Source organism: Agarivorans aestuarii (genome assembly GCF_019670125.1).
In the GTDB taxonomy this organism is placed as follows: Bacteria; Pseudomonadota; Gammaproteobacteria; order Enterobacterales; family Celerinatantimonadaceae; genus Agarivorans; species Agarivorans aestuarii.
Genome location: NZ_AP023033.1, coordinates 1 through 57,671 on the forward strand (window position 1 = coordinate 1; position 57,671 = coordinate 57,671).

Annotated in this window: 49 protein-coding genes, 2 tRNA genes and 4 rRNA genes (1 of these 55 running past the window's edge); 27 read left to right on the plus strand and 28 right to left on the minus strand. The window is 45.4% G+C overall.

Annotation, left to right across the window (positions count from 1 at the left end):
• Positions 1–100: 100 nt before the first annotated feature.
• From dnaA to K5609_RS00025, 5 genes are all read left to right on the plus strand, one after another.
• Positions 101–1,504 carry a chromosomal replication initiator protein DnaA gene (gene dnaA / locus K5609_RS00005; protein WP_163134311.1) on the plus strand — a complete coding sequence of 468 codons (1,404 nt, stop codon included), beginning with the start codon at positions 101–103 and terminating at the stop codon, positions 1,502–1,504.
• Positions 1,505–1,524: 20 nt separating this feature from the next.
• The gene (gene dnaN / locus K5609_RS00010) at positions 1,525–2,628 is read left to right on the plus strand and encodes a DNA polymerase III subunit beta (RefSeq protein ID WP_221075440.1); all 1,104 of its coding nucleotides are present in this window, start codon (positions 1,525–1,527) and stop codon (positions 2,626–2,628) included.
• A 13-nt stretch (positions 2,629–2,641) separates the two neighbouring features.
• Complete coding sequence (gene recF, locus K5609_RS00015; protein WP_221075441.1) at positions 2,642–3,727, plus strand: DNA replication/repair protein RecF; 1,086 nt, start codon at positions 2,642–2,644, stop codon at positions 3,725–3,727.
• Positions 3,720–6,134, plus strand: a complete 2,415-nt coding sequence (gyrB, locus tag K5609_RS00020; RefSeq protein WP_221075442.1) for a DNA topoisomerase (ATP-hydrolyzing) subunit B — start codon at positions 3,720–3,722, stop codon at positions 6,132–6,134. The genes recF and gyrB overlap by 8 nt, the downstream gene beginning before the upstream one ends.
• A 196-nt stretch (positions 6,135–6,330) precedes the next feature.
• Complete coding sequence (locus K5609_RS00025; RefSeq protein ID WP_221075443.1) at positions 6,331–6,798, plus strand: Hsp20 family protein; 468 nt, start codon at positions 6,331–6,333, stop codon at positions 6,796–6,798.
• Positions 6,799–6,857: 59 nt separating this feature from the next.
• Here the strand turns inward: K5609_RS00025 and K5609_RS00030 are convergent, their stop codons facing one another.
• From K5609_RS00030 to fadB, 14 genes are all read right to left on the minus strand, one after another.
• The gene (locus tag K5609_RS00030; protein ID WP_221075444.1) at positions 6,858–8,105 is read right to left on the minus strand and encodes a valine--pyruvate transaminase; all 1,248 of its coding nucleotides are present in this window, start codon (positions 8,103–8,105) and stop codon (positions 6,858–6,860) included.
• A gap of 152 nt (positions 8,106–8,257) precedes the next feature.
• Positions 8,258–10,093 (minus strand): alpha-amylase, encoded by a 1,836-nt coding sequence (locus K5609_RS00035; protein ID WP_221075445.1) that lies wholly within the window; start codon positions 10,091–10,093, stop codon positions 8,258–8,260.
• A gap of 79 nt (positions 10,094–10,172) precedes the next feature.
• A complete protein-coding gene (locus K5609_RS00040) occupies positions 10,173–10,622 on the minus strand; it encodes an early set domain-containing protein (protein WP_221075446.1) in 450 nt (149 codons plus the stop codon).
• Positions 10,623–10,863: 241 nt separating this feature from the next.
• Entirely contained in the window at positions 10,864–12,942 is a 2,079-nt protein-coding gene (gene glyS, locus K5609_RS00045; RefSeq protein ID WP_221075447.1) for a glycine--tRNA ligase subunit beta, read from the minus strand.
• A 10-nt stretch (positions 12,943–12,952) separates the two neighbouring features.
• Positions 12,953–13,858 (minus strand): glycine--tRNA ligase subunit alpha, encoded by a 906-nt coding sequence (gene glyQ, locus K5609_RS00050; RefSeq protein ID WP_221075448.1) that lies wholly within the window; start codon positions 13,856–13,858, stop codon positions 12,953–12,955.
• Between the two features lie 128 nt (positions 13,859–13,986).
• The gene (gene tusA / locus K5609_RS00055) at positions 13,987–14,238 is read right to left on the minus strand and encodes a sulfurtransferase TusA (RefSeq protein WP_221075449.1); all 252 of its coding nucleotides are present in this window, start codon (positions 14,236–14,238) and stop codon (positions 13,987–13,989) included.
• Between the two features lie 429 nt (positions 14,239–14,667).
• Positions 14,668–15,780 carry an ABC transporter ATP-binding protein gene (locus tag K5609_RS00060; RefSeq protein WP_221075450.1) on the minus strand — a complete coding sequence of 371 codons (1,113 nt, stop codon included), beginning with the start codon at positions 15,778–15,780 and terminating at the stop codon, positions 14,668–14,670.
• Between the two features lie 5 nt (positions 15,781–15,785).
• Positions 15,786–16,640 carry a carbohydrate ABC transporter permease gene (locus K5609_RS00065; protein ID WP_016400293.1) on the minus strand — a complete coding sequence of 285 codons (855 nt, stop codon included), beginning with the start codon at positions 16,638–16,640 and terminating at the stop codon, positions 15,786–15,788.
• Between the two features lie 2 nt (positions 16,641–16,642).
• Positions 16,643–17,515, minus strand: a complete 873-nt coding sequence (locus K5609_RS00070) for a carbohydrate ABC transporter permease (protein ID WP_016400294.1) — start codon at positions 17,513–17,515, stop codon at positions 16,643–16,645.
• Positions 17,516–17,599: 84 nt separating this feature from the next.
• The gene (locus tag K5609_RS00075) at positions 17,600–18,850 is read right to left on the minus strand and encodes an ABC transporter substrate-binding protein (protein ID WP_221075451.1); all 1,251 of its coding nucleotides are present in this window, start codon (positions 18,848–18,850) and stop codon (positions 17,600–17,602) included.
• A gap of 137 nt (positions 18,851–18,987) precedes the next feature.
• Positions 18,988–20,427, minus strand: coding sequence for an ATP-binding protein (locus tag K5609_RS00080; RefSeq protein ID WP_221075452.1), 1,440 nt, complete (start codon positions 20,425–20,427; stop codon positions 18,988–18,990).
• Positions 20,417–21,133, minus strand: a complete 717-nt coding sequence (locus K5609_RS00085) for a response regulator (RefSeq protein WP_221075453.1) — start codon at positions 21,131–21,133, stop codon at positions 20,417–20,419. Before K5609_RS00085 ends, K5609_RS00080 begins: the two co-directional genes overlap by 11 nt.
• Before the next feature lie 135 nt (positions 21,134–21,268).
• Positions 21,269–22,432 carry an acetyl-CoA C-acyltransferase FadA gene (fadA, locus tag K5609_RS00090; protein ID WP_221075454.1) on the minus strand — a complete coding sequence of 388 codons (1,164 nt, stop codon included), beginning with the start codon at positions 22,430–22,432 and terminating at the stop codon, positions 21,269–21,271.
• A 14-nt stretch (positions 22,433–22,446) separates the two neighbouring features.
• Positions 22,447–24,606: a fatty acid oxidation complex subunit alpha FadB gene (fadB, locus tag K5609_RS00095; RefSeq protein ID WP_221075455.1), complete on the minus strand. Its 2,160-nt coding sequence runs from the start codon at positions 24,604–24,606 to the stop codon at positions 22,447–22,449.
• A 268-nt stretch (positions 24,607–24,874) separates the two neighbouring features.
• On the opposite strand from fadB, the gene pepQ reads away from it, so the two are divergent.
• The 11 genes from pepQ to pssA all read left to right on the plus strand — a co-directional run bounded on the left by pepQ (position 24,875) and on the right by pssA (position 36,176).
• The gene (gene pepQ / locus K5609_RS00100; RefSeq protein ID WP_221075456.1) at positions 24,875–26,200 is read left to right on the plus strand and encodes a Xaa-Pro dipeptidase; all 1,326 of its coding nucleotides are present in this window, start codon (positions 24,875–24,877) and stop codon (positions 26,198–26,200) included.
• Positions 26,191–26,817 (plus strand): YigZ family protein, encoded by a 627-nt coding sequence (locus K5609_RS00105; protein WP_221075457.1) that lies wholly within the window; start codon positions 26,191–26,193, stop codon positions 26,815–26,817. The genes pepQ and K5609_RS00105 overlap by 10 nt, the downstream gene beginning before the upstream one ends.
• Positions 26,818–26,886: 69 nt before the next feature.
• Positions 26,887–28,344, plus strand: a complete 1,458-nt coding sequence (locus K5609_RS00110; RefSeq protein ID WP_221075458.1) for a TrkH family potassium uptake protein — start codon at positions 26,887–26,889, stop codon at positions 28,342–28,344.
• A gap of 2 nt (positions 28,345–28,346) precedes the next feature.
• Positions 28,347–28,877 (plus strand): menaquinone-dependent protoporphyrinogen IX dehydrogenase, encoded by a 531-nt coding sequence (hemG, locus tag K5609_RS00115; RefSeq protein WP_221075459.1) that lies wholly within the window; start codon positions 28,347–28,349, stop codon positions 28,875–28,877.
• Positions 28,878–29,302: 425 nt separating this feature from the next.
• Positions 29,303–30,848, plus strand: a 16S ribosomal RNA gene (locus tag K5609_RS00120).
• Positions 30,849–30,924: 76 nt separating this feature from the next.
• Positions 30,925–31,001, plus strand: a tRNA-Ile gene (locus tag K5609_RS00125).
• Positions 31,002–31,021: 20 nt separating this feature from the next.
• Positions 31,022–31,097: transfer RNA gene (locus tag K5609_RS00130), tRNA-Ala, on the plus strand.
• A gap of 235 nt (positions 31,098–31,332) precedes the next feature.
• Positions 31,333–34,218: ribosomal RNA gene (locus K5609_RS00135) — 23S ribosomal RNA — on the plus strand.
• A 111-nt stretch (positions 34,219–34,329) separates the two neighbouring features.
• Positions 34,330–34,445, plus strand: a 5S ribosomal RNA gene (rrf, locus tag K5609_RS00140).
• Between the two features lie 99 nt (positions 34,446–34,544).
• A 5S ribosomal RNA gene (rrf, locus tag K5609_RS00145) occupies positions 34,545–34,660 on the plus strand.
• Together the 16S, 23S and 5S rRNA genes with 2 tRNA genes alongside form the textbook arrangement of a ribosomal RNA operon.
• A 43-nt stretch (positions 34,661–34,703) precedes the next feature.
• Positions 34,704–36,176 carry a CDP-diacylglycerol--serine O-phosphatidyltransferase gene (pssA, locus tag K5609_RS00150; protein WP_221075460.1) on the plus strand — a complete coding sequence of 491 codons (1,473 nt, stop codon included), beginning with the start codon at positions 34,704–34,706 and terminating at the stop codon, positions 36,174–36,176.
• A gap of 58 nt (positions 36,177–36,234) precedes the next feature.
• On the opposite strand, the gene K5609_RS00155 is transcribed toward pssA, so the two are convergent.
• Both K5609_RS00155 and aptA read right to left on the minus strand, forming a co-directional pair.
• Positions 36,235–37,725, minus strand: a complete 1,491-nt coding sequence (locus K5609_RS00155) for a CoA-acylating methylmalonate-semialdehyde dehydrogenase (RefSeq protein WP_221075461.1) — start codon at positions 37,723–37,725, stop codon at positions 36,235–36,237.
• Between the two features lie 18 nt (positions 37,726–37,743).
• A complete protein-coding gene (aptA, locus tag K5609_RS00160; protein WP_221075462.1) occupies positions 37,744–39,087 on the minus strand; it encodes an omega-aminotransferase AptA in 1,344 nt (447 codons plus the stop codon).
• Between the two features lie 103 nt (positions 39,088–39,190).
• Between aptA and K5609_RS00165 the strand changes: the two genes are divergently transcribed.
• The gene (locus K5609_RS00165) at positions 39,191–40,108 is read left to right on the plus strand and encodes a LysR family transcriptional regulator (RefSeq protein WP_221075463.1); all 918 of its coding nucleotides are present in this window, start codon (positions 39,191–39,193) and stop codon (positions 40,106–40,108) included.
• Here the strand turns inward: K5609_RS00165 and K5609_RS00170 are convergent.
• Complete coding sequence (locus K5609_RS00170; protein ID WP_221075464.1) at positions 40,100–40,753, minus strand: alpha/beta hydrolase; 654 nt, start codon at positions 40,751–40,753, stop codon at positions 40,100–40,102. The two genes, K5609_RS00165 and K5609_RS00170, sit on opposite strands and share 9 nt — an antisense overlap.
• A gap of 92 nt (positions 40,754–40,845) precedes the next feature.
• Between K5609_RS00170 and K5609_RS00175 the strand changes: the two genes are divergently transcribed.
• Both K5609_RS00175 and K5609_RS00180 read left to right on the plus strand, forming a co-directional pair.
• Positions 40,846–41,247 (plus strand): SMI1/KNR4 family protein, encoded by a 402-nt coding sequence (locus K5609_RS00175; RefSeq protein ID WP_016403853.1) that lies wholly within the window; start codon positions 40,846–40,848, stop codon positions 41,245–41,247.
• Between the two features lie 6 nt (positions 41,248–41,253).
• A complete protein-coding gene (locus K5609_RS00180; protein ID WP_221075465.1) occupies positions 41,254–41,568 on the plus strand; it encodes an MGMT family protein in 315 nt (104 codons plus the stop codon).
• Between the two features lie 21 nt (positions 41,569–41,589).
• Here the strand turns inward: K5609_RS00180 and K5609_RS00185 are convergent, their stop codons facing one another.
• Together K5609_RS00185 and K5609_RS00190 are read right to left on the minus strand one after the other, a co-directional pair.
• Positions 41,590–41,910 carry a hypothetical protein gene (locus K5609_RS00185; RefSeq protein WP_221075466.1) on the minus strand — a complete coding sequence of 107 codons (321 nt, stop codon included), beginning with the start codon at positions 41,908–41,910 and terminating at the stop codon, positions 41,590–41,592.
• Entirely contained in the window at positions 41,870–42,568 is a 699-nt protein-coding gene (locus tag K5609_RS00190; protein WP_221075467.1) for an AAA family ATPase, read from the minus strand. Before K5609_RS00190 ends, K5609_RS00185 begins: the two co-directional genes overlap by 41 nt.
• Before the next feature lie 327 nt (positions 42,569–42,895).
• On the opposite strand from K5609_RS00190, the gene K5609_RS21875 reads away from it, so the two are divergent.
• From K5609_RS21875 to K5609_RS00200, 3 genes are read left to right on the plus strand one after another with little or no spacing between them, the layout of a single operon-like run.
• Positions 42,896–43,282 (plus strand): hypothetical protein, encoded by a 387-nt coding sequence (locus K5609_RS21875; RefSeq protein WP_343212501.1) that lies wholly within the window; start codon positions 42,896–42,898, stop codon positions 43,280–43,282.
• Between the two features lie 16 nt (positions 43,283–43,298).
• A complete protein-coding gene (locus K5609_RS21880; RefSeq protein WP_343212502.1) occupies positions 43,299–43,574 on the plus strand; it encodes a hypothetical protein in 276 nt (91 codons plus the stop codon).
• Entirely contained in the window at positions 43,574–43,900 is a 327-nt protein-coding gene (locus tag K5609_RS00200) for a GIY-YIG nuclease family protein (protein WP_221075468.1), read from the plus strand. Before K5609_RS21880 ends, K5609_RS00200 begins: the two co-directional genes overlap by 1 nt.
• A 38-nt stretch (positions 43,901–43,938) precedes the next feature.
• Here K5609_RS00200 and K5609_RS00205 read toward each other — a convergent pair whose 3' ends face one another.
• A complete protein-coding gene (locus K5609_RS00205) occupies positions 43,939–44,661 on the minus strand; it encodes a substrate-binding periplasmic protein (RefSeq protein ID WP_221075469.1) in 723 nt (240 codons plus the stop codon).
• Between the two features lie 269 nt (positions 44,662–44,930).
• Entirely contained in the window at positions 44,931–45,836 is a 906-nt protein-coding gene (locus tag K5609_RS00210) for a DMT family transporter (protein ID WP_221075470.1), read from the minus strand.
• A 112-nt stretch (positions 45,837–45,948) separates the two neighbouring features.
• On the opposite strand from K5609_RS00210, the gene K5609_RS00215 reads away from it, so the two are divergent.
• A complete protein-coding gene (locus tag K5609_RS00215; protein ID WP_221075471.1) occupies positions 45,949–46,857 on the plus strand; it encodes a LysR substrate-binding domain-containing protein in 909 nt (302 codons plus the stop codon).
• Here the strand turns inward: K5609_RS00215 and K5609_RS00220 are convergent.
• Positions 46,838–47,473, minus strand: coding sequence for a TetR/AcrR family transcriptional regulator (locus tag K5609_RS00220; RefSeq protein ID WP_221075472.1), 636 nt, complete (start codon positions 47,471–47,473; stop codon positions 46,838–46,840). The genes K5609_RS00215 and K5609_RS00220 overlap by 20 nt on opposite strands.
• A 278-nt stretch (positions 47,474–47,751) precedes the next feature.
• Between K5609_RS00220 and K5609_RS00225 the strand changes: the two genes are divergently transcribed.
• The 4 genes from K5609_RS00225 (at position 47,752) to K5609_RS00240 (ending at position 50,743) form a co-directional block, all read left to right on the plus strand.
• Positions 47,752–48,282: a hypothetical protein gene (locus K5609_RS00225; protein WP_221075473.1), complete on the plus strand. Its 531-nt coding sequence runs from the start codon at positions 47,752–47,754 to the stop codon at positions 48,280–48,282.
• Entirely contained in the window at positions 48,275–49,858 is a 1,584-nt protein-coding gene (locus tag K5609_RS00230; RefSeq protein WP_221075474.1) for a GMC family oxidoreductase N-terminal domain-containing protein, read from the plus strand. Before K5609_RS00225 ends, K5609_RS00230 begins: the two co-directional genes overlap by 8 nt.
• 78 nt (positions 49,859–49,936) lie before the next feature.
• Positions 49,937–50,356: a secondary thiamine-phosphate synthase enzyme YjbQ gene (locus K5609_RS00235; RefSeq protein WP_016403840.1), complete on the plus strand. Its 420-nt coding sequence runs from the start codon at positions 49,937–49,939 to the stop codon at positions 50,354–50,356.
• Between the two features lie 75 nt (positions 50,357–50,431).
• The gene (locus K5609_RS00240; protein ID WP_152783992.1) at positions 50,432–50,743 is read left to right on the plus strand and encodes a DUF3301 domain-containing protein; all 312 of its coding nucleotides are present in this window, start codon (positions 50,432–50,434) and stop codon (positions 50,741–50,743) included.
• An 11-nt stretch (positions 50,744–50,754) separates the two neighbouring features.
• Here K5609_RS00240 and K5609_RS00245 read toward each other — a convergent pair whose 3' ends face one another.
• The 6 genes from K5609_RS00245 to K5609_RS00270 all read right to left on the minus strand — a co-directional run.
• The gene (locus tag K5609_RS00245; RefSeq protein ID WP_221075475.1) at positions 50,755–52,113 is read right to left on the minus strand and encodes an MATE family efflux transporter; all 1,359 of its coding nucleotides are present in this window, start codon (positions 52,111–52,113) and stop codon (positions 50,755–50,757) included.
• 107 nt (positions 52,114–52,220) lie between these two features.
• A complete protein-coding gene (locus tag K5609_RS00250; protein ID WP_163133732.1) occupies positions 52,221–52,934 on the minus strand; it encodes a sulfite exporter TauE/SafE family protein in 714 nt (237 codons plus the stop codon).
• Positions 52,935–53,002: 68 nt separating this feature from the next.
• Entirely contained in the window at positions 53,003–54,022 is a 1,020-nt protein-coding gene (locus K5609_RS00255; protein WP_221075476.1) for a Gfo/Idh/MocA family oxidoreductase, read from the minus strand.
• Between the two features lie 18 nt (positions 54,023–54,040).
• Positions 54,041–54,868, minus strand: coding sequence for a hypothetical protein (locus K5609_RS00260; RefSeq protein WP_221075477.1), 828 nt, complete (start codon positions 54,866–54,868; stop codon positions 54,041–54,043).
• 41 nt (positions 54,869–54,909) lie between these two features.
• Complete coding sequence (locus tag K5609_RS00265; RefSeq protein ID WP_221075478.1) at positions 54,910–55,515, minus strand: TetR/AcrR family transcriptional regulator; 606 nt, start codon at positions 55,513–55,515, stop codon at positions 54,910–54,912.
• A gap of 278 nt (positions 55,516–55,793) precedes the next feature.
• Positions 55,794–57,671, minus strand: partial view of a substrate-binding domain-containing protein gene (locus K5609_RS00270; protein ID WP_221075479.1) — the 3' portion only. 237 nt of this gene lie beyond the right edge of the window; the window shows 1,878 of its 2,115 coding nt (coding positions 238–2,115); its start codon lies beyond the right edge, outside the window — the gene reads right to left on this strand; it ends in the stop codon at positions 55,794–55,796.

Below are 57,671 nucleotides of genomic sequence, written 5' to 3' on the forward strand. Positions count from 1 at the left end.
TATTTGTTATCTGCTTGTGAATAATTCATAAGAAACCTAGAGTTTAAGCGGCTTCCGTTATAAAATAGACGGTCTTTTTGGTGATAACGCGGAGTCGCGAGTGAGTGGGTCTCTTTGGCAACAAATCTTAGTACGTTTACAAGATGAATTGCCGGCAACAGAATTTAGTATGTGGATCCGACCACTGCAAGTTGAGCAAGACGCAGAGTTATTGGTGTTATACGCACCAAACCGTTTTGTATTGGATTGGGTTAAAGATAAGTACTTGATCCGAGTGAATGCTTTACTCGAAGAGTTTTGCGGAAGTGATAAACCAAGTTTACGCTTTGAAGTAGGCAGTAAGCCAGTTAGCCGAACTTTATCTAATCCGGTCAAAGCTGATCCTGTTCAAGCCGGAGCTAGTGCTGCACCAGTTAATCAAAACTATAGTGGCAAGAGCTGGGATAAAGAACCGGCGGTCAAGTCTGCCTTAGAAGCAAATCATCGAAACAATATTAATGCGACTTACCAGTTCGACAACTTTGTTGAAGGTAAGTCTAACCAGTTAGCGCGCGCCGCAGCCACTCAGGTTGCCAATAACCCAGGCGGAGCATATAACCCACTATTCTTATATGGTGGCACTGGCTTGGGTAAAACCCACCTATTACACGCAGTGGGTAATGGCATTATCGCCAATAAAAAGAATGCTAAAGTAGTGTATATGCACTCTGAGCGCTTCGTTCAAGATATGGTAAAAGCTTTACAAAACAATGCAATAGAAGACTTTAAACGTTACTACCGCAGCGTAGATGCTTTGCTTATCGATGACATTCAGTTTTTTGCAAATAAAGAACGCTCGCAAGAAGAATTCTTCCATACCTTTAATGCCTTACTAGAAGGTAACCAGCAAATCATCTTAACCAGCGACCGTTACCCTAAAGAAATTGACGGAGTAGAAGATCGCTTAAAGAGTCGTTTTGGTTGGGGCTTAACAGTAGCCATTGAGCCGCCAGAGCTGGAAACGCGCGTTGCAATCTTAATGACTAAAGCGAATGAAAATAATATTCGCTTGCCAGACGAAGTGGCCTTTTTCATCGCTAAACGCTTGCGTTCAAATGTCCGTGAGCTAGAAGGGGCATTGAACCGGGTTATTGCAAATGCCAACTTCACTGGACGGGCGATTACCATCGACTTCGTTCGAGAGGCACTGCGAGATTTACTAGCACTTCAAGAAAAGTTGGTAACTATCGATAATATTCAAAAAACAGTAGCTGAATATTACAAGATTAAAGTGGCTGATCTGTTGTCTAAACGGCGCTCTCGCTCAGTCGCTCGACCACGGCAGTTGGCGATGGCTTTAGCTAAAGAGCTTACTAACCATAGTCTGCCAGAAATTGGCGATGCCTTTGGTGGTCGTGACCATACAACGGTGCTACACGCCTGTCGTAAGATTTCTCAACTTAAAGAAGAAAGCCACGACATTAAAGAAGATTACCAGAATTTAATTCGTACATTATCGTCATAATCGGAGAGGCGTGACTAGGTATGCAATTTAGTATTAACCGGGAACAACTGCTTAAACCTTTACAGCAAGTTAGTGCTGCTTTAGGTGGGCGTCCAACTATTCCTATTTTGGGTAATGTTTTGTTGGATATCAGTAACCAACAGTTGTCGATTACAGGTACTGATATGGAAGTTGAGCTTATCGCCACACTTCCGCTAGAAAGCGCGGTAAATGAAGGGCGAGTAACCGTACCGGCTAAAAAGTTTGTAGATATTTGTCGTGGATTGCCTGACGGTTGTGAAATCAGCTGTAAAGCTGACGATAATCGCTTGGTGCTTCGCTCAGGGCGCAGTCGCTTCTCTCTTGCGACTTTGCCGGCTAACGATTTTCCAAACATTGAAGACTGGCAAAGCCAGCAAATAATTCAGTTAACTCAAGGTCAGCTGAAGAATCTTATTGATAGCACCCAGTTTTCTATGGCCAGTCAGGACGTTCGCTACTACCTAAATGGTATGTTGTTTGAGACTGACGAAAAGGGCTTAAAAACTATTGCTACAGATGGACACCGCTTAGCTTTGGCTGAACAACGTTTAGAGCAGCCTTTGCAAGCTCAACAAGTTATTGTTCCGCGTAAAGGTGTGATTGAACTTGCGCGAATGCTAGAGCACGAAGACCAGTTAGTTGAATTGCAAATTGGTAGCAATAATATTCGAGCCAGTGTTCAAGGTTTTACCTTTACCAGTAAATTGGTAGACGGTCGTTTTCCAGATTATCGTCGCGTTCTTCCTGCTAATAGTGATAAAGCATTAATCTCCGGGCGCGATGAACTTAAACAAGCTTTCTCGCGTGCAGCTATTTTATCTAACGAGAAGTTTCGCGGTGTTCGCTTGCAGCTAGAATTTGGAAGCTTGAAGATAACCGCAAATAACCCTGAGCAAGAAGAAGCTGAAGAAATCTTGGATGTGGATTATCAAGCCGAAGATTTAGAAATAGGCTTCAATGTTGTTTATGTTTTGGATGTATTGAATGCACTGAAGTGCGAGCAAATCAGAATCAATATGAGCAATAGCAATAGCAGCGCCTTAATTGAAGATGCTGAGCAAACAGGCAAAGCTATGTACGTTGTTATGCCAATGCGTTTGTAATGTCTTGTAGCAAATGCAAATTCAAAGCTTAGGTTTACAAAATTTTAGAAATATAAAGAGTGCCAACCTAGTCCCTAACCCCAAACTCAATGTGATCTTGGGGCAAAATGGCAGCGGTAAAACCAGCGTACTAGAAGCTATTTACTATCTAGGTTTTGGACGCTCTTTTAGAAGTAATAGACCCAGTAAAGTCATTACTTATCAGCAAGACAGTTTTGTTGTATTTGCTCAATTAGACGAACACAAAATTGGATTACAAAAGTTTAAAGGTGGTGACACTGCCTTAAGGATCAACAAGGAAACAATTAGAAGCCAAGCCGTGCTAGCTTCATTATTGCCTTTACAGATCCTGCACCCTGAAGGATACGGCTTGGTTGATGGTAGTCCTAAACATCGACGAGCTTATTTGGATTGGGGAGTGTTTCACGTGGAACATCAGTTTCACGTCGCTTGGCAAAACTACAAGCGGATATTGAAACAACGAAATGCTTTGTTGAAACAGACAAGGCAATATCAAGATTTGCAGTTTTGGGATAAGCAGTTAGTTGAACTTGCCTTAGTGGTAAGTGAACAACGAAAAAAGTATGTAGAAAGCATAAGGGATACCCTGGTTAAATTGGTTACAGAGTTTCTACCAGAATACCAGTTTGATATGACTTTCTATCAAGGATGGGACGATAAAGCTGCTTTAGAAGATTTGCTAAAGCAAAGCTTTGAGAGAGACCGCTTGCTGGGGTATACCCAGTATGGACCTCACAAAGCAGATTTGAAGTTTAAGTTTGATGGCATAAATGCAGTTGACGTAATTTCAAGAGGGCAGTTGAAGCTGTTTGTGTGCGCATTAATATTAGCGCAAGGGCAACATGCTCAGCAAACTAGTGGAAAGAAAACTGTCTACCTAATTGACGATTTTGCTGCAGAACTAGATATGTCTAAACGACAGTTGTTAGCTAAGTGCTTACAACACAATGGGTCTCAAGTGTTTGTTTCCGCGATTGAGGAGCAGATGCTAGATGGATTTGATTTAGAAGGATGCACAATGTTTCACGTGGAACATGGTGTTATCAGCGACTATAAAACGAGAGTAAAACATGGCTGAAAATGAATATGGCTCATCGAGTATCAAGGTACTAAAGGGCCTTGATGCAGTAAGAAAACGTCCTGGGATGTATATTGGCGATACCGACGATGGCTCAGGTTTGCATCACATGGTCTTCGAAGTTGTAGATAACTCTATTGATGAAGCATTGGCTGGCCATTGTTCTGATGTTGTCGTGACAATTCACAACGACGGATCGGTTTCAGTATCAGATGATGGTCGTGGTATTCCAGTAGATATTCACCCTGAAGAGGGGGTGTCTGCGGCAGAAGTAATCATGACGGTTCTGCATGCGGGCGGTAAATTTGACGATAACTCTTATAAAGTATCGGGCGGTTTGCACGGTGTAGGTGTATCGGTAGTTAATGCACTATCTATTAAGCTACAGCTAACGGTTAAACGTCAAGGGCATGTTTACGAGCAGTTTTATACTTTAGGTGAACCAGATGCTCCGTTAGCTATTGTTGGTGATACTGATAAAACCGGTACCGAGTTGCGCTTTTGGCCGAGTGACGAAATCTTCTCAGATACTAAGTTCCACTACGACATTCTTGCCAAACGTTTACGCGAATTGTCATTCTTGAACTCGGGTGTATCTATCATTCTTAAAGACGAGCGTGATGATAAACAAGATCACTTCCGTTATGAGGGTGGTATTCAAGCATTTGTATCCTACTTAAATACCAACAAAACACCTATCCACGATAAAGCTTTTAGCTTTAACTTCCAGCGCGATGATGGCATCGCGGTTGAATTGGCTATGCAGTGGAACGATGGTTTCCAAGAAAATATATACTGTTTTACTAACAATATTCCTCAACGTGATGGTGGTACTCACTTAGCTGGATTTAGATCTGCGCTAACTCGTACGCTAAATAGTTACATGGAAAAAGAAGTTAGTAAGAAAGACAAAAGCAATGCTACCGGCGATGACGCTCGTGAAGGCTTAACGGCGGTTATCTCGGTTAAAGTACCTGATCCAAAATTCTCTAGTCAAACTAAAGACAAGTTAGTTTCTTCTGAAGTGAAATCGGCAGTTGAACAAACCATGGGTGAAAAGCTGAGTGAGTACTTATTAGAAAACCCACAAGAAGCTAAAATCATCACGCAAAAAATTATTGATGCAGCTCGTGCTCGTGAAGCGGCGCGTAAAGCACGTGATATGACACGTCGTAAAGGCGCCTTAGATTTAGCTGGCTTACCTGGTAAATTAGCTGACTGTCAGGAGAAAGACCCAGCGCTTTCTGAACTATACATAGTGGAGGGTGACTCTGCGGGTGGTAGTGCGAAACAAGCTCGTAACCGTAAGAACCAAGCTATTCTTCCACTTAAAGGTAAGATTTTAAATGTGGAAAAAGCGCGCTTTGATAAGATGTTATCTTCTCAGGAAGTGGCAACACTGATCACTGCAATGGGTTGCGGTATTGGCCGTGATGAATACGATCCAGATAAAACGCGTTACCACAACATCATCATCATGACCGATGCTGATGTCGATGGCTCGCATATTCGTACGCTGCTATTGACCTTCTTCTACCGTCAAATGCCAGAAATCATTGAACGCGGATACATCTACATTGCTCAGCCTCCTTTATATAAAGTGAAGAAGGGTAAACAAGAGCGTTACGTAAAAGATGAAGAGTCACTCACTGAATACCTAACTACCTTGGCACTAGATAACTCTGGTTTATATGTTAACCCAGAGGCACCTGCCATTGGTGGTGAAGCCCTAGAAAGTTTAGTAACTCAATATCGCCGTGTTTGGAAAAACAACGAGCGTTTAGCGCGTCGTTACCCAATATCATTATTAAGCCAAATGGTTTATCAGCGTGCGCTTAATGTTGAAGAACTAAAAGATGCAGAAGCTTTAGAGCAATGGTCTGAAGAGCTTATTGCTCCAGTTAATGCAGAGCTTCCTAGCGGTAACTACTACACAGTTGAGATAGAAAAACACGAAGAGCGTGATATCTATTACCCTGTTGTAACACTGCGCCAACATGGTGTGGATGTAAGCTTTAAGTTTGAGCCTGAGTTCTTTGCTTCTAATGATTATAAAGATATCTGTAGCCTTTACGATAATCTTAATAACCTAATAGAAGAGGGTGCTTACGTTAAACGTGGTGAGAAGACTAAACCGGTTAGCAGTTTTGAAGAAGCGCTTAACTGGCTAATGGCTGAGTCGCGTCGTGGTCTATACATTCAACGTTATAAAGGTTTGGGCGAAATGAACCCAGACCAACTTTGGGAAACCACCATGGATCCTGAAACACGTCGTATGTTGAAAGTAACTGTTGAAGACGCCATTGCTTGTGACCAACTGTTCACTACCTTAATGGGTGACCAAGTTGAGCCGCGCCGTAACTTTATTGAAGACAACGCGCTAAACGTTGAAAACTTAGACGTATAATCTAAACGTTAAAAAGTAGCATCTAAAAAAGGCAATATGAAAATATTGCCTTTTTTGTATCTGTTGCACTTGAAAGCCAATACAGCAGCCCCATATATAGTAATAACAGGATGCCACAACGGTGGGTCGTGTTAAGAAAGGGACGCAGCAAGGTGCTGGTCCAATACAATTTATTGCTCAATGAGGATAATATACTATGCGTAATCAATACGACTTTTCACCACTTTATCGCACTGCTATTGGTTTTGATCGTTTGGCTAACTTTATCGAAGCTGCATCAAACCAAAGCGCTCAAGCTCAGAACAACGGTTACCCTCCATACAATATTGAAGCGGTAGATGAAAACAACTACCGAATCACTTTAGCTGTTGCCGGGTTTGCAGAAGACGAGCTTTCAATAGTAGCTCAAGAGAATGCATTAATTGTAACGGGTACTAAACAGAAGAAAGCTAGCCAAGTTAAGTTTTTACACCAAGGTATCGCAGAGCGCGGCTTTGAGCGTAAATATCAAATTGCTGACCATGTAAAAGTTAAAGCAGCTAACTTGGAAAATGGGCTTTTGTTTATTGATCTAGAGCGAGAGATCCCTGAAGCACTTAAGCCTAAGCAAATACCTATTAACGGTAAGCTAAATGTTGAAACTTTAGATGCTAAACCTGCTTAAGTACTACATGTTGTGATAAAGAATGAAAAGGGCCAATAGGCCCTTTTTTTATTAGCGAGTTAATCTGCCAGTAATGGATTTACTACATTAGCCAATATCTCAATGCCCCGTTTTACCTGGGCTTCGTCTTGAGCAAAGTTAAGGCGAATACATTCTTGAGTATGTCGCCAATCTTTATCAATACCAGGGAAGAAGTAACTGCCAGGTACTATTAGCAAGCCATTTTCTTTTAACTGCTGGTAAAGTTGCTTGTCAGTTATCGTTAAACCTTCAAACCAAAGCCACAAGAACATTGCGCCTTCAGATTTATGTATTCGAAATTTACTAGAAGGTATAGCAGCTTGAAGCCAGCTGATCGCTTGTTGTGATTTCTCTTGGTAAAAGGGCTTGATTACATGGTTACTGGCGTCCAGTAAGCTATTGTCTTTAAGCATCTCATTAGCTAAAGCGGGGCCCACGCCTCCAGGCGACAAATTAATAATCCCCGACAAATTAGATACTGCTTTGATTGTTTCTGGCTTAGCGATAACAATGCCGCAGCGGGTACCAGGCAAACCTAGTTTGGATAAGCTTAAACAGAGTATGGTATTGCTGTCCCAAAATGGCTTTGCCCCTTCGGTGAATACTAAGTTGGGGAAGGGCAGTCCGTAGGCATTATCAATCAATAGTGGTACTTGATGCTGCTTGGCAAGTGCCGAAAGCTTGTTGATTTCGTCATTGGTAATGACATTGCCGGTAGGATTGGTGGGGCGTGAGACACAAATGAGACCAACACTTTCATCAATTGTTAAGTGTTCAAAATCAACGTGATACTTAAACTGTCTATCAGCCAAATACTCGATGCTAGGTTTATTACCAATAAATAAGTCTTCGTCTATTCCGCTGTCTTCATAGCCGATATATTCAGGAGCAAGCGGGAATAATACTCGCTTATTGGTCTTGCCTTTACCTGCAAATAAATTAAAAAGAAAGAAAAATGCACTTTGACTACCGTTGGTGAGTGCAATATTCTCCATATTTATGTCCCAGTGGAATTCATTTCTAAAAAAATTCGCAAGGTTGGATATGAAGTTCTTGTTACCCTGTGGGGCATCATAGTTACATAGTGCAGCCAGTAAGCTTTTATTACTTATGCCAGCTTGAAGGTGCTGTTCAAAGATTGCGTTCATTTCGGGAATCTGCGCAGGATTACCGCCGCCTAACATTATCATTTCATCACCCGCTCGGATCCCTTCATCAAGGTCATCCATCAGTTGAGTAATGCCTGAATGGCGAGTGAATTTGTTGCCAAAATTTGAATATGTCATAACACACCTTTTAAGCTGAGGCGTCACCTTAACAAAGTTTGCTTTTGAATAGCAATTGTCATTACAGAACAAATTCCAGCCGAGTTTGTCTGTGTTGTATGCAATAAAAAAGCGGCTTAAGTAAGCCGCTTTTGTTTTAGTGCTGGGTGAGTTTATTTAGCTTGTTGGCCTACATAAACCACAACCACCGCATCATCTCCCTTGCGACGTTCAAATACGTAAGGAGCGGCATTTAACTGCTTGTGCTCACCACTACCAACAGCTTGGTGGCGCTTACGGAACTGCAGAAGTTTTTGCCAGTGATTGTGCACCGCTAAACGTTGTTCATCGTTTAACTGCTCCCAATTCATATCTGAACGGGTTGCTTGGTGTTTATCTGAGCTACGAGGGCCTTTTTCTCGAGCGCTCTCATCACCATAGTAAACTTGTACCGCGGTAGGCATTAACAAGAAGGCTGAGCCAAGTTGTTTCTGCTGCTCCAAATCCTTGCTGATGGTACCAAAGGCTAACCTAGTATCATGTGATGATACATAGCTTAGAACCTTGCCATCGCGCTTTCCTAGCACGTCTGCGTAGCGTTGATAGCCATCTTGCATGTTAGACAAACAGTTCATACCTTTTTTAGCTAGGTCGGTTTGGTAAGTGAAATCGATCAGTGAATCAAAGCCGGCGTCAAATAGGCGCGAGTTATTCAAGCCTTGGCCCCAAAACTCACCAGTCATCCAAAAGTCATTGTCATCAAGTACTTTATCAGGGTTGTTTTGTTTCCATTCAGCAAAGGCTTTACTAGAAGCTAATTTCAAGGCTTGCCATGCTTCAGGCTCAACGTGTTTAACGGTGTCTGCACGGAAACCGTCAATACCATATTCACGTACCCAGTCCGATAACCAAGTGACCAAGTAGTCTCTCACTGTAGCACCGGGGATTTCGACTGCTTTAGTATCAGCTTTGTTTTTGTAGAAGGGCGGCAAGCCTACAACATTATCTGACTCTGTTTTAAAGTCAGGTAAGTAGGCTAGTGACATTTCCAAATCGCTTGGGCCTGGGTTAGGGTAGCCAGAAATATCTGTTCGTACCCAATCAGGTCCCCACCACTTCACCCATTCGGTGCGATTTCCATAATCGATATAGTCGTTAAAACTATGCCAAGTTTCGCCTTTACCGGGTGTCCAGTCGGTCCATTTCTTACCTAAGTAGTTTTCAATAGGAACGTCGTATTCTTGAGTAGCACCAAAGCCAAACTCTTGCATGTCACTCAAGGTTGCGTAACCAGTGTGATTCATCACAATGTCCATGACTACCCGAATGCCTCGAGCATGGGCATCGTCTACGAACTGCTTAAACTCTTCCGCTGTACCCATGTTTTGGTCCATTACGGTGTAGTCTTGCACGTAGTAGCCGTGGTAACCGTAATGCTTAAAGTCGCCTCGCATACCGCCGCCAACCCAACCGCGGATTTGCTCGTAAGGTGCAGTGATCCAGATAGCGTTGATACCTAAATCTTCAATGTAATCGAGCTTTTTACTCAGGCCGGAAATGTCGCCGCCATGGAAGGTACCAATTTCATTTTTGCCGTCTTTGCTACGACCATAGCTATTATCATTGCTTGGGTTGCCGTTGTAGAATCGGTCTGTCATAACAAAATAAACAGAGGCGCTGTCCCAGCTAAATTCATCGGCTTTTTTACCCACAGATTCTAGTAGTAGTAAGCCGCCACTTTCGGGTGAGGGAGTAAAAGTTACTTTACCTTGATAAACGGTACTCATTTGACCGCTATAAAAATCTTTAACAGCGGTGCCTTCTTCAAAGCTTTCACTTACATCTACCGTTACGGGCTGACCATCCCATTGTAGACATTGTGCGCTTTGAGCAAGTGCTTCGCTTGAGCTGCTAGCTGCTGCGCTAGTGTTCGCCTCGTTTGACGCACACCCAGCTATTGCCATGCTGACTAAACAACCAAGCAGGGCGGGTTTAATGACTTGTTGCATTGCTTACATCCATATCGTTATTGCTGTTGACCGAAAAAAAAAGCCCCAAAGAGGGGCTTATATAGAAAGTAAGCGGGGCTTACATTTCTACTTTTTCGATGTAAACAACTGGTAATTCTTCAGTCCAGTCTAGGAAGAAACGGTAAACACCATCTTCTTCTGGAGTGAACTTGAAGTTATCAAATGCTGAACATTTGTTAGATTGACGACGCTCGCCAAGTTTGATGTCTGCTTCTCCAGATAGGAAACCGAAGTTAGTACCACATTGCCATGCAGCATCACCAAATTTCCACTCGTAAGGTTGGCCGTCAGCGATTAGTGGCTCGTCAGCAGCTGAAGTAGCGAACCATACGTTTTCTTTACCTTCAACAGGCTGAAGTTTGAACTGAGGATCTGCATCCCACCATGTGAATACACCACGTAGGTATACGTCACGAGTTAGTTTTCCTTCGCCGCCACCAGAGGCACAGCCTGCTGCAATTACGGTGATTAGCGCTAGCACACCTGCTTTCATGATATTTTTAAGCATTTCCAATTCCTTTCTATTTTTATAGCTTTCCTTTGTCTTTGCAGACAAACATTACGTAATGAGCTGAACTCGAGTTTATTTATAACGAAGCTGGGCGAGAAAAAACGTGCCAAGCTCACACTACCATGCTGAAAAGGATTTCAAGAAAAGGCTGATTTTACTAAAAGAGTTAAGTGGATCAAAAAAAGCCGCATCCCTTGCTTGGATGCGGCTTTTATATTGCGCAGACTTGGCTTGTAGACTACTGAATCACAGAGATGTCAGCAATTTCTAAAAACAACTCTCGCAGCGAGTTTAATAGGCTTAAACGGTTAATTTTTAGCGCGTCTTCATCGCTCATTACCATCACGTTATCAAAGAAGTTATCTACAACTTCACGTAGCGTGGCCAACTCAATTAATGCTGCTTGGTAGTCGCCGTTTTCCAATAAAGGTTTTAAGCTGTTTTGCATGGCTGAAATAGCTTCAGCTAGCGCCTTTTCCTGTGGCTCTTTTAGCAAGCTGCTATCAATTTGCGGTTTAACAAAATCTGGGTTTTTAGCCAAGATGTTTGATACACGTTTATTCGCTGCTGCTAAAGCTTGAGCTTGCTCTAAAGAGCGGAAGTGGCTTACTGCTTTAACGCGTTGCTCAATGTCTGCTGGTTTAGTTGGTTTACGTTCTAATACCGCAGTGATAACGCTGGCGTCAATTCCTTGCTCAAGATACATAGCGCGCAAGCGAGCATAGACAAACTCAATAAGTTGGCCATGTACTTTAGCTTGTTGCTCTTGGTTTAATTCAAGCGGCAATAGCAACAGGGCACTGTTAATTAGCGTATCTAAATCTAGTTCAAAGCCTTTGTCTTGAATGATGCGAATAATGCCTAAACTGGCACGACGAAGGGCAAATGGGTCTTTGTCGCCTTTAGGTAGCTGGCCTATTGCAAAAATACCCACCAAGGTATCTAGCTTATCGGCAATGGCTACTGCTGAAGCAACTTTAGATTCTGGTAATTTGTCACCAGAAAAGCGTGGCCAGTATTGCTGGTTAAGCGCATTGGCTACGTCTTCGTGTTCACCATCAAACTTAGCGTAGTACATGCCCATAACACCTTGGATGTCTGGGAACTCGAGTACCATTTCGCTGTTTAAGTCAGCTTTTGATAGCAAACCAGCTCGTTGAGCGTGTTGGCTATCACCGCCAATTTCTGCGGCAATTTGTGCAGCTAGCTCTGAAACGCGATTAGCTTTGTCGAGTAGGCTGCCTAATTTTTGTTGGAATACAACATTGGCAAGCTTATCTAGGCGCGAGTCTAAACGTGATTTTTTATCGGTCTCAAAGAAGAACTCTGCATCAGCAAGGCGAGGGCGAACAACTTTCTCGTTACCTTCTATAACTTGCTGAGGGTCTTTACTAACAATGTTAGATACAAAGATAAAACGTGGTAATAAGTTACCCTTGGTATCTAAAATCGGGAAGTATTTCTGATTGTCCTTCATGGTATAAATTAGCGCTTCAGCAGGAACTTCCAAGAATTTCTCTTCGAAACTACCTACCATGGCTACTGGCCATTCAACCAAAGAACATACTTCTTCAAGTAATGCTTCATCCATTTCCACTACGCCGCCTTCTCGGGCTGCTTCAGCTTCAATTTGCTCGCGAATAATAGCTTTGCGTTGCTGGTAATCAACAATCACTTTGCCGCGGCGATCTAGCTGTTTAACGTAGTCGTTAGCATGGTTTAGTTCGAACTCAGCTTCACCCATAAAGCGGTGGCCGCGCACGGTACGGGCTGATTCAATACCCAGAATATTGCCTTGAACCAACTTTTCACCGTATAGCATGGTGATGGTATGAACCGGGCGAATGAACTGCGTGCTTTTAGCACCCCAGCGCATAGGCTTTGGAATTGGCAGCTTGGCTAAACCGTCAGCCACAATGTCTGGGAACAATTGATAAATGCTTTGACCACTTATTTCAGCTTTGTGTAGTAGCCATTCGCCTTTATCGGTTTTTAAACGCTCTGCTTGCTCAACGGTAATACCATTTGAACGCGCCCAACCTTCGGCGGCTTTAGTCGCATTGCCGTTGGCATCAAAGGCGCTGCTAATTGCCGGTCCGCGCTTTTCTACTACCTTATCTGGGGTATGTTCACTCAAATTTTGAATGCTTAGTGCTAGGCGACGCGGTGCGGCAAACCATTCAACACTAGTAAATTCAAAACCGGCTTTTTCTAAACTTTGTTGTACGTTGCTTTTAAAAGACTCTGCCAAGCCGCGTAAGGCTTTAGGTGGCAACTCTTCGGTGCCGATTTCTACTAATAGGTTTTCGTTACTCATGCTGCCTCCGTTACTTTTTGTCTTTGCATAATGGGAAACCAAGCTCTTCGCGAGCACTGTAATACGTTTCAGCTACGGCTTTAGAAAGGGTTCTAACGCGTAGGATGAAACGTTGACGTTCGGTTACCGATATAGCGTGGCGAGCATCAAGTAGGTTGAAGGCGTGTGACGCTTTCATTACCTGTTCGTAAGCAGGCAATGGTAAGCCTGCTTCGATTAATTTTTGGCTATCTTTTTCACACTGGTCAAACTGCGCAAATAAGGCGGTAGTGTCGGCATGTTCGAAGTTGTAAGTGGATTGCTCAACTTCGTTTTGGTGGAAAACATCACCGTAGGTGATTTTACCCATTGGGCCGTCTGTCCACACTAGGTCGTAAATGCTGTCTACGCCTTGAATGTACATGGCTAAGCGCTCTAAACCGTAAGTGATTTCGCCTGTTACCGGTGAACACTCTAAGCCGCCTACTTGTTGGAAGTAGGTGAACTGAGTGATTTCCATACCGTTAAGCCAGATTTCCCAGCCCAGACCCCAAGCACCAAGGGTTGGCGATTCCCAGTTGTCTTCAACAAAGCGAATGTCGTGAACTTCGGGGTTAATACCAAGCTCAACCAAAGAGCCTAGGTAGAGCTCTTGAATGTTGTCTGGCGAAGGCTTCATTACTACCTGAAATTGGTAATAGTGCTGCAAGCGGTTAGGGTTTTCACCATAGCGGCCATCGGTAGGGCGGCGACATGGTTGTACATACGCACTAGACATCGGCTCTGGACCGATAGAGCGCAAAAAGGTTTGCGGATGAAAGGTGCCAGCACCTACTTCCATGTCTAAAGGTTGAACAATAACGCAGCCTTGGCGGGCCCAGTAGTCCTGTAAGGCCAAAATAAGGCCTTGAAAGGTTTTAATATCGTATTTATGCATGATTAGTGTCGCGCGTATGAAAAATAATCGGTTTTATAACTGACGGAGTATACCCTAGCAAGCAGGCAGACCCTAGTGCTGTTGCACCGGGAATTGCTGATAAATTAGACTTTTTTGAAAAAACTAAGCTAACTGCCTTTCTTGATCAAATACTGAAACGGCGTTTGGTCAGTTTTTTTAGCCACTAAGGTGTGATCCATAAATTCACAGAAGCTCACCATATCGCGGGTGGTGGATGGATCGTCGGCTTGCACTAACAAGGTTTCGCCAATATCTATGTTGCGGATGGCTTTGCGAACCATCATAACCGGTTCGGGACAACGTAAACCTATGGCATCTAGCTGGTGATCGGCTTGCTTGAACTCTATGTTATTACTCATTTTACTGCGGTCTCTTAGTGCTACAGCGCTATTGTATACCAGCTAAAAGCGAGGTGTCAGCTGTCAACTTTGACCATTGTGTAGTGAGTGAACAATATGGCAGTGAAATAAGGTATAGAAAACCAACAAAAAAGAGGTCGAAGCCTCTTGTTGCTAGGGTCTGTTGATCTTTGGTGTTGAAATTTTGTTCGAGATAAGCGGGCCTTAATCGCGGCGAGCACTTAGAGGCCTAGTGGGCTAAGTAAGAAGTGCTTAACAAAGAGTAAAGCCCGCTTATCCGAACCCTTCGGGTAGCATTTCTTAGCCATTTATTCAGCGTTAGCGAGTGATTATTAAGCGCACTTAACTGCACACTCACTGCCTTGCCTAAATGGCTAATAAATTGATGCAAAAACCATCAGCAAAGATCAACAGACCCTATTGTATTACTTAGCGTATTCGCTGTTCGTTATTAGGGTCAAAAAACACTGCGCTCGACATATCAAACATCAAGTCTAGGTTTTCGCCCATCACAGCTGGTTTATCGGGGTCTAAACGGCAGCTTATTTCCTTGTCGTTTAATGATACCAAGGCAATTGTGTCGGGACCTGTAGGTTCTAATACCCCAAGTTTTAAGTTTAAGGTGGTCACCAAGGCTTTATCTTTCTTGTAAGGATTTACATGGGTGATTTGCTCTGGACGAATGCCGACCACTACAGACTTTCCAGCGTATTTTGCAAGGTGTTCAGGCAGCGGGATTTTATGCGATTTTTGTTGGTCACAAGTTAAGGAACCCACTAAGCCCTGTTCGCTTTGCTCCACACTACAGTGTAAAAAGTTCATCGCAGGCGAGCCCATAAAACCGGCAACAAACATGTCTGCTGGGTCGTTATAGATCTCCGAAGGTGAGCCTAACTGAAGTAGCTGGCCATCTTTCATCACGGCGATGCGGTCGGCTAAAGTCATGGCTTCAATTTGATCGTGAGTTACATAAACGATGGTGGTGCCCAAGCGCTGGTGTAACTTCTTAATCTCATGGCGCATTTCAACCCGAAGTTTGGCATCTAGGTTACTCAAGGGCTCGTCAAACAAGTAGATCTTGGGTTGGCGAGCTAAGGCGCGGCCCATTGATACACGCTGCTGTTGACCTCCAGAAAGTTGCGAAGGTTTACGATCTAATAGATGTTCAATTTGCAGTAACTGGGCAACCCGAGTGATTTCCTTATCGCGCTCTGGTTTATCCATCTTTTGAATTTTTAAGGCAAACTCAATATTGCCGCGCACCGTCATGTTGGGATACAAGGCATAAGACTGAAACACCATCGCGATATCGCGGTCTTTAGGGTCTACATCGTTAACCACTTTGCTATCAATGCAGATGTCTCCGGCAGTAATTTCTTCTAGGCCGGCAATCATATTCATTAGGGTGGATTTACCGCATCCCGAGGGGCCGACTAAGATTAGAAACTCTCCCGACTCAATGGAGATATTAATATCTTCTAGGGTATTGGGACCGTTTTTACCGTAGCGCTTGTAAAGTTGTTTTATATCTAGGGTCGCCATTGTTTTTATCCTTTTACTGAGCCAGCAGTTAAGCCGCGCACAAAATATTTTCCTGCTACAACATAAACAAATAGGGTAGGTAACGCGGCGATAATCGCGGCGGCCATGTCTACGTTGTATTCTTTAACACCAGTACTGGTGTTTACTAAGTTGTTTAACGCCACGGTTATAGGCTGCGAGTCTGAGCCCGAATACACCACGCCAAATAAGAAGTCGTTCCATATCTGGGTAAACTGCCAAATGATGCAAACCATGATGATTGGTTTGGAGATAGGCAGCATTATTTTGAAGAAAATGGTGAAGAAGCCTGCGCCATCTAACTTAGCTGCCTTTACTAGTTCCCCTGGTACCGATACATAGAAGTTACGGAAGAACAGGGTAGTAAATACCAAGCCATAAACCACATGCACAAATACTAAACCGGTGGTGGTATTGGCTAAGCCAAATTTACCTAAGGTGGCTGCCATAGGGAGCAAAATTACCTGGAAGGGAATAAAGCAGCCAAATAGCATTAAGGCAAAAAACAAGTTTGAACCTTTAAAACGCCAATGAGCAATGACATAGCCGTTTAAAGCGCCGATCAGGGTAGAGATAAATACTGCAGGAATGGCCATTTTAAAGGAGTTCCAGAAGTAGCCTTTAACCCCTTCACAAGTTACCCCTGTACAGGCGCTTCCCCAAGCTTTAAACCAAGCTTCAAATACCCATACTTCTGGCAGCGACAACAGGTTGCCGCCACGAATATCCGGTAGGGTTTTAAACGAGGTTAATAGCATTACCAGTAGCGGCATTAAATAAATGGCACAAAACAATATTAAGATGAAGTAGATGAACAAACGTCCCGGAGAAAATTTAGTCATGATTATTGCTCCCGGTTACGCAGTTCAGAGTATAAATACGGCACGAGTATCGCGAGTACGCCGCCTAACATCATCATGGCGCTGGCCGCACCTAAGCCCATTTGTCCGCGAGTAAAGGCGTGGGTATACATAAACAGTGCTGGTAAATCCGAGGAATAACCCGGTCCGCCAGAGGTTAGGGCGGTTACTAAGTCAAAGCTCTTAATCGCAATGTGTGAGGTGATAATTACCGCACTAAAGAACACCGGGCGCAGGCAAGGAAGTATGATTTTCCAGTAAATGGTCGGCATGCTAGCGCCATCAATTTGCGCCGCTTTAACAATGCTTGAGTCGATGCCACGCAGGCCAGCCAGAAACATCGCCATTACAAAGCCGGAGGATTGCCAAACGGCTGCAATAACTAAGGTATACACCGACATGTCATTGCTCACCAGCCAGTTGAATTCAAAGCTGGTCCAGCCCCAGTCGTGCATCATTTTTTCTAAACCTAAACCTGGGTTTAGTATCCATTTCCACGCAGTACCTGTCACAATAAATGACAGCGCCATCGGGTAAAGGTAAATAGTGCGGATCGCGCCCTCTTGGCGAATATTCTGATCGAGGAATATTGCTAACAAGGTGCCTAAAATAATTGAGATGATGATAAACAATACACCAAAAATCAGCAGGTTAATGCAGGAGGTCACCCAGCGGTCATTTTCCATTAATTTTTGGTATTGCAGTAAACCCGCCCACTTAAAGTTGGGTAAAAAGCGTGAATGGGTTAACGATAGGTAGCCAGTCCAAGCTACGTAGCCATAAATACATACTGTAACCAGAAATATCGACGGTGACAGAATGATTTTAGGCAACCATTTTTGCAGAGTATTAAACATAGTACAGCCTCGTTCGAACTCCGTGTTCAAACTAACAAGGGATAGCAAAGGTAAGCTCCGGCTGGTCAGCCGGAGCTTTAAGGCTTATTTAGCGGCTCTAACTACGCGCGCTAATTTAGTTACTGCTTCTTTAGGGTCACCATCTGGATCGTTAAAGAAGTTAGTCACCACGTCATATATCGCACCTTGAACGTAGCCTGTGGTTGCTAAACCGTGTGCCATACTTGGCACGAGGTCACCCGATTGATTACTGGCTTTAAAGGTAGCCATCGAATCTAAAGCACAGCTGTCAAACTTGCTCATGTCCATATCGGTACGAACCGGAATAGAGCCCTTGTTTAAGTTAAATACTTCTTGGAACTCAGGAGTAAGAATGGTTTTAGCTAAGGCTTTTTGCGCTGTAACATTGTCGCTTTTGCTTAGTTCAAACATGGCAAAGCTGTCGATGTTAAAGGTAAATTGGCCGTCGGTGCCTGGTGCTGGTAAACAAACGAAGTCTTTGCCTGGTACTTTACCTGCAGCAACAAATTCACCCTTCGCCCAGTCACCCATAATCTGCATGCCGGCTTGGCCATTAATTACCATGCTGGTAGCAATGTTCCAATCACGGCCTGGTGAGTCGCTATCGATGTAGTTACTCATTTTTTTGAAAACGGTAAATACTTCAACCATTTTGTCGCTGCTAAGTACTGCATCGTCGTGCATCACAAAAGCTTTGTTGTAGTCTTCAGAGCCTAAAATATCTAAGGCTACCGCTTCAAATACTGTGGCGTCTTGCCAAGCTTGACCGCCGTGAGCTAAAGGAATAATGCCCGCCGCTTTTAGTTTTTCTGCAGAAACAAAAAACTCATCCATAGTGGTAGGGATTTTGGCGCCCGCTTTTTCAAATACTGCTGGGTTAGCCCATAACCAGTTTACGCGATGCACGTTTACCGGAACGGCTACATAGTCGCCGTTAAACTTCATTACGTTAGTTACTACCGCTGGAACAACTTCATCCCATTTCTCGGCTTTAGCTACGTCATTCAAGTTACTTAAAAATCCAAGATCTGCCCATTCTTGAATGTCGTGACCTTTGATTTGTGCTGCTGCTGGTGGGTTACCAGAGATCGCGCGAGTTTTTAGTACTGTCATCGCACTTTCACCACCGCCACCGGCTACAGCAAAGTCTTTCCAAGAGTGTCCTTGGGCTTCTAACATTTCTTTTAGCACGCCTACAGATTTGGCTTCACCACCTGAAGTCCACCAATGAAGAACTTCTACTTCCCCTGCATAAGCAAGGTTAATAGCGCTAGTAAGTGCCAGGGTAGAGGCGAGAGTTGCAAATTTACGCATATTGATGCCTTTGTTATTTTTTTGTGAATTCCATTCCTTATTTCACCAATCTTACTGCGCTGATTGGCTACTAATTAGACTAGATGAAACAGCTTGATAACAAAGTAACCTTTTGTAACGGAGTTGTTACAAAAGGCTTATTTAATGTGAGGTAGTTGGAGTTTTACTTCTAAACCCCCTTGAGGGAGGTTTTGTAGGGTGATGTCACCACCATGAGCATGGGCAATATTGCGGGCAATACCTAAGCCTAAACCAGAGCCAGAATCGTCTTTGCTTAATCGTACGTAAGGGTTAAATACTTCTTTAATTCGCTCTTCCGGAATACCAGGGCCATGGTCAACAAATAACAAACAAAGCTCGGCATCATCATCAAGCAAATAAATCTCAATATCGTTGCCGTACTTAATGCCATTTTCTACAAGATTGCTGATGCAGCGCTTTATCGCTAGCGGCTTTCCGCGATAAGGATTGTCAGTTTCACCAAATACCACTACTTTGCCTAAGAACGGTTCAATGCAGTGTTTTAAGTGAGTCATTATATTGATATCACTTAAGTTTTCATGAATATCGGTATCTTTAACTGTTTGCAGCGCACCTTTTGCCATGATCTCTAACTCGTCTAGATCACGGTTAAAGGCATCAATTATCTTCTCATCATCAAGCAATTCAGCGCGCAGACGCAGTCGCGTAATCGGCGTTTTTAAGTCGTGAGAAATAGAGCGAAACAGTAGTTCCCGATCTTCAATATAACGTTTCAGTTTTCCCTGCATGGTATTAAAAGCGCGGGTGGCTTTGCGAATTTCATCGCTGCCTTCTTCCACCAATGGAGGTTGAAACAAATCGATAGTTAAACGCGAAGCCGCTTTGGCTAAACGGCGTAGTGGGCGAGTTTGGCGGCGAACTAAAATAAAGGTGAATAGCAGTAAAAAAAAGGTCATCAAGGCGATGAACATGATGCGATCTTGCGGTAATAAGTTGTCTTGCAAACTCATATAAGGCGCGGGCAAGAGCGCCGCTAAGTAAATCCATTCGCCACTTTCCAGCTCTATTTGAGTCACCAAAATAGGTGGATTAAGCGGTTGAATTTGTAAGGTATGTGATGCCCAAGAAGAGGGTAAGTCTTTAAGTAATATATCGTTTTTTAGTACATGTAGCTTGTCAGGCATAGAAAAGTCTACATCGATCATCGGGCTGCGATTGAGCTCGCGATGCAGTACTTCCCCCACGGTTTGAATCACAATGTTCTTGCGATGACTATCGGGGATGGATTCTATTTCAATGTATTCTTGATTGAGTGAGACAAAGAAGCGAGTGCCGCCCATTTTGCGCAACTGATTAAGCACAATGTGGCGATACTCTGAGGGTAAAGACTCAAAAAAGGTCACTGTTGAGGCTAAACTCAAGGCGAGGTTTTGCGAGGTTGAACGCAAACCATCGGACTCAGACTGGCGTAATTGGTAAAACCAGATAAAGCTGCTGGCACCTTGGGCTAAGCCAATTGCTAATAACAATAGCAGTAGCATTCTCGCTAGTAAGGAGTTGGGTTTTATCCGGTTTAGAAAGGCCTTAAACTTCATGGCTCACTTGCGTCACCATCATGTAACCCACACCTCGAATGGTTCTAATTAAGCGGGTATTGCTGCCATCATCTTTAAGGCGCTGGCGCAAACGACTAATTTGCACATCTATACCACGTTCCATAGGCAAGCTTTCGCGTCCGCGGGTAGCGTCGCTAATGGTATCGCGATCGAGGGTTTCATTGGGGTGCTGCAAAAATAGTTGCAATAGGCGATAGTCGCTGCTGGACAATTCCAGCTTATCACCGTCTTCATGCTCAAGTTGCTGGGTTTGGCTGTCTAAGCGCCACTGACCAAAGCGAATATAACGGGTATTTTGCTGGGCATTGGCAGTGACTTGAGAGCGGCGCAATAAAGCCTTTACTCGAGCAAGCAGCTCTCTAGGGTTAAAAGGCTTACCAATGTAATCATCTGCACCGAGCTCTAAACCAACAATTCGGTCCATTTCATCGGAGTTGGCGGTGAGCATGATAATCGGCACATTAGAGGTGCGACGAATTTTTTGGCACAGGGTAAAGCCATCGTCACCGGGCAACATTATATCTAGAATGATTAACTCAGGGTCGTTGCTCTCTAACAACTTTGCCATCTCTTCACCGTCGTTGGCGCTAATTACGTCAAAACCTGACTTACTTAAATATTGTTCAAGTAAGCTGCGAATTTCTAAGTCATCATCCACAACCAATAACTGTTTAGCTAAAACCATGAGTCTCAATTCTGTCGTTCGAAGAGTGTATGGCTATAGAATAACAAACTACGGGCTTGGGAAAAACGCCTGCTCTGCTTAAGTAAAAAAAATGGGAGCTCAAGGCTCCCATTTTGTTACTCAAGATTTATCAGCTTAAGGGCGTTCAAACACCGTGGCGATGCCTTGGCCTAAACCAATACACATGGTGGCAACACCAAGTTTGGCGTCTTTGGCTTCCATTAAGTTAATTAAGGTGGTTGAGATACGGGTACCTGAACAGCCTAGCGGGTGACCCAAGGCAATCGCGCCACCGTTTAGGTTTACCTTATCGTCCACTTGATCCAGCAAGCCTAAATCTTTTACGCAAGGTAGCGACTGTGCTGCAAAGGCTTCGTTAAGCTCAAATAGGTCGATATCTTCAACTTTTAGTCCGGCACGTTTAAGTGCTTTTTGGGTCGCTGGCACTGGGCCGTAACCCATAATCGACGGATCGCAGCCCGCAATGGCCATAGAGCGTACTTTCGCGCGTACCGTTAAACCAAGCTCAGCGGCTTTTTCTGCCGACATCACTAACATGGCCGATGCGCCGTCTGATAGTGCTGAAGAGGTACCCGCGGTCACCTTACCGTTAGCTGGGTCAAATACCGGACGTAATTGAGACAAACCTTCGGCTGTGGTTTCTGGGCGAATAACTTCATCGGTTTCAATTAGCTTTAGGGTGCCATCGGCATCGTGGCCTTCCACTGGGAAGATTTCACTAGTGAAGCGACCTTCTAAAGTAGCTTGATGGGCTAAGCGGTGCGAGCGAGCACCAAATTCGTCCATCGCTTCACGACTAATGCCGTGCATTTGCGACAGCAATTCTGCAGTTAAGCCCATCATGCCTGCCGCTTTGGCTACCGATTTTGCCATTCCTGGGTGAAAGTCTACCCCGTGGTTCATTGGCACGTGACCCATGTGTTCAACCCCACCAACGATGAAAACATCACCTTGGTCGGCCATAATAGCGCGAGCTGCATCGTGCAAGGCTTGCATCGACGAGCCACACAAGCGGTTAACGGTTACGGCACCGGTTGAGTGAGGTAGGCCTGCTAACAGCGCGGCATTACGTGCTACGTTAAAACCTTGTTCTAGGGTTTGTTGTACACAGCCCCAGTACACGTCTTCAATATCATTTGGGTCAAGTTTAGGGTTACGTTCAACTAAACCTTTCATTAACTGAGCAGATAAATCTTCGGCACGTACATTTCTAAAACAGCCATTTTTTGAACGGCCCATTGGAGTACGAATACAATCAACAATCACTACTTCTTTCATTTTATATTCCTCCATTAGCCTTGCTTGCCGTAGTAAGTTTCACCTGCCGCTGCTTTGGCGCGCAAGCTGTCGGTCACTTGATAAAGTGGACCTAGTTCAGCGTATTGATCTGCTAAAGCTACGTAGTTATCTAAGCCCATGGTATCTAAGTAGCGGAATACGCCGCCGCGGAAAGGTGGGAAACCTAAGCCATAAACCAGCGCCATATCGGCTTCGGCAGGGCTTTGAATAATGCCTTCTTCTAAACAGCGCACCACTTCGTTAATCATTGGAATCATCATTCGGGCAATAATCTGCTCACTGCTGTAGTCGTAACGTTCTTTGCAAATTTTGGTGAGCAAATCATAGCTGGCCGGATCGGCATCTTTCTTCGGTTTACCTCGGCGGTCTTTGGTATAGGCGTAAAATCCTAAGCCATTTTTCTGACCAAAGCGTTCAGCTTGGTACATAACATCAATCGCATCTTCGCCGGTTTTGCTCATGCGCTCAGGGAAGCCGTTAGCCATTACTGCGCCAGCATGGTGGCCGGTATCAATACCTACCACATCAAGCAGGTAAGCTGGGCCCATCGGCCAACCGAATTGCTTCTCCATGATTTTGTCTACTTTTACAAAATCAGCGCCATCTTGAAGTAGGCGAGTAAAACCAAAGAAGTAAGGGAACAATACACGGTTTACAAAAAAGCCTGGGCAGTCATTAACTACCACCGGGGTTTTGCCCATTTTGGCAGCGTAAGCTACTACGCTATCGATGGTTTCTTGAGAGGTCTTTTCACCGCGAATAACTTCAACCAATGGCATACGATGCACTGGGTTGAAGAAGTGCATGCCACAGAATTTTTCTGGGCGAGCTAGATTTTTAGCCAATAGTGAAATAGGAATAGTGGAAGTATTTGAGGCCACAATGGTGTCGGCAGAGACTTTCTGTTCCACCTCTTGTAGCACTGCTGCTTTAATCTTTGGATTTTCAACCACTGCTTCAACCACGATGTCGCTATTAGCGATAGACTCATAATTTAAGCTCGGGTTAATGGCTGAAAGGATTTTGCCCATTTTCAAACCATCTATGCGACCACGCTCTAACTGTTTGTTGAGTAACTTGCTGGCTTCATTCATACCAAGCTCAAGTGCTGCTTGGTTAATGTCTTTCATTACCGCGGGTACACCGCGGCTAGCGCTTTGATAAGCGATACCACCACCCATAATGCCAGCGCCTAGCACTGCTGCTTGATTAATGTTTTGGGCATTCTTCGATGCCTTTTTGGCTAAACCTTTAAGTTGTTGGTCATTTAAGAAAATGCCTACCAAGGCTTGAGCAACCTCTGATTTGGCTAAACCAATGAAGTATTTACCTTCTAGTGCTAAGGCTTCTTCACGTCCACAAGCGGCGGCCTTCTCCATGGTTTTAACTGCGGTGATGGGCGCGGGGTAGTGCGGGCCCGCTTTAGCGATAACCATGCCTTTGGCACAGTTAAAGCTCATCATCGCTTCAATTTTGTTTAGCGCAAGCGGTGAAAGCTTAGCTTGACGGCGGCTTTGCCAATCGATTTTTTCGTTTATCGCATCATTTAACATGCTTAGTGCAGCATCGTGTAAACGTTCAGCGGGGACTACCGCGTCTACCATGCCAAATTTTTGAGCTTCTGCTGCTTTGTAGTTTTTGCCAGTGGTGATCCACTCCATGGCGTTATCTGCACCAATTACTCGCGGTAATCTTACGGTGCCACCAAAGCCGGGCATGATACCTAATTGGGTTTCTGGCAAGCCAATTCGTGCACTTGGCTCTGCAATGCGTAAGTCGGTTGAAAGGATAAACTCGCAGCCGCCACCTAGTGCGTAGCCATTAATTGCTGAAACGGTAGGTACAGGCAGATCTTCTAGGGCGTTAAAAATGTCATTGGCTTTGGTTAGCCAAGCGCCAAGTTCTGCTTCGGGTAGCGCAAATAGGCCTAAAAATTCAGTGATATCTGCACCAACAATAAAGGCGTCTTTTGCTGAACTAAGTAGTAAGCCTTTTAGCTCTGTTTGCTGTTGCAATGCGCTAATGGCTTCATCCAGTGACACTAAAGTGCTTTTATCTAGCTTGTTAACACTTCCTTGCTTGGCATCGAATGTTAGTTCAGCGATACCGTCGGCAATATAGCGAACACTAAGGTTCTCGCCTTGATATATCATTCTGCTCTCCTTGTTGCTGGTGTGCATTGCACCAGTTTTGTGTAGGGGTTAGAGATAGTTGTAATCAATTTGTTACTCAAACATTAAAACAAATATAACACCCATTTAAAACACTTGTTTGATATTTTGTTGCTTGCCGCACAAAACTGGCTGTAAAGCTGTGCGCTATATCCTTAATAAATCGTCAATTAACTGCTCTAGATCCAACAATATGTTTATTAAATGCGCTATAACTAAATAGCTAATTAATAGTCGTAGAGAGGGTGCTATGCCAACTATTCATCAACTGTTTTCTCAGCATATAGAACAATTGCAGCAACGCGTTGCGGATGTATTGGAGCGTGAGGAGCTTGATGCGCTGATTATTCATTCGGGCTACCCACTGCGCACGTTTTTAGATGATCAGCATTATCCTTTTAAAACCAATCCGCATTTCAAACACTGGTTACCATTAACCGCCCACCCTCATTGTTGGCTTATCGTTGATGGCCAGAGCAAACCCAGCTTGGTTTATCATCAACCTAGTGACTATTGGCATAAAACTGCCGGCGACCCAGAAGGGTTTTGGGTAGACTTCTTCGATATACAGCTAATGGCCAATCCGCAAGATATAGAACCATTTTTACCGGCGAAGCGACAGCATTGCGCCTATATTGGTGAGCATCCAGAGCTTGCCGAGGCTTTGGATATTGGTGAGCGAAACCCAGAGTCGGTGCTTAATTATCTGCACTACTATCGCGCCTATAAAACCGATTATGAGCTTGAATGCATTCACGAAGCCAATCATCGTGCGGTTAAAGCTCACCTTAGTGCCAAAGAACTGTTTTTTGCTGGCGCCTCTGAGTTTGAAATTAACCTGGCATATTTAGCTAGCTTGGGGAAAAGTGAATATTCACTTCCTTATTCCAATATTATTGCTATGAATCAAAACGCGGCCATTCTTCATTACACCGCTTTAAGCGCCAGTAAGCTTGCCGAGAAGCAGCATTATTCAATGTTGATTGATGCTGGTGCGGAGTATCGAGGCTATGCTGCAGACATTACTCGTACCTACGCTTACCGTAAGGGCTTGTTTGCCGAGCTGGTTGCTGAAATGGATAAACTGCAGCTAGCTTTGATTGCCGATATAAAACCAGGGCAACGTTATACCGATTTACACCTTAAAGCGCATCGTCAGCTAGCTAAATTGCTGGTGGATTTTGAGTTTGTTTATTGCAGTGCCGCCGCAGCTGTTGAAAAAGGCATCACTCGCTGCTTTTTCCCGCATGGTCTAGGGCATCACTTGGGTTTACAGGTACATGATGTGGGAGGCTTTATGCAAGACGAAGATGGTGATGTATTGGCAGCTCCTGCTAACGACCCATTTTTACGTTGCACCCGAATCATAGAACCGCGCCAAGTGCTTACCATTGAACCTGGCTTATATTTCATTGAAAGCTTGTTAGCTGAATTGGCTGAATCAGAACATACCCGCTTGATTAATTGGTCAAGGGTTGATGAAATGCGTCGCTTTGGCGGTATTCGCATAGAAGACAACATAGCGGTTACCGCACTGGCATCTAATAACCTCACTCGAGAACAAAATTGGCAATAGCAGTAAGTGACTATTTTAAGCCGCAACAAACTGTAAGTTGTGAAGAACAGATTAAACGCAGCCGTTTTATTAGCTTGATTATTCCCGTTGCTAATCGCCAGCAGGCTCAGCAACAGTTAGAGCAAGTAAAGCAACAACATCCACAAGCTCGTCATCATTGCTGGGCGTTTGTGGCTGGCCATCCTAGTGATAGCCAATGTTTAGGCTTTAGTGATGACGGAGAACCCTCGGGCACCGCTGGTAAACCCATGCTGGCACAATTACAGGGCAGTGGCTTGGGGCAAATATTAGCGGTGGTGGTTCGTTATTCTGGTGGGATAAAACTAGGTACCGGTGGTTTAGTTAAAGCCTATGGTGGCGGTGTTCAGCAAGCTTTAAAGTTGGTTGAATCAGAGCGGGTAGTTGCGCATGGTGAATGTAGCTTAGAGTTTGAATATGCTTATACTGCACAAGTAGAGAGCACGCTTGAGCGCCACAAAGCCACTAAGTTAGATACTCAATTTTCTAGTTTGGCTCAAATGCAGATAAGCTTACCGCTTAGTGAATATGCAGGTTTCAAGCAACAACTGATTAACCTCTCAAGTGGACAGATTAAGGTAGGGAAGCTGCTGTCTTAAGTTGTCTTGTGCAACGCTTTACTTCAAGATATGCAGCATTAACTTTATTTAGAAAGAGAAACTACACGGATGCAGATCAGAGCGATTATTAGGATCGTTGGACTTCTAGTAATGCTATTTAGTCTCGCTATGATCGTTCCGGCTATTGTCGCTGCGGTATATAAAGATGGCGCGGGTAAGGCCTTTATGGTGGCTTTTGCGCTGTGTATTAGTGCTGGCTTTCTACTTTGGTTTCCGCAGCGTCAGCAAAAAACCGAGCTTAAAGCCAAAGAAGGCTTTCTTATTGTTGTTCTATTCTGGACAGTACTGGGTAGCGTTGGTGCGTTGCCGTTTATCCTCACCGAAAACCCCAACATGTCGGTGACCGACTCTTTCTTCGAATCATTTTCTGGCTTAACTACCACTGGTGCTACGGTTATTGTTGGCATTGAGAACTTGCCTAAAGGTATTTTGTTCTATCGACAAATGCTGCAATGGTTGGGTGGCATGGGGATCATTGTATTAGCTGTTGCGGTACTGCCTATATTAGGGGTTGGTGGTATGCAGTTGTATCGCGCCGAGATCCCTGGCCCAGTTAAAGATAAAAAGATGACTCCCAGGATTGCCGAAACCGCCAAGGTGCTTTGGTATATATATTTGTTTCTTACCATTAGCTGCACGGTGGCATTTTGGTTGGCGGGTATGTCGATGTTTGATGCGATTTGTCATGCCTTCTCAACTATTGCCATTGGTGGTTTCTCTACCTATGACGCTAGCCTCGGTCACTTCGACAGTTCTTTAATCAATACCATCTGTGCAGTGTTTCTTATTATCTCAGCGATTAACTTCTCATTACACTTTGCCGCAGTGAATGGTCGTAACATTACCTTTAAGTACTATTTTCTCGATCCTGAGTGTCGTGCCTTCTTCTTTATTCAAATTAGCTTAACTCTTATATGTGTAGCGATTTTATTGGCGCAACAGGTCTATGAATCACCTGCGGTTGCCTTAGACCAAGCCTTTATACAGTCAGTATCCATATCAACTACCGCAGGTTTTACTACGACCAGCTTTTCCGAGTGGCCCTTGTTCCTACCGGTTCTATTAGTATTTTCTAGTTTTATTGGTGGCTGTGCCGGTTCTACTGGTGGTGGCCTAAAGGTTATTCGGGTATTTCTGCTGAGCTTGCAGGGGATGAGAGAGCTTAAGCGTTTGGTTCACCCTCGCGCGGTGTTTCAGATTAAGTTAGCAAATAAAGCCTTACCCGATCGAGTACTCGAAGCTGTATGGGGCTTCTTCTCTGCTTATACCTTAGTATTTGTGATTTGTATGCTGGGCCTTATTGCCGCGGGCATGGATGAGCTTTCGGCCTTTTCTGCAGTAGTAGCATGTCTAAATAATCTTGGCCCAGGGCTTGGCCAGGTAGCGGTTCATTATTCCGACATCACCGATGCTAGCAAATGGGTCTTGTTAATCGCCATGCTATTTGGCCGTTTAGAAGTGTTTACCCTACTAGTTCTATTTACCCCAGCGTTTTGGAAGAGTTAAGCATGAAGTTATTGGTATTGTTTTCAAGCTGTGAAGGGCAAACCTTAAAAATTGCCAAGCACATTGTGGCCCAGCAAGAAGGTGAAGTAGTTGCGGATTTCCTAGCAATAGATAAGCAGCTACAAGATGTAGATTTAACTGCGTACGATAAAGTACTGATTGGCGCTTCGATTCGTTATGGCAAATTTAGACCACAGCTATATTCGTTATTGGAAACCTATCAAAGCCAACTGAGTACCAAGCCCGTTGCTTTCTTTGGTGTATGCCTCACTGCACGTAAGCCAGAAAAAAACACGCCTGAAACGAGCGTATATATGAAGAAGCTAAACCTTAATGCTGCGTGGGTGCCAAAACTACAAGCAGTGTTTGCAGGCGCCTTGCTTTATTCTAAATACACTTGGTGGCAAACCCTCCTCATCCAATTCATTATGAAAATGACTGGCGGCAGCACTGATAAAAGCCAAGATTTGGAATTAACTGATTGGACGAAGGTAGATGAATTCGCGACTCAGTTCTCAAATTTGAATGATTAGTCAACAATATCTATAGTTTTTGTACGGATTTGCACAAGCTTTGACCACTTAAACAAAAATCCTCATATTTCTTCAAAAAACGCTTGCACCTGAAACGCGCATCCCTATAATGCACCTCCACTGACACGGCACGCAGCGCACTAAAGCGCAGCAAGGCTAAGTCAGGGTTAACAAGGCCTAGGGCTGAGTTAGCGGCGCAAAAACTTCTTTTTAAAATCTTTTAAAAAGCGGTTGACAGCCACAGAGGAAAGCGTAGAATGCGCACCTCGCTTCGGCAACGAAGCAACGCTCTTTAACAATTTATCAAGCAATCTGTGTGAGCACTCACAGGGCCTTAAGCGAAAAAATTAAGCTTAAGTGAACTGGAGTCTTGCACTGTAACAACAGTAATAATTTCAGTTTTTAACTTTGAGCGAAAAAACTTTTGATTGAAGAGTTTGATCATGGCTCAGATTGAACGCTGGCGGCAGGCTTAACACATGCAAGTCGAGCGGTAACAGAAAGTAGCTTGCTACTTTGCTGACGAGCGGCGGACGGGTGAGTAATGCTTGGGAATATGCCTTTACGTGGGGGACAACAGTTGGAAACGACTGCTAATACCGCATAATGTCTTCGGACCAAAGGAGGGGACTCTTCGGAGCCTTTCGCGTATTGATTAGCCCAAGTGGGATTAGCTAGTTGGTGAGGTAATGGCTCACCAAGGCGACGATCCCTAGCTGGTTTGAGAGGATGATCAGCCACACTGGGACTGAGACACGGCCCAGACTCCTACGGGAGGCAGCAGTGGGGAATATTGCACAATGGGCGAAAGCCTGATGCAGCCATGCCGCGTGTGTGAAGAAGGCCTTCGGGTTGTAAAGCACTTTCAGTTGTGAGGAAGAGGTAAAGGTTAATACTCTTTATCTTTGACGTTAGCAACAGAAGAAGGACCGGCTAACTCCGTGCCAGCAGCCGCGGTAATACGGAGGGTCCGAGCGTTAATCGGAATTACTGGGCGTAAAGCGTACGCAGGCGGCTTGTTAAGCCAGATGTGAAATCCCCGGGCTTCAACCTGGGAATGGCATTTGGAACTGGCAAGCTAGAGTTTTGTAGAGGGTGGTAGAATTTCAGGTGTAGCGGTGAAATGCGTAGAGATCTGAAGGAATACCAGTGGCGAAGGCGGCCACCTGGACAAAAACTGACGCTCATGTACGAAAGCGTGGGGAGCAAACAGGATTAGATACCCTGGTAGTCCACGCCGTAAACGATGTCTACTAGTTGTCTGTGAGTTTAACTCGTGGGTAACGCAGCTAACGCATTAAGTAGACCGCCTGGGGAGTACGGCCGCAAGGTTAAAACTCAAATGAATTGACGGGGGCCCGCACAAGCGGTGGAGCATGTGGTTTAATTCGATGCAACGCGAAGAACCTTACCTGCCCTTGACATACTGAGAACTTGGAAGAGATTCCTTGGTGCCTTCGGGAACTCAGATACAGGTGCTGCATGGCTGTCGTCAGCTCGTGTCGTGAGATGTTGGGTTAAGTCCCGCAACGAGCGCAACCCCTATCCTTATTTGCCAGCACGTAATGGTGGGAACTCTAGGGAGACTGCCGGTGATAAACCGGAGGAAGGTGGGGACGACGTCAAGTCATCATGGCCCTTACGGGCAGGGCTACACACGTGCTACAATGGCATGTACAGAGGGATGCGAACTCGCGAGAGCAAGCGGACCCCAAAAAGCATGTCGTAGTCCGGATCGGAGTCTGCAACTCGACTCCGTGAAGTCGGAATCGCTAGTAATCGTAGATCAGAATGCTACGGTGAATACGTTCCCGGGCCTTGTACACACCGCCCGTCACACCATGGGAGTGGGCTGCAAAAGAAGTGGGTAGTTTAACCTTCGGGAGGACGCTCACCACTTTGTGGTTCATGACTGGGGTGAAGTCGTAACAAGGTAGCCCTAGGGGAACCTGGGGCTGGATCACCTCCTTATTATGATGCTTATGTCCCTGTGACGTGTTCACACAGATTGCTTGATAGAAAATTAAGAGAAAGTTGGCACCTATTTAGGTCTGTAGCTCAGCTGGTTAGAGCGCACCCCTGATAAGGGTGAGGTCGGCAGTTCAAGTCTGCCCAGACCTACCAGGGTCCAACAAGTAAGAAATGGGGCTATAGCTCAGCTGGGAGAGCGCCTGCCTTGCACGCAGGAGGTCTGCGGTTCGATCCCGCATAGCTCCACCACTTCTTACCTAAAAACCAAAGATAAGTCGCCGACATCTGGCTATTTAGCTTTGGTTTTTTTATGAACCAATGCTCTTTAACAATTTGGAAAAGCTGATAAAAAATATCTCAAAAATACGAGTTAAATAACAAGTGTTTTTGGTATTCAAAAAAATAAGGTGATCGTACTCGAATAGCAGGACTTATACAGCCTGACTATTCAAGTGATTTAAGCGACAACATTTAGGTGTTGTATGGTTAAGTGACTAAGCGTATACGGTGGATGCCTTGGCAGTCAGAGGCGATGAAGGACGTGTTAATCTGCGATAAGCCATGTTGAGTCGATAAAAGACGTAATAGACATGGATTTCCGAATGGGGAAACCCACTGCATTTTATGCAGTATCGTAACGTGAATACATAGCGTTGCGAGGCGAACCCGGGGAACTGAAACATCTAAGTACCCGGAGGAAAAGAAATCAACCGAGATTCTGGTAGTAGCGGCGAGCGAACCCGGATTAGCCCTTAAGCTTTTATGTGATTAGTGGAATGTTCTGGAAAGGACAGCGATACAGGGTGATAGCCCCGTACATGAAAATCTACTTTAAGTGAAATCGAGTAGGACGGCACACGTGATATGTTGTCTGAATATGGGGGGACCATCCTCCAAGGCTAAATACTCCTGACTGACCGATAGTGAACCAGTACCGTGAGGGAAAGGCGAAAAGAACCCCTGTGAGGGGAGTGAAATAGAACCTGAAACCGTATACGTACAAGCAGTGGGCCCTTCGTGGGGTGACTGCGTACCTTTGTATAATGGGTCAACGACTTAATTTCAGTAGCAAGGTTAAGCGAATAGCGGAGCCGTAGGGAAACCGAGTGTTAACTGCGCGCATAGTTGCTGGGATTAGACCCGAAACCCGGTGATCTAGCCATGGGCAGGTTGAAGATTGGGTAACACCAATTGGAGGACCGAACCGACTAATGTTGAAAAATTAGCGGATGACTTGTGGCTGGGGGTGAAAGGCCAATCAAACCGGGAGATAGCTGGTTCTCCTCGAAAGCTATTTAGGTAGCGCCTCGGATGAATACTAGTGGGGGTAGAGCACTGTTAAGGCTAGGGGGTCATCCCGACTTACCAACCCTTTGCAAACTCCGAATACCACTAAGTACTATCCGGGAGACACACGGCGGGTGCTAACGTCCGTCGTGGAAAGGGAAACAACCCAGACCGTCAGCTAAGGTCCCAAAGTGTATGTTAAGTGGGAAACGATGTGGGAAGGCTTAGACAGCCAGGATGTTGGCTTAGAAGCAGCCATCATTTAAAGAAAGCGTAATAGCTCACTGGTCGAGTCGGCCTGCGCGGAAGATGTAACGGGGCTAAACATACCACCGAAGCTACGGGAGCATGCTTGCATGCTCGGTAGAGGAGCGTTCTGTAAGCCGTTGAAGGTGAATCGTAAGGTTTGCTGGAGGTATCAGAAGTGCGAATGTTGACATGAGTAACGATAAAGGGGGTGAAAAGCCCCCTCGCCGAAAGACCAAGGTTTCCTGTCCAATGTTAATCAGGGCAGGGTGAGTCGGCCCCTAAGGCGAGACTGAAAAGTGTAGTCGATGGGAAACAGGTTAATATTCCTGTACTTCGTATAATTGCGATGGGAGGACGGAGAAGGCTAGGCCAGCGTGGCGATGGTTGTCCACGTGAAAGGCAGTAGGCGGTAAACTTAGGCAAATCCGGGTTTACATTACGCTGAGAGTTGATGACGAGTGTCTACGGACACGAAGTGGTTGATGCCCTGCTTCCAGGAAAAGTCTCTAAGCTTCAGATTATACGAAACCGTACCCCAAACCGACACAGGTGGTTGGGTAGAGAATACCAAGGCGCTTGAGAGAACTCGGGTGAAGGAACTAGGCAAAATGGTACCGTAACTTCGGGAGAAGGTACGCTCTTGATGGTGATGGGACTTGCTCCCTAAGCTGCTGAGAGTCGCAGATACCAGTTGGCTGCAACTGTTTATTAAAAACACAGCACTGTGCTAAATCGAAAGATGACGTATACGGTGTGACGCCTGCCCGGTGCCGGAAGGTTAATTGATGTGGTTAGTCTTTGGACGAAGCTATTGATCGAAGCCCCGGTAAACGGCGGCCGTAACTATAACGGTCCTAAGGTAGCGAAATTCCTTGTCGGGTAAGTTCCGACCTGCACGAATGGCGTAATGATGGCCAAGCTGTCTCCACCCGAGACTCAGTGAAATTGAAATTGCCGTGAAGATGCGGTGTACCCGCGGCTAGACGGAAAGACCCCGTGAACCTTTACTACAGCTTGACACTGAACATTGACCCTACATGTGTAGGATAGGTGGGAGGCTTTGAAGCGTTGTCGCTAGATGATGTGGAGCCGACCTTGAAATACCACCCTTGTAGTGTTGATGTTCTAACGTTGGTCCCTTATCGGGATTGCGGACAGTGTCTGGTGGGTAGTTTGACTGGGGCGGTCTCCTCCCAAAGAGTAACGGAGGAGCACGAAGGTTGGCTAAGTATGGTCGGACATCATACGGTTAGTGCAATGGCATAAGCCAGCTTAACTGCGAGACAGACACGTCGAGCAGGTACGAAAGTAGGTCATAGTGATCCGGTGGTTCTGTATGGAAGGGCCATCGCTCAACGGATAAAAGGTACTCCGGGGATAACAGGCTGATACCGCCCAAGAGTTCATATCGACGGCGGTGTTTGGCACCTCGATGTCGGCTCATCACATCCTGGGGCTGAAGTCGGTCCCAAGGGTATGGCTGTTCGCCATTTAAAGTGGTACGCGAGCTGGGTTTAGAACGTCGTGAGACAGTTCGGTCCCTATCTGCCGTGGGCGTTTGAGAATTGAGGGGAGCTGCTCCTAGTACGAGAGGACCGGAGTGGACGAACCGCTGGTGTTTGGGTTGTTATGCCAATAGCATTGCCCAGTAGCTACGTTCGGAACTGATAACCGCTGAAAGCATCTAAGCGGGAAGCAGGCCTCGAGATTAATTCTCACTAGGACTTTAAGTCCTCTGAAGGGCCGTTGGAGACTACAACGTTGATAGGCAAGGTGTGTAAGTGCTGTGAGGCATTGAGCTAACTTGTACTAATTACCCGTGAGGCTTAACCATACAACACCTAAAGGGTGTTGCTTATAGATACCTTATTTTTTGACCATGAATACTTGTTAGTACTCGTGAGATATTTTTAGCTTTTTCGAATGTTAAAGACAACAGTTTTTGCCTGGTGGCAATAGCGTTGTGGACCCACCTGATCCCATGCCGAACTCAGAAGTGAAACGCAACTGCGCCGATGATAGTGTGGGGTTTCCCCATGTGAAAGTAGGTCACTGCCAGGCTCCTATACTAAGCCCTCGTCATACGACGAGGGCTTTTTACTCTAACTAAGGACTTTTGGCTTCGCCAACTAGCTTGAGTAAACAATGTAAAAGTTTTTGCCTAGTGGCAATAGCGTTGTGGACCCACCTGATTCCATGCCGAACTCAGAAGTGAAACGCAACTGCGCCGATGATAGTGTGGGGTTTCCCCATGTGAAAGTAGGTCACTGCTAGGCTCCAAATAGTTAAGGGCTTCCCAATGGGAAGCCCTTTTTCTTTGTGCGCTATAGTTATGTGGCGCTGGCTGCAGTTTCACGCTTTGTTGATAGCTTTCTTAGTGACCTCGTCGATCCTTTGTTACAATTAGCCAAGCATAGTGCTAGTAATCAAGAATCTATATTAATGACTCCACGTTTTTCTCGTAACGCATCGTTACAGTCTCTGCCCAAAATAGCGCAAGATCCTCTGCACTTTAAAACTCTGCTGAGTGCAGAACAATATCGTGTCGCCCTATTACAACTAATTGCAGAGGCGAAGACGCGTGTTTATGTCGTAGCGCTTTATCTAGAAGATGATCAAGCAGGGCGCTCTATTATGGACGCGCTATATACTGCTAAACAGGGTAGTCCTGAGCTTGAAGTTGTCGTGTTGGTCGATTGGCATCGCGCCCAGCGTGGTTTGATCGGTGATGAACAGGCTGAGGGCAATGCGGCGATGTACCGTGAATACGCACAACGTTACCCAGGTTTGATTACTTTTTATGGCGTGCCTGTTAGTAATCGCGAATTGTTTGGCGTTTTGCATTTAAAAGGCAGCATTGTAGACGATACCGTTGTATATAGCGGCGCCAGTATTAATGATATCTACTTGGCTCAGCAACAGCGTTACCGATTCGATCGCTATCACTTAATTGATAATGCTCGCTTGGCTAATGCAATGGTTGACTATGTTGAGCAATACCTAGTGAATAGCGAAGCGGTATCTAGCTTATCGACAAATGAGCCGGTGAGTACCCGTTCACTAAAACCCGCTATTCGGCGTTTACGCTTGTCCTTGCAACGCGAACAATATAGCTATTATCCACAGCAGTGTGAGGAATCTGAAGTCGCTATCACTCCTCTGCTAGGCTTGGGTCGTCGTCAGAATTTACTCAACAAAACCATTCGACAGCTGGTCGTTAAAGCCAATCATCAAATCACTTTATGCACACCTTATTTTAATCCACCAGGCAGCTTGTCTAGGGAAATTAGCAAAGCCTTAAAAAATGGCGTTAAGGTAAAGCTGATTGTTGGTGATAAAACTGCAAGTGACTTTTATAGCAAGCCAGACGAAAACTTTAAGGTTATCCATGCGCTACCCTATTTGTATGAGCTGAACCTATCTAAGTTTGTTAAACGCCAGCTTAAGTACATCAACAGTGGTTTGTTAAGTATTCATTTGTGGTCACATCAGGATAATAGTTTTCATGTAAAAGGCTTGTGGGTTGATGAGCGTTATAGCTTATTAACCGGCAACAATTTGAATCCACGTGCATGGAACTTGGACTTAGAGAATGGCTTATTGATAGATGACCCGAAAGGTTTGTTGAATGAGCAAAAGCAGCTCGAGCTGAACAACATATTGGTTCACACTAAGTTAGTGCATTGCGTGGCAGATTTAGACAGCCTCGCTAATTACCCTTTGCCAGTAAAACGCTTGCTAAAACGAATAAACAGAGTGCGTGCTGACCGTTTGTTAAAACAAATCTTATAGGCAGCTGTTTACCTGCTTAGCCCAGCCTTAAGCTGGGCTACTAGGACAAATAAGCCATTTAGCTAGGGAAAGAGAAATTTACCCCTTCGCGTACCGACGCTGATGGCCAACGCTGGGTAATGGTTTTACGTTTAGTATAAAAACGCACAGCATCTGGGCCGTAGGCGTGTAAATCACCAAACAAAGAACGCTTCCAACCACCAAAGCTATGATAAGAAACAGGCACAGGCAAAGGAATGTTGATACCTACCATTCCAACTTGAATGTTGTCTGAGAAGTAACGTGCAGCCTCGCCGTCACGGGTATAAAGGCAAGTACCATTACCAAATTGGTGCTTGTTAATTAGTTGCATACCTTGTTCCATGCTATCCACTCGAACCACACACAACACCGGTCCAAAAATTTCTTCTTGGTAGGCTTTCATGGCCTCGGTGACATGGTCAATTAAGGTTCCTCCTACATAGAAGCCATCTGGGTAGCCCGCTACTTGAGTATTGCGACCATCTACAACTACGGTGGCGCCATCAGCTTCAGCACTGCTAATGTACATTTCTACTTTGTCTCGCTGTTCGGCACTAATTAGTGGTCCAAAGTCGTTTTCTTTATCTGAGTAGGCTCCAACCTTAAGGTTCTGCATTTGCTCAGTTAAGCCGCTGACTAGTTTATCGGCAATGTCGTCACCTACGGCAACCGCAACCGATAATGCCATACAGCGCTCACCAGAGGAGCCAAACGCTGCGCCAAGTAGAGAGTTTACTGCGTTATCTAAATCGGCATCAGGCATGATGATGGCGTGATTTTTTGCCCCACCTAAGGCCTGGCAGCGCTTACCATTGGCGGTAGCGGTGCTGTAAATGTACTCAGCGATTGGGGTAGAACCTACAAAGCTCACCGCTGCAACGCGTGGGTCGGTGAGTAGGGTATCTACGGCTTCTTTATCGCCATTCACTACATTGAAAACACCTGCAGGTAATCCTGCTTGATGCAGCAGTTCGGCGATTAGCAAGGTGGCTGATGGGTCTCGCTCTGAAGGCTTAAGTACAAAACTATTACCGCACATCAGCGCCATAGGGAACATCCACATTGGCACCATCACTGGGAAATTAAATGGGGTTATCCCGGCTACTACTCCCAGCGGTTGGAATTCGCTCCATGAGTCAATGCCTGGACCTACGTTACGCGAATGCTCACCTTTAAGTACCTCGGGTGCAGCACAGGCGTATTCAACATTTTCAATGCCACGGGTAAGCTCGCCCATGGCATCGTGAACAATTTTGCCATGCTGTTGCCCTACCAGCTCACAAATGCGCTCGGCATTCTCTTCCAGTAAGGTTTTGTAGCGAAACATAATTTGGGCACGTTTCGCCACTGGCGTATCTCGCCAAGCCGGAAAAGCTTGTTGAGCGGCGCTAATGGCTTGTTCAACCGTCGTTTTGTCGGCCAAGGCAACTTGGCTAGCAACTTGGCCGGTTGAGGGGTTATAAACATCTTGAGAGCGAGTGTACTCGTTGTGGTTTTCGCCGTTAATTAAGTGACCGATGATAGACATAAAGCTTTCCTTATAGGCTTAGGCTTGGCCTGATAGTTGATTAATGGAGTCGCCTAAGGCATTAAATAGGCTGTCGATTTCTGCTGCGCTTACGTTAAACGGAGGCGCTATTTGTATGGTGTCGGCGCCATAGCGCACGTAGTATCCTTTTTGCCACATTTGTTGGGCCACTAAAAACGGATTAAGTGCCGGCTCACCGGGGGCATGAACAAGGCTTAAGCCTGCGGCTAAGCCCATGTTTCTTACATCGCTTACTAAATCCAACTGTCCCAGCTGATGCGCAGCATGTTCAAGTATTGGGCTCATTTCCCTTACTTGTTCGAACATATTTTCTTTTTCTAATAAGTCCAAAGAGGCAAGTGCAGCGGCACAAGCAATAGGGTGAGCTGAGTAGGTATAGCCGTGGGGCAGTTCTAACATGTAGTTTGGACCACCTTCGTCCATAAAGGTGTCGTAAATTTCTTGCTTGCAGGCCACTGCTCCCATAGGAATGACCCCATTGGTGAGCTGCTTGGCCATGTTAATGATGTCTGGTGTTACGCCGCAGGCCTCTGCTCCGGTTTTGTAACCTAAGCGGCCAAAAGCACAAATCACTTCATCGAAAATCAGTAAGATTTGGTGTTGGTTGCAAATCTCACGCAAACGTTTTAAGTAGCCAACCGGTGGTGGAATTACCCCTGCACTGCCGGCCATAGGCTCAACAATCACTGCCGCTATATTGGAAGCATCGTGCATGGCGATTAGGTCAATTAAATCATTTGCGAGTTCAGCGCCTTGGCTTGGTTGGCCTTTAGTAAAGGCATTTTCTGGCAACACCGTATGGCGCATATGGGCGCTATCTACACCGGCACCAAATATGGCGCGATTTGGGCCTATGCCGCCCACTGATATGCCGCCAAAGTTTACCCCGTGATAGCCTTTGCCGCGGCCAATCAACTTGGTTTTACTGGCAAGGCCTTTTTTACGCCAATAAGCGCGAGCGATTTTTAGTGAGGTATCGGCAGATTCAGAGCCAGAACCAGTGAAAAATACTCGGTTTAAGCCCTCTGGCATAAACTCGGTAATTCGCTCTGCCAGTTGAAATGATTTTGGGTGGCCAAACTGAAACGCTGGAGAGTAATCAAGCTGGCTGGCTTGCTGGGCAATGGCATCAACTATTTCTTGGCGGCCATGGCCCAAGCCGCAGGTCCACAGGCCTGATAAGCCATCAAATATTTTGCGACCGTCGGCATCAAAGTAGTATTTGCCCTTGGCTTGGCAAATCATTCGTGGATCTTGTTTGAACTGGCGATTTCCCGTGTATGCCATCCAGTGGCTATCAAGTTGATTTTGGGTAATTCCCATGTCTTGCAATGTGGCCATTTGCTTCTCCTTGCAAAGCTAGATGCTGTGTTTAGCCTAATGCTGGTTTTAAGTTACATAAATATGTATCTTTGAATCTAAAGTTTCATAAGGATGAAACATAATGCAGAAGATCTTGGGCCAACTTAGTGATATTGATTTACGCCTACTCAAAGTTTTTAGGGTGGTGGTGGAATGTGGAGGCATTTCGGCAGCCGAAGTCGAACTAAATATTGGTCGCTCGACCATTAGCCGACACGTTAAGGATTTGGAGATCCGCCTTGGGGTAACCTTATGCCAGCGGGGGCGCGCTGGGTTTGTGTTAAGTGCCGAAGGGCAACATATCTATCAATCAAGCTTACGTTTGATGGGCGCCTTAGATGAGTTCCGCGCAGACGTTCAAGGCTTACACAAAGAGATGACCGGTAACCTAGCCATTGCCTTGTTCGATAAAACCGTCACCAACCAAGAAGCTAAAATTTCCCAAGCATTGCAGCTATTCGACCAACGAGCCCCCAAGGTTAGTTTAGATTTATACGTAGAAACCTTATCGGTGATCGAAAGTGGAGTGATAGAAGGGCGTTATCATGTTGGTGTGGTGCCGGGGCCGCGTCAATCTGCCAGTTTGGCCTATCAGTGGCTATTTGATGAAAAAATGTCTCTGTATTGTGGCTATCACCACCCCTTGTTTAAACGCAGTGATATTACGATTAGCGAGCAAGAGATAGTTAGCCAAAAATATGCAGGCCTTGGTCACAATTCACCTAATATGGATACTTCTCAGCAAAAAGGCTTTAAGCGACATGCCACCGCTTATGACCAAGAAGCTGTCGCTACCTTATTATTGTCGGGCAGTTATTTGGCTTATTTGCCCGACCATTATGCACGTAGTTTTGTGGAGCAAGGGCTGATTAGAGCCATTGGTGGCCAGGTATTTAGCTATGACTGTCCGTTTTTAGCGGTAAATCGTATATCACCCAAACCCTCACGGATATTGGCTTGTTTCCTAGAGTGCTTAAAACAGGCTCATCACTTAGTTTAAACGGGCGCCTATCCAGGCTTTAATCGCCTTTATTTGGCTCGGCGATACACTGTGTGCCATATCAAATAGGCTAAATTCCGCTTGGTAGCCTAAAGCTGATAGTTGCTGATAGGCTTGCTCACCTAAGCTTGGGGCTACAACATCATCTTGTCGGCCATGCTGGATGAGGATCGGCGTATTAGCTTGGAAGTGCTGTTTAGGCAGGCTTTCATTAACTAAGTAAGTAGACATACACAACACACCACCTAAGGCATGCTCTAGGTTTAACGCACAGTGATACGCCACTGCACCGCCTTGAGAGAAACCGGCCAAAATAATGTTTTTACTGGGGATGCCTTGAGCAAGTTGTTGCTCAATTAGCTGGCTAATTTCTTGGCTTACTTGTTCTAAGTGCTGTTGATTAATTTTACGCTGCGGTGAAAACGCCAGTATGTCGTACCAAGCGGGCATAAAGTAGCCAGCATTTACGGTGACGGCGCGCTCGGGCGCTGCTGGGAAGATAAAGCGCACTGCTGCTTCATCGATCAGCTTTAGTTGTTTAGCTAAAGGTACAAAATCTTCAGGACCAGCACCTAAGCCATGTAGCCAAATAATACAATGGCGAGCAGCTTGCTCGGGTTCTACAGTTATAGCGTGAAGTGGCATGGATATTCCTTTGCTGATTGAGAGTCTTCTAGGTAAGCTGTGCACCAGTTTTAGCAACAGGCATTGTATGCCAATGCCGCGGAGAGACAAGCATGCAAGAATTAATCGATGAAATTAGAGCTGCCGATCAGTCTGGCGCCTATCCTAGTGAGCTACCAACAGAAGCGCAATTAGTTGAAGTTGAAGAACTTATCTTAATTCCTATGCCAAGTGATCTGCGTGCTTTCCAACTTACCGTGAGTAATGTTATCTGTGGTAGCTTAGAGCCTGTAACGATTAGCGACCCTTACTTACATACTTATTTGCCAGAGGTAGCGGCTACCGCATGGAGCTTAGGTTTACCGCGTGAGTTTATTCCTATTTGCCAAAATGGTGACAACTTCTACTTCATTAGCCAAGAAGGTGAAATTGGCTACTGGCAAGGCCAAGAAGATCTAGTACCAGAGTGGGATACCATCTGGGATTGGGCTAGCGAAGTATGGATGCAAAGCTAAACAAGCATGGATCAACAAGACTATCTCGCTAAGTTTTGGTTGGTGATTGGGCATATTCCAGAAGGGAAGGTAGCCACTTATGGCGGGGTTGCCGAAATGGCTGGTTATCCTCGAATGGCGCGAGCAGTGGGGCGCTGTTTAAAAACTTTGCCAGAGGGTTCCAGTTTGCCATGGCATAGGGTGATTAATGCCAAGGGTATGATTTCCTTCCCTGAAGGCTCTCCTCAATATCAGTGTCAGCGACAGCGGCTTGAAGATGAGGGCATTATTTTTTGCAATAACAAAGTGCCTCTCACCCAGCACCTATGGCTGGGTGATTAAGCTACTAGCAGTAACTTAAGGCTATTTAGGGCGTAAGATGCTCTGTTGTTTAGGTTCTTCTAAGCCTGCTAGGTAGTGAGTTAAAGCTCGCACCAAGTAAGATTTAGATAAACCCGTTTTCTGCTTTATTTGTTCTAACTCTAAAATCACCGCTTGGTTTAAGCTAAACGTGGCGTTTCTAGCTGGCTGCTTGGATGAGGCGCGTTTTGCCTGTATCGGCAAGTGCACCACATTTTCGCAGCCATTAGCGTACAACTCCGCTTGAGCAATAAAGCTATCTACGTCATAAAATTGCTTAGGCTTAGAAGCCCGAGGCTTTTTCTTGAGATCGTGCAATGCCATGATCTGCCGCTCCTTGCTCACATACTATAAATTCTTCAGCAATATTGCGGATTTCTTGTGCAGCTTTGCCCTCTGGCTCTAGTTCCAATACGGTATAGCCGCGCTCTTCACTGTCATCATAAATGTTGCGATTAAAAGTGATGGCGTCCAGCACATGTAAGCCATAGGTTCTACATACCTCTTTGGCTTCTTCAATGCGTTTGTATTGGCTGGGCAGGGACGGGCATTGGGTAAGTACCACAGCCTCCTTGAGATGGAAGTTTACCGCTTTACAGGTATTCACCAACTCTTCGAGATGAGGAAGGGTTTTAATATCGCGTCTTTTGGGGCGCAGCGGAACGATGGCATGGGTAGCAACAGCCATGCTCGAACGCAGTGCTTTGCTATCTTGACCACCACAATCTACTACCACAAAATCAAAGCGGTTTTGTAGGCTAAGTAGGTCGTTACGAATATTGCCGTATAGCTGAACACAATTGATGCTGGGAAGGTTTTCTTGCTCATTACGTGCCTGCACCCAATCGGAGCTAGTACGTTGTGGGTCGCAATCTACCAAGAGAATTTCGGTATTGAAGCGTTGTTTTAAATACACCGCCAAGTTCTGGGCCAGACAGCTTTTTCCACTGCCCCCCTTTTCACCGCCAACGAGAAGTATCATGGCTAAGTCCTTTTTGTTTTGGTCTTTTGTAAGTGTCTATGTCAGCGGAATTATTGTTTTTTAGCTGACTCCCCCAGCTTAGGCGAAAAAATAATCAACGCAATAACCCTAATTGTTTCATGTGTTTTTAATAACGGTTAAGTTATTGAATTTATTTAATATTAATGCTTATTGAACAAGCTGCGCTTAGCTGTAACAAAAGTTTTACATCAATACTAAAGTCGTAGTGCTTTAGTGTGCTTAGCGCTTGATATAGTTTTCACTTGAACCTAGCCCCAAGCTGGTTACACTGCCTATCGCTGAATGACTCCTTAGAAGGCGGAGCGAATGTTAAAAAAATTGATGAGTGTTATGGCCTTGGTGATGGCGGTATTGATTATTACCCCCGACGCAGAAGCTAAACGCTTTGGTGGTGGTAAGTCTTGGGGCAAGAGCCAACCAACTTTTAAAAAACAACCTAGCCAAACTAACCAACAGGCGAATAAGCAACAGAACCAAAACAATGGTACAGCAGCAACTACCGGTCGACGTTCAGGAATGATGGGTGGATTACTAGGCGGCTTATTAGCCGGCGGTTTGTTTGCTGCTTTGCTCGGCGGCGGGGCCTTTGAAGGCTTGCAGATGATGGATATTTTGTTTTTTGCTTTGATTACCTTTGTTGCGGTGCGTTTTTTACGTGGGCTTAACCAACAAAAAGCAGCGGGCTTGGAATGACAATAAGCTAGAGGTAATGCAAGAGTACTTGAGCATTGAGCTATACAACGGCCTAGCTGAAGAGCGTCGCTCTTATGGCGATCAAGAAATCAACAGTAGCGTTGTCTTCGTTGATGCTGAATTAGTGCGTGCCGACCATTCAATACTAAATGCTGAAGTAGGTGTTAAATTCACCGGTCAAACCCGTGATGAAGTAACTGGCCAAAAGAGCGATGTTGCCGAAGTATGGCACTTAGAGCGTAAACTTGACCAAGCTAACGCGCCATGGTTGATTGTAGGCATTGAAGCTTAATGTCCGATGATACCTCGTTAGTGGCTGAAGTTACTGCTAGCGAGTGGTTTCTGTATATTATTAGAACCAAACAACAGCACCTATATACTGGCGTGACCACCGATGTAGCGCGCCGTTTTGCAGAGCATCAACTAGGCGGGGCTAAAGGTGCTAAAGCCTTACGTGGCAAAGGCCCTTTACGGTTGGTATTTCAACAAGCTGTGGCTTCTAAACAGCAAGCGATGCGTTTGGAATATGCTATAAAACAACTGCCAAAAGCAGCCAAGGAACGCTTGGTGCTAGGGCAGTTAGATTGGCAAAGCCTGTTGCCAGAATCGGATAGTTAAGTTACCAAGGGTTAACATAGGTGGACTGCTATTCGCTACTACAGCCAGTCGCTAAGCCCATAGCGTTGTAAGATCTTAGCCAACTCCCCATTGGCCCTTAGTTCTTGTATACCCATACTTAGGCGGTGAGCTAAGGCAGGGCTCTGTGGATTGGCGGGCGAAAAGGCGATGTAGACGGGCTCAATACTAAAGCTGGTAGCAATGCGAATGGCATTGCTGTCTTTAAGTTGATGAACGTAGTAATTCACCACACTCTTGTCTTCAATATAGCCATCAATTTTTCCCTCCATAAGCAATTTATGCATGCGTTCCAATGCATGTTCACTGCGTACTAATACCACATTGCGACGGTGTTGCTTAGCGTTTATATAAGCATCAACTTCAAGGCTATAGTCATAATCGGCAATCACTGCAATTGTGAGCTGTTCGAGCGAGGCGATGCCTTGATATTGCCAGTTAGTATTACTTTGCATTACCAGTACTTGTTCGGCTTTTCCTATTGCTACCTTTGGGTAAATAAAACCTTTAGCTTCATTAGCCAATGCTCCTACCACCGCGTGATAAACGCCTTTTTCGGTGTGACGCAGTGCGCGTGACCAAGGCATTTCAACCAAGCTCACTGGGTGTTCGGCTGCAAATACCTTTTGAGCTATTTCGATGGTGTAACCAGGGTAAGCACTGTTTGCTTGGCAGTTAAAGGGGCACCATCGGTCAGCCACCAAGCGAAGTGGTTCGGCAAGGCTAGTTGTACTGGGTAACATTAGTAACAACAGTAATGTAGCGAAGGCTTTTTTGCTGTTTAACAAGGTGTACTAAAAAAAGCGATGGTGATAACTAACATTGTAAAATCTTAATGCGACGGATTTATTCAGTGCATTATGCTGATTTATCGCTAGCTTGTACGAATTTAACCAGGAAAGCTTAGCGCTTAATTCTGTAACGCTGTTTAGTTAAGTTGACCGTAAAAGCTTCTGTTGGCGGCTAATACAATTAACCACCAGAAAGTACGTTAGAGACAATGGTTTAGTATTTAAAGACCAATGTCAGTAGTAGAGCGCTTTAAGCGTTTGCGATGGAGCTGTTGTTTCCAACTTAGCAATTGCTTTGGCAAGGGGCTTTGTAAAATCAACGGCACCACAATGAGTGCTGCACCCAGCCAGGTTAACCAGTCTGGCATTTCGCTAAAGAACAACCAGCCAAAGATAGCAGCACCAATTAAGCCGGTATATTCAGCACTGGCTATACTATTCGCATTAGCCGATTTATAGGCAATCACCGAACCTGCATGTAAGAACAAAATAAACAAACTGCTACCGCCAGCTAGGTAGAGCAGTGACCAATTAAAGCTTTGCAGCTGTGGCCATGCGAGCACCAAGGTAGCGGGCACTACCATTATGTTGGTCCAAAACAAACTGGTGACTACCGATTCCTGCTTGGGAATGTACTTTACCGTTAGGTTGCTTAGCGCAAGTGTTAGTGCGGTGCCTAATGCTGCAATGGCTCCCCAGTTAAACTCGGTGGGGCGAATAATCACCAATACCCCGATAAAGCCAATGAATGCGGCAGCCACTTGAGTTCGGTTTACTGGGCTTTTGTGTAACCACATACCTAGTGGCAACATCATAATGGGTGCTGCGTAAAATAAGGCATTAGCAGTGGCTAGCGGTAGCGCAATTAAGGCTACCACCATGCAACCAGAGCCCGCTAACCATAGGTGGCCACGCACCACATGCACCAAGGGTTTTGCTGGCAGTTTTTGCTTGGTGAGCAGAAATAGAGGCAATAACAATAATAGCGTGCTGAGTTGGCGATATAGCAGTATTTCAAATACTGAGGCTTGTTCTCCGGCTACTTTCATCAGTGCGTCAGACAGCACTGCGATCTGATTAGCTACCACTAAAATGAGGATGGCAATAAAGGTTGAATTGTTACGCATAGCTGCCTCCCGTTAATTAATAGCTAATAGGTGAAGCAGCAGTGTAGAAGCTTGTTAAACATTAAAAAAATGATAATAATTAAAAATACATGAAAAAATTTAATGTATTTGTATGCGAACTCTACCACCACTTAATGCCTTAATTGCCTTTGAGGCTGTAGCGCGAAATCAAAGTGTCGCCAAAGCAGGCGAAGAATTAGGCATTAGCCAGAGCGCGGTAAGCCACCGTTTGCGTTTGCTTGAAGAGTATCTAGCCGAGCCTTTGCTGATTAAAGTTGGCCGCCAACTACAACTTAGTGAGGCTGGGCGCAGCTACTTTAGCGAAGTGGAGCGTATTTTAAATGAACTAAGCCACATTACTCGGCAAGTAAAAGGTGAGGGCATTGCGCAACTTAGGCTTACTGCTTACAGCTCATTTGCCTTAAAACGTTTGATACCCTTGCTTCCAAGCTTTAGGGCGCGCAATCCAGAAATTGATTTACGCTTGCAAATGATTACCGAGGAGCCGGTCTTGTCTAGCGCTACCGGCGATTTGTTCATTTGTTTTGCCGATTCAGCTCCTGGTTATGTGAGCCACTTATTGCATAAAGAGCGCCTGGTAGCGGTGTGTTCGCCTAGCTTTTATCAAGAAATCGATCAAAATAACTGGCGGCAAGAACTCCCGCAATTTCCTTTGCTGTCATGTGATTTAGATGAAGACGCTCAGCAACCTGGCGGAGACTGGGCGGTGTGGTCTAAGGGCTTAGGGATCTCGCTGCCAAGCGATCAAGCCTTTCATAGCTTTAGCCATCAAGTACTGGCATTAGAAGCGGCGGCAACTGGCCAAGGCATTGCTCTGGTGAGTGACTTTATGGTGGAAAAAGACATTCGAGAAGGCAAGTTAGTCGATTTGCCCGTGTCATCGGTATACACCGGCTACGACTTTTACCTTTGCTACAAACAAGCTCGTAGCCGAGATCAGGGATTGCGAGCGGTAGCAGACTGGTTGATTGAAACCGGCGCTAGTCCGCTAGAAGTTTAACCAGCATTAAGCTTAAGCTGTCGACAAAGTCTAAACGCAAAATGGCAAACTCATCATTCTTCATTACCTGTTGCATGGTGGACGATGGGTGGCTGGTATGCCAACAGCCAATAACCGCTTGATACAGAAACATCACTTTGCTTAGGGCTTGCTGTTGGTTTAGTTGTGGCGACCAATGTAAAAACAGTTTTGCCAGCTGTTCTGCCATGGCTTTAAGCTGGCGCTTAAAGTTAATTGCCTGCTCTATGTTCTCCTGCTTTTCTAACACCGTGTGCAAAATGGCCGATAGGTAGCAAAAGGTGGGTTGAGCGGCTATGGTTTCTGCTAGCACTCTGGGTTTTAGTTGCTGATGCGATAAGCGCTCAAGGCCTAGCAATAGCTGCTTAGCCTCTTCTAAATAAAGTGCCATAAACAAGCTTTCTTTGTTGGCAAAGTAACGGTACAAAGCCGGCTTTGATAACTCTATTTGATCGGCAAGCTGGCTAAGTACTACCTGTTCGTAGCCATGCTCGCCTAAGGCTAATTTAGCGGTGCTAAGTATCTGTTGGCGGCGTAATTGCTTTTGTTCAGGGCTGATGGCGCGTTTTTTAATAGCTGTATTCACAATAGTATTCATTAAGCTCTTGATAGGTAAACCTTAGTCACTAATTGCGCTAAAAGCTATTTAGCAATTGCTTAGCTCTTGGCAAATCTCTTATGGGAGAGAGCAGGTTTACTGTAGCGTTCTATTATTAAGTGATAATACCGCCAAGCTTGGTGGTAAAGAAACCTAAGTTTTGCGAGCTTTGATCCAAACTTTAAATAAGTTACTCATGGGAACTTGAGTTTAGAGGTGGTGACGTCTATATAAGTTACCAATGGTATCTTAATTTAAGTCCTAGGGCAGGGAGCCAAGTGAAACTCAGTCGCCGTTCATTGTTAAAATACAGTATTGCAACAGCTGCGCTGGCTAGTGGTGGAGCATGGCTGGTGAGCCCTGCTTCCATAGATTTTAAACCTATGCCAAGGCTTACTTTAAAGCCGCAATACCAACAGGTGTTTTGGTACTTAATTCCTGCCTTCTTAGAAGGTGCTGTGGCTAGCGATGATGTAGCGCGAAAGCAACATGTGCTGGCCAATATCGATCAAGCGTTCAGCATTCTAGAACCACATACCCAAGCTGAGTTAAACCAACTACTAGAAATACTAGCCTCTCGTGGAGGTTGGTTATTGCTAAGTGCCGGTGCGGCCCAACTTAGTGAGTTATCGATAGCGCAGCGCTTGTTGTTGTTACAGCAATGGCAGCGGCACTATCTACAACTATTACGACAAGCCTATCAAGGCTTACATGAGCTTATCACTGCCGCTTGGTATGGTGATCCAACAGCGTGGCCAGAATTAGCTTATCAGCTGCCAGTGCAAGCTAGGGGCTTAGTGAATGATTAAAGATATTATTGCTGAGGGCCTAGCATCGGGCTGGCAACATATTGATGGAGCCAGCCAACAGGGTGAGCAAGAGCTTGATTGTGACGTACTAATTGTTGGCAGTGGTGCCGGTGGCGGGATCAGTGCGCAAGTGCTTAGCCAGGCAGGGCTTAAAGTGATTGTAGTGGATGAGGGGCCTCTCAAAAGCAGTCAAGATTTTAAGCTGCAAGAACGGCAAGCTTATCCAGACCTATACCAAGAATCAGCCGCTCGAAAAACCAAAGACAAAGCCATTAGTATTTTTCAGGGGCGCTGTGTAGGTGGTTCAACTACGGTGAATTGGACCACTTCTCTTCGCACCCCTGAACCCACTTTGCAACACTGGCAGCAACGTTGGAGCTTTAGGGAGCTTCATTCAAAAAGTCTTGCGCCTTATTTTCAAAAGGCTGAGCAGTTGCTGGGTATTAGCCCTTGGCTTAATACCAATCAAAACAATGCCTTATTGGCTAAAGGCTGTGAGGCCTTAAATTGGCCTTATCAAGCCATTCCTCGCAATGTTAAGCAGTGTTGGGATTTGGGCTACTGCGGAATGGGCTGTCCAACCAATGCTAAGCAATCTATGTTAGTTACCACTATTCCGGCTGCTCTTAATGCGGGCGCAACTTTGCTAAGCCGCTTTCGCGTTAAGGCTCTGCAATTCTCTAATGATGCTATCACTGGAGCGCAATTACAGGCTTTGGATAGCAAACAACGCGCAAACGGCGCGAAGGTGAACATTCACGCGCGGCAGGTGGTGTTGTCTGCGGGGGCCATTGGGAGCCCTGCGGTGTTATTACGCTCAAAAGTTCCCGATCCTTATCAGCTAGTGGGCAAACGCACCTTTTTACACCCTAGTGTGATGAGTGGCGCTGTGTTTGAGCAAGCGGTAAACAGTCATCAAGGCGCACCGCAATCGGTGTATTCCGACCATTTTGTATGGCGCGATGGTAGCGATGGAGAGTGCGGCTATAAACTAGAAGTACCGCCAGTTCATCCGATATTGTTAGCCACCAAGATTAGTGGTTTTGGTCAGTTTCATAGTGACATGATGCAGCAGATTAACCACCTTCAAGTCACCATTGCCCTACTGCGTGACGGCTTTAATGAGCAAAGTATTGGCGGGCAAGTGCAGCTTCGCGACGATGGAAGCCCTGTGCTGGATTATCCCATTAGTGACTTTGTGTGGCGCGGAGCGCGTCGGGCTTTATTGAGTATGGCCGAACTGCAGTTTGCTGCAGGTGCTAAACAAGTATTTCCCTTGCATGAACAAAGCAGGCTAGTGAGTTCATGGCCGCAGGCCAAGACTATGATTGAGCAATTGCCAATGCAGGCCTTGGCTACGCGCTTAGCATCGGCGCATGTGATGGGAGGCTGTGCCATGGGAGGCGATGAACAAACATCCTTAGTAGATGAAGAGGGTAATTATCGCTGGCTGGATGGCTTAAGTGTGATAGATGGCTCGGTGTTTCCTACAAGCCTAGGAGCTAATCCGCAACTCAGTATTTATGCTATGGCTTTAAGAAATGCCGAATTGCTGGCAAAACGCCTACAAGCTTAGGCTTTGCTTAAGCAAAGCGTTTACAAACCAAGCTAGCCACTGCTAGTCTTAAACAAAGATTAAAAAAGGCCTAGCTTCATGTGGTTACAACGTTTGGTAAGGTTAAAGGCGCGACCGCGCGGCTTTCATCTAATTACCGAAGAATTGATTTTGCAGTTACCTGAACTGCAAGATTTTAAAGTGGGCTTGTGCCACCTGTTATTGCAGCATACCAGTGCCAGCTTAAGCTTGAATGAAAATGCAGACCCAAGTGTTCGAGCCGATTTAGACGCTCACCTAAACAAAATGGTGCCGGAAAATGCCCCCTATTTTGAGCACACCTACGAAGGCGCCGACGACATGCCTGCTCATATTAAAAGTAGCATGCTAGGGGCCGAATTAACCTTGCCAATTAACCGAGGCGAGTTGGCATTGGGAATATGGCAGGGCATTTACCTTGGCGAGCATCGCAATCAAGGTGGTAATCGGCAAATTATCGCCACCATCTCTGGTGAATAGTCGTTGTATAGCTTTACTTGTTATTCACAAGACCGTCCCAATATCTTAAGCAAAGTCTTTATTTAAGTTGGCGCCATGGATCTGTTAGCTATATTTCTGCTCACCTTTATTGTGATGTTCTTTTGGCGTCGCCGAAAAGACGCTGAGCGTGCTCAACACTTAATCAAACAAAAATGTAAGACGCTAGAGCTACAGCTACTTGAAGTAAATTTTAAGCAAGAAAAACCGCAGAAAATGGCAGGCTACTGGCGCTGGTGTCGTTACTACCAATTTGAATTTTCTTCCACTGGCGACAGCCGTTACCAAGGTCAATTGATTATGGCTGGCAGCCAATACAAATTTGAGTTGCCCGTTTACCGAGTGGGGGATGATTTGTATGAGGGGTAGGCTAAGCACTGCTAATCGTACATCAGCGTTTCTGCCTTATTGCTATCAAACTCTTTCAAAGATTTACGTGCTAGCTGTCTAAAAGGTAGGGCTTTTACTATTTCTTCAAAGGGCTGAATAGCAAAGGCCCAAAAGATTGATACTTCAAAATAAAGAATCAGCAGTGCGCACAATGGAATTGAGATTAGCCATTGCCCTATAAAGTTGATTTTAAACACGCTGGTGGTTTTACCTAAAGCGCGTAAGGCATGTCCATGCACGGTATTGTAACCCCGCACTATCGGTAAAAAGATATACAAAGGTGCGATGAGACTAAGCGCTTGATAGGTTTCGGCATCTAAATCGGGGTAGATATTTGGCAGCATAAAGCTAAGCCCGGCAAATAGCAGCGCACATATCACCGATATTGCTACAGCAACATCAATACTTTTGTTCACATTTGCGCTTAAGTCATCGAGTTTTCTAGAACCAATGGCTTGGCTAATACTAATAGCAGAAGAGTGTGCCCAAGCGGCAATAAACTGGGTGCCGGCCCTAAGCCAAGGCATTACCAAAGTAATGGCCACATAAGCGTTAATGTTGAGCTGGGAATACAGCAGCTGATAAACGCTAATGCCAATTTGCAGGATGGTAACGTTCACAGCTACCGGGAAGATTTCCTTGCTATGTAGTCGAATGCTATTAAACAAAGCTGGCATCGACTGATTTAAACTTAGCTGTAGGCTTTGATCGGCTTTCAAACACAAACTTAAATAGCTCATGCGGATAACGATAGCTATTAAGCTACCCAAGGCTGCGCCCTCTACACCCATGCCCGAAAACTCACCCCAACCATGGATTAACAAGTAAGAGAGTATGGCATTAATGGGCATTTCAATGAGGTAGCCTTGGAGCGGAATTTTGCTTTTTCCTTGGCTGTTAAACAAAGCGATGATCACTTGGGTTATTGCAGTAAATAGCACCAAGTATTTTGAGATGGCTAGGTAACTGATTATTTGCTGCTGCAGTTTAGGGTCATCGGCTAGGGCTGTAACAATCGCTTGGTCACCCAGATGTAGTGCCAACCAAAAAATAAGCGCAACGCTCAGGTTTATTATTAAGCCTGCCCAAAAGCCTTTGGTAAGCGCTTGTTTATTGCCCGAACCAATTGCTCGGCTAAGCACCAATTGCGAGCCATTAGCCAAAGCCATTTGAATACCCATGATAAATGCCACCAAGGTAGCGGCTATGCCCATTGCTGCTAGTGGAATTTCGCCAAGTGGAGAAACCAACAAGGTATCTACCATCAACATTGATTGCATCAATAGGCCATTTAAAGCCAGCGGCCAGGCTAAGGCGATATTCTTTTTCAGGTAGGATTGATTAGGCACTATCGTCTCTAATTACAGCAATCGATTGAGGGTATGGTTTAGTATATATTATTTTGTAATACAAATTAATTGGGCGTAATCAAATTACGCTTAATTAAGCAGCATTTTTAAGGCATTAGAAAGTAACTTAACATGGCGCTGCCTCCAGATATGGCGCACAAACTCAGTGAAAAAGTGCGTATCCATCGTTGAGGGAAACGTTTGCCGTAGCGCCGACCTAGAAAGGCACCCAGTAAGGCTGCAGGAATTAAAGGTAGCGCGGCGTACACATGGGCTAAGGACATAAAACCCACCGAGCTTTGCACAGCCAGCGACATAATGCAGCTAGCCACAAAAAACGCCGACAGGTTTGCTCGTAAGTAACTGGCTTGCTGGTGCTGGAGAAGCAAAGCCATGGGGGGGCCGCCAATCGAGCTGCTCGTTCCCATAAAGCCAGAAATAACTCCCGCAATCGCCATGCGTTTTGGAGTGGGCGCAATGCGAATAGGAAATAAGCTGATTGCGACTGCGATGATTACCGATAAACCTAACCAAAATGACAGGCTTGCTAGATCGGCCCACAATAATAAAAGGCCGCCAGCGACCGAGCCAGGGATACGACCGATTATCGCAGCCTTTAAACCGCCAAAAGCGATGCTGTCTCGGTGTTCAAAGGCACTTAAGCTGGCCACTACTAGTGCAACAATTACCATTGGACCAGGCACATACACCGGTGACAGTTGGAACAGTAAGGGGGCGGCAATTACCGCGAGGCCAAAACCAATGGTGTATTGGACAAATGCGCCGAGTAACACCAATAAACAGGCTAATAGTGTAATCACTTACCACCTCGCTCACCCACCCAAGCCTTGGCTAAGCAAAGTGGGTTAAGTTGATAAAAGCTATTCGCTTAGTTGAGCGAATATATCGTTTGTTGCTGGTGACTAAGGGTTGCGAGCTCAATTAAGGCGATAACATCGCTAGCTTGTTGAGCGCTAACGCTTAATGCTTCACCTTTGGTCACTGCATTCACAAAGTTATCATAGAAAGCCAAATAATTACCTTTTATTAACGACTTATGTAATAACGCTTGGCCAGCTAGGTGGATCTCGCTGCGATTCGTATCTTGGCCAAAACTAGCAGAATTGGCCGATAGCCCCGCCGCTAGTTGCTGTTCTTGCGGATCCATTCCCCACTTAGCGTAGGAGCCTTTACTGCCATGTACTTGGAAGCGCGGACCGGGCTCAACCATTAAGGAGTTACAGCTAAGTTGTACTTTTTTGTCGGGGTATATTAGGTGTAAATCAAAACAGTCGGGTGTTTTTGCACCCTCGCGCTGAGTATCTAAATGAGCCCATAGTTTATCGGGCTTACCAAATAAGCTAAGCGCCTGATCGAGAAGGTGAGCTCCTAAATCGTAGAGTACTCCACCACCTTGCGGATCCAGCTCTTTCCAACGCTGTTTTACCACTGGACGATAGCGGTGAAAGTGAGCGGAATAAGAATGAATTTTGCCAAGGCTTTGGTTAGCAAGCAGTTGTGAGATAGTTAAAAAGTCACTGTCCCAGCGGCGGTTATGAAAAACGCTTAAACATTTGCTGGTTTGCTCGGCAACCTGCTGCAGTTGCAGGCATTGTTCGCTGGTTATGGCTAAAGGCTTTTCAACTATCACATGTTTGCCGGCTCGCATTGCTTGTTCGGCTTGCTCTGCATGTAATGAGTTGGGGCTAGCAATCACTACTATGTCGATGTCGGGGTGATTGATCAGGGTTTCACTATCTAAACACAGCGCTTTGGGGTAGGCAACAGCAACTTCCTGCTTGCGAGAACTGGCAATGGCAAACAAGTTAAGTAGCTGTTGAGCACTAATTAGCGGGCCGTGAAATACCCGTCCAGATAAACCAAATCCAATAATACCAACGTTTAACATGCGTGCTCCTAAATGGGCTTAAGGTAGAGGAATTGTCGCTAGCTTAATTGTCTCAGGTTGCTGGCGTATGACCGAAAGTAACCAAAGTTGCTCACCATCACTGGCAATAGCCTGGGCAGTGTCGCTTTGTTCTAAGGCTATTACTTGTAGCACTGCGCCAGACTGCGGCTCAATTTCTAATAAGCTGCTAAAGCGAGAGCTAAGCACAAACCAGCGCCCTTGGTGCAAGGTCATACTGCCTAGCTGGTATTGGGTAAACTGATCTTGTTGGCTAGCGTGGCTTAAGTTAAAGCTTTGCTGTTGCTTACCATCTCGGTCTCCACGATAACAGCGTTTTAAACCTTCGCGCTCACAGGTGTAAAATTCTTGTGCTTGTGGGTTCCAGACTAAACCAGCGGTTTTGTGGTGAAGGCCGTCGCGTATTAACTTGCGCTTGTCTACAAAGCGCCAGCTTTGCTGGCTGAGTTCAAAATACAGCAGCCGAGCGTCGCTAGAAATGCCTACAAGGTGATCGTCTACTAATACTAAGTCGGCAATATCGCCGCTGGCGGGTAGCTCTTCTAATCTAGCTTCGCTAAGTGCAGAATTTAAATAAGCCAGTTTTGCCGAACCAGTAACCAATACTGTTTGTGGTGCCAGCGTGCCCACTAGCCAATGTTGCTGTTTAGGTAACCACAGCAGGCTAGCGGCATTTGGGATCCCGTCTAATTGCGCAATTAGCTGTGGTTGTAGGCTTAATTCAGCTAAAGGGCTGTCTTGATACTCGCTGCTTGGCGGGGGAAACATCACCAAGCCAACGAGAGTGCCAATCATTAATAGGGCGATTAAACCAATAACTTTAAACATGCAGTGGCCACCTTGGCGACATCGAAAGAGATAAGCGCAAGCTATTCAGGCTTAGGCTGGTAATGACTTAAAAACATGGCAATGCAGCTTTCTACTAGCTCTGTTTGCTCGGCAGCACTTGGCATTGGCATGCGGTTGATGATTTGTGGCCAAAAGCAGCGACCTTTTAACATCGACAGAAACTGACTACTGGCTAAGCCGGGATTGTCGCTATGGATGCGCCCATCGTTAATGGCACATTCAAACCAATAGTTGATGCTGTTCTCTAAAGTCGCCATGTGCTGCATGGTTTCGATCATTTGCTCGGGCATATGAATCGCTTCAGCAATCACTAATCGAGCAAGGTCGATAAACTCTGGATCGGCGAACAACTGCAGTTCTTTATTCGCCAGTTGTGTTAGCTGTTCGGCTAAGCTGCGCTCGCTGGAGTATTGCATTTTGGTGGCTGCTGAAATCAAATCTAGCATCATACTTACAATGCCAATAAACAAGGCCTGTTTGCTTGGAAAGTGGTTATAAACCGTACGTTTACTTACTTGAGCCGTTTGCGCGACGCGATCCATGCTGGTGGCTGCATAGCCACTGGCCTTAAATTCACTAATGGCGGCATTGATGATTTGTGCGCGTTTTTTTTGGCTAAGAGTCATTGTTTAAGAAAAATTGATGTATGCGGTATGGCCGATAGCTGATTCTAACAAATTTAGAAAATACATGGGTTAACAATTACTGCAAATTATTCATGGAAGTTTCATCTAGTTGCTGGCGAAGCCCGCCACACTGTTAGGGTGTTTTTGAGTGGGAAACTTTAAGATGAACCGAGAAGCCGTCGCAGAACGAGAGTGGCAAAATGCCAGTAATCGAGAAAATACTTGTAGTGGAAAACTTAACGGCTTTCCTCCAAGTTTAGCTGAGTACTACTTGCTTTTTAATTGGCCGCTTCAGTTTGGTTTAGCGCCTGCTGTGGAATCGAGATAATAAAGCGAAAGCCTTTTTCTGGTTGAGTATCAACGTGTAGTTGCCACTGCAGTTTTTGGGTGATGAGGTTATACACGATATGCATACCTAAGCCGCAACCTCCTTTGCCGCGGGCCGTGGTATAGAAGGGCTCAAAAATGTGGCTTACGGTTTCTTGGTTGGCTCCTTTTCCTGTATCGGCCACGATGAGTTGCGCGCCTTGTGCTGTTTTTTCCAGAGTAATGCTGATTGTTCCAGCGGTTTTGCCTTGGTCTAGGCCATGTATTAGCGCGTTACCAAACAAATTGGTAATAACTTGGGCAATTGCGCCCGGGTAGGTAAATACGTGCAGGTTCGGTTCTAGCTGAGTGACTAACTCAACCTTAGTGCCCTTAAGTTGATGCTGCAGGCTGCGTAATACCTTGTTGATATAATCGTCCAGGTTGATTTTTCGTTGTTCTTCGTAGCTTTGATCGACCGCGACCTGTTTAAAGCTAGTAATTAGTTCTGCGGCTCGCTGGGCGCTGCTAATAATGATGTCACTGGTATTGGTAGCATCAGTAACAAATTTTTCGAAGTTGGCCTTGGTAAGTTGCTGGGCATTCATTTGCTTAGCAAGTTGGTCAATTTGCTCTTTGAGGTGACTGGCCGCTAATAAGCCGTTGCCCAAAGGAGTATTAATTTCATGGGCAACACCACTCACTAAGCCGCCTAAGGCCGCCATTTTTTCGCTTAACTCTACTTGCGCCTGATACTGTTTGGTTTCTTCAAGTAGCCGCTGGTGGTCGATGATGTCGGCGATTTGCGGTGCCATAAACTCGATAAATTCAGCATGTACTCCTTCGGTGAGCGCGACCATATAACCAAAATGCTGTTGGCCGCTTTTCAGCTCACTGATTACCCACAAACCTTGGTGAGCTTTATCTCCAATCACGTCTTCAAAGGCAGCGGGTAGGGGAGTTATTGATTCAGCCAAAGCCAAGCTGCCTGGTTGTAAGTGGTGAGCCAAGTAAGTGTGGCTTTTCCCTTGCTCGCTAAAGCCTTGTTGATAGATATACAGCTCTGGAATGCCTAATTCGTCTAGGGTGGGTTGGGCTTGGGTCAAAATGGTATCTAGGTTTTGCCGTTGGTGCAGCAAGCGGGTTACCGCAAGGCGCTGGGCATTGCTGTCGCGTTGTTGGATCAGCAACCGGTGTTGTTCGTCGTTGTTATGTTGTTCTAGATCTTTTGCGGATGCTCCGGTACTTGCTCGAAGTATCGACATGGTTTCTAGTTGGTATTGAGCATCGAGAGTTGCTCCGTTAATGCTCTCAACTAACAATTGCGCTGCAAGAGAGCCAGTACGCTGAGCGGGGTAAATTGCGGTAGTTAAGCTTGGGCGAATGGTGTCGGCATACTCAAAATCATCAAAGCCACTTACTTTTACTTGTTCTGGGATTGCCACCTGCTGTTTATCGAGTTCTTCGATTACACCTTTGGCGCTTAGGTCGTTAACACACATAATCGCATCGGGCAGGCGCTGTTGCTTGGCTAGCCATTGATGGCAAAGTTTGCCTGCACCAACAGATGTCATATCGCCATGCAGGTGTTGTTCAGGAGCGTGACTTAAGCCATGTTCTGCGAGTACATCTCTAAAGGCTTTATAACGTTGCTGGGAGTCAAAATTGTTTTCTGGGCCGTCGATATACAGAATGTCTTTGCAGCTAATCTCTAGTATATGCTGGGTGAGTTGATACATGCCGCTGTAGTTATCGACCAGTACTGAAGGGATGCCCGTTATTACCGAGCCAACATTCACGATGGGTAGCTCACCAATCGCCTCGACTACTTTGCGCATAACCTTATCAGA

Bases quoted from the DNA above. Each gene is read 5' to 3' on its own strand.
- K5609_RS00065 (WP_016400293.1), bottom strand. From the start codon at position 16,640: ATGACTAAATTTTCTCCGGGACGTTTGTTCATCTACTTCATCTTAATA.
- K5609_RS00260 (WP_221075477.1), bottom strand. From the start codon at position 54,868: ATGTTTAAAGTTATTGGTTTAATCGCCCTATTAATGATTGGCACTCTC.
- K5609_RS00220 (WP_221075472.1), bottom strand. From the start codon at position 47,473: ATGAATACTATTGTGAATACAGCTATTAAAAAACGCGCCATCAGCCCT.
- K5609_RS00170 (WP_221075464.1), bottom strand. From the start codon at position 40,753: ATGCCACTTCACGCTATAACTGTAGAACCCGAGCAAGCTGCTCGCCAT.
- K5609_RS00040 (WP_221075446.1), bottom strand. From the start codon at position 10,622: ATGCTTAAAAATATCATGAAAGCAGGTGTGCTAGCGCTAATCACCGTA.
- K5609_RS00075 (WP_221075451.1), bottom strand. From the start codon at position 18,850: ATGCGTAAATTTGCAACTCTCGCCTCTACCCTGGCACTTACTAGCGCT.
- K5609_RS00035 (WP_221075445.1), bottom strand. From the start codon at position 10,093: ATGCAACAAGTCATTAAACCCGCCCTGCTTGGTTGTTTAGTCAGCATG.
- K5609_RS00080 (WP_221075452.1), bottom strand. From the start codon at position 20,427: ATGAAGTTTAAGGCCTTTCTAAACCGGATAAAACCCAACTCCTTACTA.
- glyQ (WP_221075448.1), bottom strand. From the start codon at position 13,858: ATGCATAAATACGATATTAAAACCTTTCAAGGCCTTATTTTGGCCTTA.
- aptA (WP_221075462.1), bottom strand. From the start codon at position 39,087: ATGGCCACATTGCAAGACATGGGAATTACCCAAAATCAACTTGATAGC.
- K5609_RS00215 (WP_221075471.1), top strand. From the start codon at position 45,949: ATGCGAACTCTACCACCACTTAATGCCTTAATTGCCTTTGAGGCTGTA.
- hemG (WP_221075459.1), top strand. From the start codon at position 28,347: ATGAAGTTATTGGTATTGTTTTCAAGCTGTGAAGGGCAAACCTTAAAA.
- K5609_RS00085 (WP_221075453.1), bottom strand. From the start codon at position 21,133: ATGGTTTTAGCTAAACAGTTATTGGTTGTGGATGATGACTTAGAAATT.
- K5609_RS00205 (WP_221075469.1), bottom strand. From the start codon at position 44,661: ATGTTACCCAGTACAACTAGCCTTGCCGAACCACTTCGCTTGGTGGCT.
- K5609_RS21875 (WP_343212501.1), top strand. From the start codon at position 42,896: ATGTTAAAAAAATTGATGAGTGTTATGGCCTTGGTGATGGCGGTATTG.
- K5609_RS00175 (WP_016403853.1), top strand. From the start codon at position 40,846: ATGCAAGAATTAATCGATGAAATTAGAGCTGCCGATCAGTCTGGCGCC.
- pepQ (WP_221075456.1), top strand. From the start codon at position 24,875: ATGCCAACTATTCATCAACTGTTTTCTCAGCATATAGAACAATTGCAG.
- fadA (WP_221075454.1), bottom strand. From the start codon at position 22,432: ATGAAAGAAGTAGTGATTGTTGATTGTATTCGTACTCCAATGGGCCGT.
- K5609_RS00180 (WP_221075465.1), top strand. From the start codon at position 41,254: ATGGATCAACAAGACTATCTCGCTAAGTTTTGGTTGGTGATTGGGCAT.
- gyrB (WP_221075442.1), top strand. From the start codon at position 3,720: ATGGCTGAAAATGAATATGGCTCATCGAGTATCAAGGTACTAAAGGGC.
- K5609_RS00200 (WP_221075468.1), top strand. From the start codon at position 43,574: ATGTCCGATGATACCTCGTTAGTGGCTGAAGTTACTGCTAGCGAGTGG.
- K5609_RS00240 (WP_152783992.1), top strand. From the start codon at position 50,432: ATGGATCTGTTAGCTATATTTCTGCTCACCTTTATTGTGATGTTCTTT.
- glyS (WP_221075447.1), bottom strand. From the start codon at position 12,942: ATGAGTAACGAAAACCTATTAGTAGAAATCGGCACCGAAGAGTTGCCA.
- K5609_RS00165 (WP_221075463.1), top strand. From the start codon at position 39,191: ATGCAGAAGATCTTGGGCCAACTTAGTGATATTGATTTACGCCTACTC.
- K5609_RS00265 (WP_221075478.1), bottom strand. From the start codon at position 55,515: ATGACTCTTAGCCAAAAAAAACGCGCACAAATCATCAATGCCGCCATT.
- K5609_RS00025 (WP_221075443.1), top strand. From the start codon at position 6,331: ATGCGTAATCAATACGACTTTTCACCACTTTATCGCACTGCTATTGGT.
- K5609_RS00210 (WP_221075470.1), bottom strand. From the start codon at position 45,836: ATGCGTAACAATTCAACCTTTATTGCCATCCTCATTTTAGTGGTAGCT.
- K5609_RS21880 (WP_343212502.1), top strand. From the start codon at position 43,299: ATGCAAGAGTACTTGAGCATTGAGCTATACAACGGCCTAGCTGAAGAG.
- K5609_RS00110 (WP_221075458.1), top strand. From the start codon at position 26,887: ATGCAGATCAGAGCGATTATTAGGATCGTTGGACTTCTAGTAATGCTA.
- K5609_RS00155 (WP_221075461.1), bottom strand. From the start codon at position 37,725: ATGTCTATCATCGGTCACTTAATTAACGGCGAAAACCACAACGAGTAC.
- K5609_RS00190 (WP_221075467.1), bottom strand. From the start codon at position 42,568: ATGATACTTCTCGTTGGCGGTGAAAAGGGGGGCAGTGGAAAAAGCTGT.
- K5609_RS00070 (WP_016400294.1), bottom strand. From the start codon at position 17,515: ATGTTTAATACTCTGCAAAAATGGTTGCCTAAAATCATTCTGTCACCG.
- dnaN (WP_221075440.1), top strand. From the start codon at position 1,525: ATGCAATTTAGTATTAACCGGGAACAACTGCTTAAACCTTTACAGCAA.
- K5609_RS00230 (WP_221075474.1), top strand. From the start codon at position 48,275: ATGATTAAAGATATTATTGCTGAGGGCCTAGCATCGGGCTGGCAACAT.
- fadB (WP_221075455.1), bottom strand. From the start codon at position 24,606: ATGATATATCAAGGCGAGAACCTTAGTGTTCGCTATATTGCCGACGGT.
- K5609_RS00255 (WP_221075476.1), bottom strand. From the start codon at position 54,022: ATGTTAAACGTTGGTATTATTGGATTTGGTTTATCTGGACGGGTATTT.
- K5609_RS00030 (WP_221075444.1), bottom strand. From the start codon at position 8,105: ATGACATATTCAAATTTTGGCAACAAATTCACTCGCCATTCAGGCATT.
- recF (WP_221075441.1), top strand. From the start codon at position 2,642: ATGCAAATTCAAAGCTTAGGTTTACAAAATTTTAGAAATATAAAGAGT.
- K5609_RS00235 (WP_016403840.1), top strand. From the start codon at position 49,937: ATGTGGTTACAACGTTTGGTAAGGTTAAAGGCGCGACCGCGCGGCTTT.
- tusA (WP_221075449.1), bottom strand. From the start codon at position 14,238: ATGAGTAATAACATAGAGTTCAAGCAAGCCGATCACCAGCTAGATGCC.
- K5609_RS00185 (WP_221075466.1), bottom strand. From the start codon at position 41,910: ATGGCATTGCACGATCTCAAGAAAAAGCCTCGGGCTTCTAAGCCTAAG.
- K5609_RS00060 (WP_221075450.1), bottom strand. From the start codon at position 15,780: ATGGCGACCCTAGATATAAAACAACTTTACAAGCGCTACGGTAAAAAC.